The organism is Streptomyces sp. NPDC093510 (genome assembly GCF_040683555.1).
In the GTDB taxonomy this organism is placed as follows: domain Bacteria; phylum Actinomycetota; class Actinomycetes; order Streptomycetales; family Streptomycetaceae; genus Streptomyces.
Genome location: NZ_JBFBEE010000042.1, coordinates 1 through 57,671 on the forward strand (window position 1 = coordinate 1; position 57,671 = coordinate 57,671).

47 protein-coding genes and 1 pseudogene (1 of these 48 running past the window's edge) are annotated in these 57,671 nt (G+C 70.4%); 27 read left to right on the plus strand and 21 right to left on the minus strand.

Annotated elements, in window-relative coordinates:
- The 3 genes from treS to glgB form a co-directional block, all read left to right on the plus strand.
- A partial coding sequence (gene treS, locus AB0N81_RS39570) for a maltose alpha-D-glucosyltransferase (RefSeq protein WP_365367355.1) occupies positions 1-1,491 on the plus strand: 1,491 nt, incomplete at its 5' end.
- Positions 1,492-1,630: 139 nt separating this feature from the next.
- A complete protein-coding gene (locus tag AB0N81_RS39575; RefSeq protein ID WP_365367357.1) occupies positions 1,631-3,070 on the plus strand; it encodes a maltokinase in 1,440 nt (479 codons plus the stop codon).
- 26 nt (positions 3,071-3,096) lie between these two features.
- Positions 3,097-5,454 (plus strand): 1,4-alpha-glucan branching enzyme, encoded by a 2,358-nt coding sequence (glgB, locus tag AB0N81_RS39580; protein WP_365367359.1) that lies wholly within the window; start codon positions 3,097-3,099, stop codon positions 5,452-5,454.
- On the opposite strand, the gene AB0N81_RS39585 is transcribed toward glgB, so the two are convergent.
- The 5 genes from AB0N81_RS39585 to AB0N81_RS39605 form a co-directional block, all read right to left on the minus strand.
- Entirely contained in the window at positions 5,429-7,693 is a 2,265-nt protein-coding gene (locus AB0N81_RS39585; RefSeq protein ID WP_365367361.1) for a helicase, read from the minus strand. The two genes, glgB and AB0N81_RS39585, sit on opposite strands and share 26 nt — an antisense overlap.
- Before the next feature lie 150 nt (positions 7,694-7,843).
- The gene (locus AB0N81_RS39590) at positions 7,844-8,176 is read right to left on the minus strand and encodes a thioredoxin domain-containing protein (RefSeq protein ID WP_365367363.1); all 333 of its coding nucleotides are present in this window, start codon (positions 8,174-8,176) and stop codon (positions 7,844-7,846) included.
- Positions 8,177-8,202: 26 nt separating this feature from the next.
- Positions 8,203-8,595, minus strand: coding sequence for a MerR family transcriptional regulator (locus AB0N81_RS39595; protein ID WP_365367365.1), 393 nt, complete (start codon positions 8,593-8,595; stop codon positions 8,203-8,205).
- Positions 8,596-8,651: 56 nt separating this feature from the next.
- A complete protein-coding gene (locus tag AB0N81_RS39600) occupies positions 8,652-9,602 on the minus strand; it encodes an NAD(P)-binding domain-containing protein (protein WP_365367367.1) in 951 nt (316 codons plus the stop codon).
- A 98-nt stretch (positions 9,603-9,700) separates the two neighbouring features.
- Positions 9,701-10,294: a DsbA family protein gene (locus AB0N81_RS39605; RefSeq protein WP_365367369.1), complete on the minus strand. Its 594-nt coding sequence runs from the start codon at positions 10,292-10,294 to the stop codon at positions 9,701-9,703.
- 267 nt (positions 10,295-10,561) lie between these two features.
- On the opposite strand from AB0N81_RS39605, the pseudogene AB0N81_RS39610 reads away from it, so the two are divergent.
- A pseudogene (locus AB0N81_RS39610) lies at positions 10,562-11,422 on the plus strand (glycoside hydrolase family 16 protein); the annotation flags it as partial.
- Between the two features lie 21 nt (positions 11,423-11,443).
- Here the strand turns inward: AB0N81_RS39610 and AB0N81_RS39615 are convergent.
- Positions 11,444-12,358, minus strand: coding sequence for a MerR family transcriptional regulator (locus AB0N81_RS39615; RefSeq protein WP_365367442.1), 915 nt, complete (start codon positions 12,356-12,358; stop codon positions 11,444-11,446).
- Positions 12,359-12,567: 209 nt separating this feature from the next.
- On the opposite strand from AB0N81_RS39615, the gene AB0N81_RS39620 reads away from it, so the two are divergent.
- Genes AB0N81_RS39620 through AB0N81_RS39630 form a run of 3 tightly spaced genes read left to right on the plus strand, consistent with a single transcriptional unit; the run spans position 12,568 to position 14,834 of the window.
- A complete protein-coding gene (locus AB0N81_RS39620; RefSeq protein WP_365367371.1) occupies positions 12,568-13,383 on the plus strand; it encodes an alpha/beta hydrolase in 816 nt (271 codons plus the stop codon).
- A gap of 43 nt (positions 13,384-13,426) precedes the next feature.
- A complete protein-coding gene (locus tag AB0N81_RS39625) occupies positions 13,427-13,978 on the plus strand; it encodes a VOC family protein (RefSeq protein WP_365367444.1) in 552 nt (183 codons plus the stop codon).
- Positions 13,971-14,834 (plus strand): MerR family transcriptional regulator, encoded by an 864-nt coding sequence (locus tag AB0N81_RS39630; RefSeq protein ID WP_365367373.1) that lies wholly within the window; start codon positions 13,971-13,973, stop codon positions 14,832-14,834. Before AB0N81_RS39625 ends, AB0N81_RS39630 begins: the two co-directional genes overlap by 8 nt.
- A 19-nt stretch (positions 14,835-14,853) precedes the next feature.
- Here the strand turns inward: AB0N81_RS39630 and AB0N81_RS39635 are convergent, their stop codons facing one another.
- A complete protein-coding gene (locus AB0N81_RS39635; RefSeq protein WP_365367375.1) occupies positions 14,854-15,459 on the minus strand; it encodes a dihydrofolate reductase family protein in 606 nt (201 codons plus the stop codon).
- A gap of 883 nt (positions 15,460-16,342) precedes the next feature.
- Between AB0N81_RS39635 and AB0N81_RS39640 the strand changes: the two genes are divergently transcribed.
- Complete coding sequence (locus tag AB0N81_RS39640; protein WP_365367377.1) at positions 16,343-16,501, plus strand: hypothetical protein; 159 nt, start codon at positions 16,343-16,345, stop codon at positions 16,499-16,501.
- 81 nt (positions 16,502-16,582) lie between these two features.
- Here the strand turns inward: AB0N81_RS39640 and AB0N81_RS39645 are convergent, their stop codons facing one another.
- Complete coding sequence (locus AB0N81_RS39645; protein WP_365367379.1) at positions 16,583-18,322, minus strand: MFS transporter; 1,740 nt, start codon at positions 18,320-18,322, stop codon at positions 16,583-16,585.
- Positions 18,323-18,470: 148 nt separating this feature from the next.
- On the opposite strand from AB0N81_RS39645, the gene AB0N81_RS39650 reads away from it, so the two are divergent.
- Positions 18,471-19,064: a TetR/AcrR family transcriptional regulator gene (locus AB0N81_RS39650; protein ID WP_365367381.1), complete on the plus strand. Its 594-nt coding sequence runs from the start codon at positions 18,471-18,473 to the stop codon at positions 19,062-19,064.
- Positions 19,065-19,271: 207 nt separating this feature from the next.
- Here AB0N81_RS39650 and AB0N81_RS39655 read toward each other — a convergent pair whose 3' ends face one another.
- Positions 19,272-20,675, minus strand: coding sequence for a cation:dicarboxylase symporter family transporter (locus AB0N81_RS39655; protein ID WP_365367382.1), 1,404 nt, complete (start codon positions 20,673-20,675; stop codon positions 19,272-19,274).
- Positions 20,676-20,920: 245 nt separating this feature from the next.
- Between AB0N81_RS39655 and AB0N81_RS39660 the strand changes: the two genes are divergently transcribed.
- The 12 genes from AB0N81_RS39660 to AB0N81_RS39715 all read left to right on the plus strand — a co-directional run bounded on the left by AB0N81_RS39660 (position 20,921) and on the right by AB0N81_RS39715 (position 36,207).
- Positions 20,921-22,795 carry a sensor histidine kinase gene (locus AB0N81_RS39660; RefSeq protein WP_365367384.1) on the plus strand — a complete coding sequence of 625 codons (1,875 nt, stop codon included), beginning with the start codon at positions 20,921-20,923 and terminating at the stop codon, positions 22,793-22,795.
- On the plus strand, positions 22,792-23,475 hold the full coding sequence (locus AB0N81_RS39665; RefSeq protein ID WP_365367386.1) for a response regulator: 684 nt from the start codon (positions 22,792-22,794) through the stop codon (positions 23,473-23,475). The genes AB0N81_RS39660 and AB0N81_RS39665 overlap by 4 nt, the downstream gene beginning before the upstream one ends.
- Before the next feature lie 162 nt (positions 23,476-23,637).
- Positions 23,638-25,005, plus strand: a complete 1,368-nt coding sequence (locus AB0N81_RS39670) for an extracellular solute-binding protein (protein ID WP_365367388.1) — start codon at positions 23,638-23,640, stop codon at positions 25,003-25,005.
- Positions 25,006-25,420: 415 nt separating this feature from the next.
- On the plus strand, positions 25,421-26,266 hold the full coding sequence (locus AB0N81_RS39675; RefSeq protein WP_365367446.1) for a sugar ABC transporter permease: 846 nt from the start codon (positions 25,421-25,423) through the stop codon (positions 26,264-26,266).
- The gene (locus AB0N81_RS39680) at positions 26,267-27,121 is read left to right on the plus strand and encodes a carbohydrate ABC transporter permease (RefSeq protein WP_365367390.1); all 855 of its coding nucleotides are present in this window, start codon (positions 26,267-26,269) and stop codon (positions 27,119-27,121) included. It begins immediately after the preceding gene.
- Between the two features lie 164 nt (positions 27,122-27,285).
- The gene (locus tag AB0N81_RS39685) at positions 27,286-27,939 is read left to right on the plus strand and encodes a hypothetical protein (protein ID WP_365367392.1); all 654 of its coding nucleotides are present in this window, start codon (positions 27,286-27,288) and stop codon (positions 27,937-27,939) included.
- Positions 27,927-28,955, plus strand: a complete 1,029-nt coding sequence (locus tag AB0N81_RS39690) for a hypothetical protein (protein WP_365367394.1) — start codon at positions 27,927-27,929, stop codon at positions 28,953-28,955. The genes AB0N81_RS39685 and AB0N81_RS39690 overlap by 13 nt, the downstream gene beginning before the upstream one ends.
- A 32-nt stretch (positions 28,956-28,987) precedes the next feature.
- The gene (locus AB0N81_RS39695) at positions 28,988-29,632 is read left to right on the plus strand and encodes a hypothetical protein (protein ID WP_365367396.1); all 645 of its coding nucleotides are present in this window, start codon (positions 28,988-28,990) and stop codon (positions 29,630-29,632) included.
- Positions 29,633-29,705: 73 nt separating this feature from the next.
- Positions 29,706-30,371 carry a hypothetical protein gene (locus AB0N81_RS39700; RefSeq protein ID WP_365367398.1) on the plus strand — a complete coding sequence of 222 codons (666 nt, stop codon included), beginning with the start codon at positions 29,706-29,708 and terminating at the stop codon, positions 30,369-30,371.
- 115 nt (positions 30,372-30,486) lie between these two features.
- Entirely contained in the window at positions 30,487-35,004 is a 4,518-nt protein-coding gene (locus AB0N81_RS39705) for a DUF6531 domain-containing protein (protein WP_365367400.1), read from the plus strand.
- A 25-nt stretch (positions 35,005-35,029) separates the two neighbouring features.
- Complete coding sequence (locus tag AB0N81_RS39710; protein ID WP_365367402.1) at positions 35,030-35,377, plus strand: hypothetical protein; 348 nt, start codon at positions 35,030-35,032, stop codon at positions 35,375-35,377.
- A gap of 197 nt (positions 35,378-35,574) precedes the next feature.
- On the plus strand, positions 35,575-36,207 hold the full coding sequence (locus AB0N81_RS39715; RefSeq protein WP_365367448.1) for a helix-turn-helix transcriptional regulator: 633 nt from the start codon (positions 35,575-35,577) through the stop codon (positions 36,205-36,207).
- 136 nt (positions 36,208-36,343) lie between these two features.
- Here AB0N81_RS39715 and AB0N81_RS39720 read toward each other — a convergent pair whose 3' ends face one another.
- Positions 36,344-37,369 (minus strand): 6-phosphofructokinase, encoded by a 1,026-nt coding sequence (locus AB0N81_RS39720; protein WP_365367404.1) that lies wholly within the window; start codon positions 37,367-37,369, stop codon positions 36,344-36,346.
- 274 nt (positions 37,370-37,643) lie between these two features.
- Here AB0N81_RS39720 and pta point away from each other — a divergent pair, with 274 nt between their 5' ends.
- From pta to pyk, 3 genes are all read left to right on the plus strand, one after another.
- Positions 37,644-39,728: a phosphate acetyltransferase gene (gene pta / locus AB0N81_RS39725; RefSeq protein WP_365367406.1), complete on the plus strand. Its 2,085-nt coding sequence runs from the start codon at positions 37,644-37,646 to the stop codon at positions 39,726-39,728.
- A 25-nt stretch (positions 39,729-39,753) separates the two neighbouring features.
- Positions 39,754-41,043, plus strand: coding sequence for an acetate kinase (locus AB0N81_RS39730; protein WP_365367408.1), 1,290 nt, complete (start codon positions 39,754-39,756; stop codon positions 41,041-41,043).
- 73 nt (positions 41,044-41,116) lie between these two features.
- A complete protein-coding gene (pyk, locus tag AB0N81_RS39735; RefSeq protein ID WP_365367410.1) occupies positions 41,117-42,547 on the plus strand; it encodes a pyruvate kinase in 1,431 nt (476 codons plus the stop codon).
- A gap of 169 nt (positions 42,548-42,716) precedes the next feature.
- Here the strand turns inward: pyk and AB0N81_RS39740 are convergent, their stop codons facing one another.
- The 4 genes from AB0N81_RS39740 to AB0N81_RS39755 form a co-directional block, all read right to left on the minus strand.
- Positions 42,717-44,078: a hypothetical protein gene (locus AB0N81_RS39740; protein ID WP_365367412.1), complete on the minus strand. Its 1,362-nt coding sequence runs from the start codon at positions 44,076-44,078 to the stop codon at positions 42,717-42,719.
- Positions 44,068-44,610, minus strand: coding sequence for a DUF6114 domain-containing protein (locus tag AB0N81_RS39745; RefSeq protein ID WP_365367414.1), 543 nt, complete (start codon positions 44,608-44,610; stop codon positions 44,068-44,070). The genes AB0N81_RS39740 and AB0N81_RS39745 overlap by 11 nt, the downstream gene beginning before the upstream one ends.
- 158 nt (positions 44,611-44,768) lie before the next feature.
- Positions 44,769-45,401 (minus strand): DUF6230 family protein, encoded by a 633-nt coding sequence (locus AB0N81_RS39750; protein ID WP_365367416.1) that lies wholly within the window; start codon positions 45,399-45,401, stop codon positions 44,769-44,771.
- A gap of 668 nt (positions 45,402-46,069) precedes the next feature.
- Positions 46,070-47,059, minus strand: a complete 990-nt coding sequence (locus AB0N81_RS39755; protein ID WP_365367418.1) for a tetratricopeptide repeat protein — start codon at positions 47,057-47,059, stop codon at positions 46,070-46,072.
- Between the two features lie 314 nt (positions 47,060-47,373).
- On the opposite strand from AB0N81_RS39755, the gene AB0N81_RS39760 reads away from it, so the two are divergent.
- Positions 47,374-48,015 carry a TetR/AcrR family transcriptional regulator gene (locus tag AB0N81_RS39760; RefSeq protein ID WP_365367420.1) on the plus strand — a complete coding sequence of 214 codons (642 nt, stop codon included), beginning with the start codon at positions 47,374-47,376 and terminating at the stop codon, positions 48,013-48,015.
- Between the two features lie 75 nt (positions 48,016-48,090).
- On the opposite strand, the gene AB0N81_RS39765 is transcribed toward AB0N81_RS39760, so the two are convergent.
- Both AB0N81_RS39765 and AB0N81_RS39770 read right to left on the minus strand, forming a co-directional pair.
- Complete coding sequence (locus tag AB0N81_RS39765) at positions 48,091-49,098, minus strand: SDR family NAD(P)-dependent oxidoreductase (RefSeq protein ID WP_365367422.1); 1,008 nt, start codon at positions 49,096-49,098, stop codon at positions 48,091-48,093.
- Positions 49,095-50,240, minus strand: coding sequence for a UDP-N-acetylglucosamine--N-acetylmuramyl-(pentapeptide) pyrophosphoryl-undecaprenol N-acetylglucosamine transferase (locus AB0N81_RS39770; RefSeq protein ID WP_365367424.1), 1,146 nt, complete (start codon positions 50,238-50,240; stop codon positions 49,095-49,097). Before AB0N81_RS39770 ends, AB0N81_RS39765 begins: the two co-directional genes overlap by 4 nt.
- 64 nt (positions 50,241-50,304) lie before the next feature.
- On the opposite strand from AB0N81_RS39770, the gene AB0N81_RS39775 reads away from it, so the two are divergent.
- Together AB0N81_RS39775 and AB0N81_RS39780 are read left to right on the plus strand one after the other, a co-directional pair.
- Positions 50,305-51,048 carry a response regulator transcription factor gene (locus AB0N81_RS39775; protein ID WP_365367426.1) on the plus strand — a complete coding sequence of 248 codons (744 nt, stop codon included), beginning with the start codon at positions 50,305-50,307 and terminating at the stop codon, positions 51,046-51,048.
- Positions 51,045-52,445, plus strand: a complete 1,401-nt coding sequence (locus AB0N81_RS39780) for a HAMP domain-containing sensor histidine kinase (protein ID WP_365367428.1) — start codon at positions 51,045-51,047, stop codon at positions 52,443-52,445. The genes AB0N81_RS39775 and AB0N81_RS39780 overlap by 4 nt, the downstream gene beginning before the upstream one ends.
- Positions 52,446-52,457: 12 nt before the next feature.
- On the opposite strand, the gene AB0N81_RS39785 is transcribed toward AB0N81_RS39780, so the two are convergent.
- The 5 genes from AB0N81_RS39785 to AB0N81_RS39805 form a co-directional block, all read right to left on the minus strand.
- Complete coding sequence (locus AB0N81_RS39785) at positions 52,458-53,549, minus strand: alpha/beta hydrolase (RefSeq protein ID WP_365367430.1); 1,092 nt, start codon at positions 53,547-53,549, stop codon at positions 52,458-52,460.
- A gap of 513 nt (positions 53,550-54,062) precedes the next feature.
- The gene (locus AB0N81_RS39790) at positions 54,063-55,763 is read right to left on the minus strand and encodes a methylmalonyl-CoA mutase family protein (RefSeq protein WP_365367432.1); all 1,701 of its coding nucleotides are present in this window, start codon (positions 55,761-55,763) and stop codon (positions 54,063-54,065) included.
- A 74-nt stretch (positions 55,764-55,837) separates the two neighbouring features.
- On the minus strand, positions 55,838-56,170 hold the full coding sequence (locus AB0N81_RS39795; RefSeq protein ID WP_365367434.1) for a DUF3817 domain-containing protein: 333 nt from the start codon (positions 56,168-56,170) through the stop codon (positions 55,838-55,840).
- 89 nt (positions 56,171-56,259) lie between these two features.
- Positions 56,260-56,769, minus strand: coding sequence for a MarR family transcriptional regulator (locus AB0N81_RS39800; protein WP_362990340.1), 510 nt, complete (start codon positions 56,767-56,769; stop codon positions 56,260-56,262).
- 10 nt (positions 56,770-56,779) lie between these two features.
- Positions 56,780-57,671, minus strand: partial view of an MFS transporter gene (locus AB0N81_RS39805; protein ID WP_365367450.1) — the 3' portion only. Its footprint extends 353 nt past the window's final position; only the last 892 of its 1,245 coding nucleotides appear in the window; its start codon lies off the right edge, out of view; it ends in the stop codon at positions 56,780-56,782.

Genomic DNA, 57,671 nt, shown 5'->3' on the forward strand with positions numbered 1-57,671 from the left:
CGCGACGGCGGATACGACGTCTCCGACTACACCGCCGTCCTCCCCGAATTCGGCGACCTCGCCGACTTCGTCGAATTCGTCGACTCCGCACACCAGCGCGGCATGCGCGTCATCATCGACTTCGTCATGAACCACACCAGCGACCAGCACCCGTGGTTCCAGGCCTCCAGGAACGACCCCGAAGGCCCCTACGGCGACTACTACGTCTGGGCCGACGACGACAAGCAGTACCAGGACGCGCGCATCATCTTCGTCGACACCGAAGCCTCCAACTGGACCTTCGACCCCGTCCGCAAGCAGTACTACTGGCACCGCTTCTTCTCCCACCAGCCCGACCTCAACTACGAGAACCCCGCCGTCCAGGAGGAAATCGTCTCGGCGCTGCGGTTCTGGCTGGACCTCGGCATCGACGGCTTCCGCCTCGACGCCGTGCCCTACCTCTACGCGGAGGAGGGCACGAACTGCGAGAACCTCCCCCGCACCCACGAGCTGCTGAAACGGGTCCGTGCCGAGATCGACGCGCACTATCCGGACACGGTTCTCCTCGCGGAGGCCAACCAGTGGCCGGAGGACGTCGTCGACTATTTCGGCGACTTCCAGAACGGCGGCGACGAATGCCACATGGCGTTCCACTTCCCCGTCATGCCGCGCATCTTCATGGCCGTCCGGCGTGAATCGCGCTACCCCGTCTCGGAAATCCTCGCCAAGACACCGGCCATTCCCTCCGGCTGCCAGTGGGGCATCTTCCTGCGCAACCACGACGAGCTCACCCTGGAAATGGTCACCGACGAGGAACGCGACTACATGTACGCGGAGTACGCCAAGGACCCGCGCATGCGCGCCAACATCGGCATCCGCCGCCGCCTGGCCACCCTCCTGGACAACGACCGCAACCAGATCGAACTCTTCACCGCCCTGCTGCTCTCCCTGCCAGGATCGCCGATCCTGTACTACGGCGACGAGATCGGCATGGGCGACAACATCTGGCTCGGCGACCGCGACGCGGTCCGCACCCCCATGCAGTGGACCCCCGACCGCAACGCCGGCTTCTCCTCGTGCGACCCCGGACGCCTCTACCTCCCCACGATCATGGACCCCGTCTACGGCTACCAGGTCACCAACGTCGAGGCCTCCATGTCCTCCCCGTCCTCCCTGCTCCACTGGACGCGGCGCATGATCGAGATCCGCAAGCAGAACCCGGCGTTCGGACTCGGTTCGTACACGGAACTCCCCTCGACCAACCCGGCGGTCCTCGCCTTCCTGCGGGAAGCCCCCTCGACCGGCGACGAGGGCGACGACCTGGTGCTGTGCGTGCACAACTTCTCGCGCTTCGCGCAGCCCACCGAACTCGATCTGCAGGCCTTCAGCGGGCGCCATCCCGTGGAGCTGATCGGCGGGGTGCGCTTTCCGGCCATCGGTGAACTGCCGTACCTGCTGACACTGGCGGGACACGGGTTCTACTGGTTCCGGTTGCGCAAGGAACCGGCGTAGGCTCCGGCAGCGCGACGCCCTCGCGGGGCGGTTTCCGCCGCCCCGCCCTGGGCACTCCAACGCAACAACCCGGCACCCCTCCGCACCACCGGCACTCCCGCACCCTGCCTCGTCCGCGACGCGGAAAGGACGCGACGCCATGTCGGAAGCCGTCATCCGCCCCAGTGCGCACGCCACTGCCCTGCTCGCCTCGCTCGATCCGCTGCTGCGCGAGTGGCTGCCCCGGCAGCGGTGGTTCGCCGGGAAGGGGCGCCCGATCAGCGACCTGGAGGCGGTGTCGGCGACCGAACTCCTGCCGCACGGCTCGCCGTCGGGCCTGCTGCACCTCCTGCTGCGGGTCCGCCAGCCGCTCGTTCCCGCGCAGGGCTCGGCATTCGACGGTATCGCCGCCGAACGGCCCGCCGACTGCTACCAGTTGTTGCTCGGCGTGCGCCGCACGCTGCCACCGCACCTGGCCTCCGCCCTGATCGGCCACGCCACCGCGGGCCCACTCGCCGGGTCCACGGTGTACGACGCGCTGCACGACCGGCACCTCACCGGACTGCTCCTGGAGCGGCTGCGGATACCGGGGCGGCACGGCGTGCTCCGCTTCGAACGCGACATGCGTGCCGAGATACCCTCCGGACTCGCCCCGCGGCTGCTCACCACCGAGCAGTCCAACTCCTCGCTGGTGTACGGCGATACGTTCATCCTCAAGCTGTTCCGCCGCGTCGTGCCCGGCGTCAACCCCGACCTGGAACTCCCGCTGCACCTCGCCCGCCACGGCTGCGCCCGGGTGCCCGCGCCCGCCGCGTGGTTCCTCGCCGACCTGCCGGCCGGCGCGACGGCCACGGACGAGAGCTGCGGCCTCGGCGTGCTCCAGCCGTATCTGGCGGGGGCCGAGGACGGCTGGGAGCTCGCGCTGCGGATGCGCGACAAGGGCGAGTCCTTCACCGGTGAGGCGCGGGCGCTCGGCCGCGCCACGGCGGAGGTGCACACGGCGCTCGCGGCCGCGCTGCCCACCGTCACGCTGGGCCGGGCGCAGGTGGAGCTGGCCGCGGACGCCATGGCGGAGCGCCTCACCGCGGCGGCGCAGGCGGTCCCCGCCCTGCGGCCCTACGCCCCCGGGCTGCTCACCGCCTTCGAGGCGCTGGCCGACCTGGGCGGCGAGGGCCAGTCGTGGACGGCCCAGCGCGTCCACGGCGACCTGCACCTGGGGCAGTGCCTGCGCTCACCGGACGGCGAATGGTCGCTCATAGACTTCGAGGGCGAGCCCGCGCGGCCGCTCGCCGAGCGCCGGCTTCCGCAGCCGCCGGTCCGCGACGTGGCGGGCATGCTGCGCTCCTTCGACTACGCGGCCTCCCACGGCACCTGGGCCCCGGAGTGGGCCGACGAGTGCCGGGCCGCGTACTGCAGGGGGTACGCGGACGTCTCGGGCCGCGATCCGCGCATGGACCCCGTGCTGCTGCGTGCCCACGAGACCGACAAGGCGGTCTACGAAGTCCTCTACGAGGCCCGCCACCGCCCCGACTGGCTGCCGGTCCCCCTGGCCGCCGTCCGCCGTCTCGCCCAGGACGGTCCCGCCGACGACGCCCACTGACCATTCCTTCGGAGGAGGCCTCTCCCGTGACCCCGCGCCCCCGCAAACCGTCCGACGAGAAGCACGCGAAAAGCACCAGGAGCACCAGGAAGGCGGCGGCGAAAGCACCGGCGAAGGACTCCGTCACCGTGGCCGACGGCGCGTCCAAGGCCGTGACCGCGCCCGGGGCCGCGCCGCCGCCCGTCACCCACTCCCCCGTCTCCGCGAGCGACAGGGACCGTCTCCTGAACGGCACCCACCACGATCCGCACGGTGTCCTGGGCGCCCACCCCGTGCCCGGCGGCATCGCGTTCCGGGCGCTGCGGCCGTACGCCAAGGCGGTCGCCGTCGTCGCCGAGGACCTCCGCGCCGAGCTGCGCGACGACGGCGAAGGCTTCTTCTCCGCGGTCCTCCCGCTGCGGTCCGTGCCGGACGGCTACCGGCTCCACATCACGTACGAGGACGCGGAGTGGGAGATCCACGACGCGTACTCCTTCCTCCCCTCGGTCGGCGAGTTCGACCTGCATCTGATCGGCGAGGGGCGGCACGAGCGGCTGTGGGAGGCGCTCGGCGCCCGGCCGATGATCCACCAGGGGGCGACCGGCACCCGGTTCACGGTGTGGGCGCCCAACGCCCGGGGCGTGCGGGTCGTGGGGGGCTTCAACTTCTGGGACGGCACCGGGTTCCCGATGCGCTCGCTCGGCGGCACCGGCGTCTGGGAGCTGTTCGCGCCGTCCGTCGGCGAGGGCGAGCTGTACAAGTTCGAGATCACCCGGCCCGACGGTTCGACCACCCTGCGCGCCGACCCGCTCGCGCGCCGCACCGAGACCCCGCCCGCCAACTCCTCCGTCGTCCACGAGTCGCACCACGAGTGGCACGACCAGGAGTGGCTCGCGCGCCGGGCCGAGATACCCGCCCACGAGGCGCCCTTCTCAGTGTACGAGGTGCATCTCGCTTCCTGGCGCCCGGGGCTGACATACCGTCAACTCGCGGAGCAGCTACCCGCGTACGTCGGGGACCTGGGCTTCACGCACGTCGAGCTGATGCCCGTGGCCGAGCATCCCTTCGGCGGCTCCTGGGGCTATCAGGTGACCGGGTTCTACGCACCGACCGCCCGCCTCGGCACGCCCGACGACTTCAAGTTCCTCGTCGACGCGCTGCACAGGGCCGGGATCGGCGTCCTGATGGACTGGGTGCCCGCGCACTTCCCGCGGGACGACTGGGCGCTCGCCGAGTTCGACGGCCGGCCCCTGTACGAGCACGAGGACCCGGCCCGGTCCGCGCACCCCGACTGGGGAACCCTGGAGTTCGACTACGGCCGCAAGGAGGTACGCAACTTCCTCGTCGCCAACGCCAGTTACTGGTGCGAGGAGTTCCACATCGACGGGCTGCGCGTCGACGCGGTCGCGTCCATGCTCTACCTCGACTACTCCCGCGAGGACGGCGAGTGGACGCCGAACGCGCACGGCGGGCGCGAGAACCTCGACGCCGTCGCCTTCCTCCAGGAGATGAACGCCACCGTCTACCGCCGCTCCCCCGGCGTCGTCACCATCGCCGAGGAGTCCACGGCCTGGGACGGCGTGACCCGCGCGACGCACCACCAGGGTCCTGGCGGCTTCGGCGGCCTCGGCTTCGGCCTGAAGTGGAACATGGGCTGGATGCACGACTCCCTCGACTACGTCACCAAGGAGCCGGTGCACCGCAAGTACCACCACAACGAAATGACGTTCTCGATGGTGTACGCCTACAGCGAGAACTACGTCCTGCCCATCTCGCACGACGAGGTCGTCCACGGCAAGCGGTCGCTGGTGTCCAAGATGCCGGGCGACTGGTGGCAGCAGCGCGCGAACCTGCGCGCCTACCTGGGCTTCATGTGGGCCCACCCCGGCAAGCAACTCCTCTTCATGGGGCAGGAGTTCGCGCAGGGCGCCGAGTGGTCGGAGGGGCACGGCCCGGACTGGTGGCTGCTCGACCCGGCGTACGGCGCGGAGGCCGACCACCGGGGCGTGCGCGACCTCGTCCGCGAGCTGAACACCGTCTACCGCCGCGAAGGCGCCCTGTGGCAGCGCGACACCGACCCCGGCGGCTTCGCCTGGATCGACGGCGACGCCGCCGAGGACAACGTCTTCGCCTTCCTGCGCCACCCGGCCGAAGGCTCCGACGGGCCCCCGCTGCTCGCCGTCTCCCACTTCTCACCGGTCGTGCGGCACGCCTACCGCCTGGGCGTGCCGGACGAGTTCGCCGCCTGGCAGGAGGTCCTGAACACGGACGAGGCCCGCTACGGCGGCGGCGGCGTCACCAACCCCGACCCGCTCAAGACGGATCCGGTGCCGTCCCACGGCCGTCCGGCGTCCCTGCGCCTGACCCTGCCGCCCCTCGCTACGGTGTGGCTGCGGCCGGTGTGACCTGCTCGACCTCCTTGAGGGCCTGGGGCAGCTCCTCGGCGTACAGCAGGCCGAGGCGCTGTGTGGCCCGGGTCAGGGCCACGTAGAGGTCGCTCGTGCCGTACCGCGCGGGCTCGACGACCAGGACCGTGTCGAACTCCAGGCCCTTCGCCTGACGCGGGTCGATCAGGACGACCGGCCGCGTCAGGTCCGGGGCCTGCCCGGCCGTCACCCCGGGCAGCTGTGCGGCGAGCTCCGCGTGGAGCTCGCGGGGGGCGATCACCGCGAGGCGGCCCTCGTCCCTCGCCTCGGCGGCGACCGCGTCGGCCACGGCGGTGGCGAGGTCGTCGGTCCTGCGCGCCCAGGGACGCACACCCGTGGACCGCACCGAACTCGGCGGCCGGAAGTCCGGCTGTCCGACGCGCGGCACCTCGGCCGCCACCTCCATGATCTCCACGGGTGTGCGGTAGTTGACGCCGAGCCGCGTGTACTCCCAGCGGTCCTCGACGTACGGGGCGAGGATGCTCTCCCACGAGCCGCAGCCGCCCGCCTCGGCGGTCTGCGCCGGGTCGCCCACCAGCGTCATCGAGCGGGTCGGGCAGCGCCGCATGAGCAGCCGCCAGGCCATCGCGGAGAGCTCCTGCGCCTCGTCGACGATGATGTGCCCGAACGCCCAGGTGCGGTCGGCGGCCGCGCGCTCGGCGGCACTGCGGTGGTCGGCCTCCTCCTGGCGCTCGGCCATCCGCTCCGCGTCGATGATGTTGTGCGCGAGCAGGACCTCGGCGTCGTCCTCGTCCTTGTCCTCGAACTCGTACGTCCGGGAGGCGCGCGAGACGTCGAGCACGCCCTGCGCGTACGCGATCTGCTTGGCCCGCTCGGCCTCGGACGCCGCCCGTTCGGCGCTGTCGTCGTGCCCGAGCAGTTCGGCGGCCTCGTCGAGCAGCGGTACGTCGGCGGGCGTCCAGGCCGAGCCGTACGGACGGCGGATCGCCTTCGCGTCCTCCTCGGTGAGCCCTGTCGGCTCCTCCAGGTAGGCGGCGACGAAGCGCTGCGGGGTGAGCGTCGGCCACAGCTCCTCGATGGCGGCGTGCACCTCGGCGCTGGCCGCGATGCCCTTGCCGAGCTGGGCGATGTCGTCGGGGCCGAGGAAGTTCGGCCCGCCGTACGGGTCGTGGCCGATGCGCTCGGCGAGCTGCGCGGTCAGCGCGTCGATGATCCGGAACGCGAAGTGCGGGCGGCCGAGGTTGTGCGGCACGTCCGCGGCGCGGGCCGCCTCGCGCGCCTGGTCGGCGATCGTCCAGTCCAGGATCAGGTCGCCGTCGTCGTGCTCGATGACCATCGGCTCGCCCGGCTCGGGGGTGCGCTGCCGGTCGCGCACGGCCGCGGCGAGCACGTCCGCCATCTCCGCGCGGCCCTTCACCTCGGCCGCCTCGGGGCTGTCCGTGCCGGTCGCCGTCACGCCGGGGAACAGCTCGCCGACCGTCGAGAGCAGCACGCCGGTCTCGCCGAGCGCGGGCAGCACCTCGCCGATGTAGCCGAGGAACGCCGGGTTCGGGCCGACGATCAGGACCGCGCGCTTGGCGAGCAGCTCGCGGTGGGCGTAGAGCAGGAACGCGGCACGGTGCAGCGCCACGACCGTCTTGCCGGTCCCCGGGCCGCCCTCGACGACGAGGACGCCGCGGTGCGGGGCGCGGATGATGCGGTCCTGTTCGGCCTGGATGGTCTGCACGATGTCGTGCATACGGCCGGTGCGCGCCGAGTCGAGCGCGGCGAGGAGCACCTCGTCGGCGTCGGCGCCCTCGTGGCCGGTGCGGGTCGGGTCGCTCAGGTCGAGGATCTCGTCGTGCAGGCCGGTGACCTCACGGCCCTCGGTGGTGATGTGCCGGCGTCTGCGCAGGCCCATCGGCGTATGGCCCGTCGCGAGGTAGAAGGGGCGCGCGACATCGGCGCGCCAGTCGATCACGAGCGGAGTGCGTTCGACGTCGGACGCACGGATTCCGATACGTCCGATGTGATGATCGCGGCCGTCGCGGAATTCGAGCCGTCCAAAGCACAGCCCGTTCTCTCCCGCGTCGAAGGCGGCGAGCAGCCCGGACCGCTCCGCCACCAGCACATCGCGCTCCAAGCGCGCCTGGAGACCGTTGCCCACCTGCGACAACGACGCCTGCACGGCGGTTTCGGCCTCCTCGCGCAGCGCGTCCAGACGCGCGTACAGCCCGGAGACGAATTGCTGCTCTTCCCGCAATTCCTCGGTTGACAATTCAGCCCCTCGCCAGTTACAGTACTCGTATAAAGCTTCTCGTGAAGCCGTCATGCGCAAATGGCAGGAGCTTCGCGAAAGAATCCAATATACGCAGAGAAATACCCCGGACGTCAATTCGTCCGGGGTATTTCTCTTGAGGGCCGCTTCTCAGAGCACGTCGGCCAGCTCGGCGAGGAGCTTCCGCTTGGCCCGCGCGCCCACCAGCTGGAGCACGGGCTCACCGCCCCTGAACACGATCATGGTCGGCGCCGAGAGCACCTTGTACGCGATGGCGGTCTCCGGGCTCCGGTCCACGTCCAGCTGAAGGATCTTGATCCGGTCCGCCTCCTCCCGCGCGATCTCGCTCAGCACCGGCGCCAGCTGCCGGCACGGACCGCACCAGTCCGCCGTGAACTCCACGAGCACCGGACGGTCCGCCTCGCGCAGCACCTCCCCCTCGAAATCCGCGTCCGTCACCTCGGCCACGCCTGCTGCCTTCACTGCGCCACACTCCTCATCCCGTCAGTTCATCCCGTCAGTTCGCACCGCGGCTCGGGGCCGCCCGGAAGTGCCGCCTCGGCGCGCGTGAGCTGCGCGCCGACCTGGTCGCGCACTGCCGTCAACTCGCCGATCAGCGCGTCGAGTTCGGTGAGCTTGCGGCGGTACACGGCGAGCGACGCGGGGCAGGAGTCGCCCTCCGGGTGCCCGGAGCGCAGACACTCCACGAAGGGTCTGGTCTCCTCCAGATCGAACCCGAAGTCCTGGAGGGTCCTGATCTGCTCCAGGAGCCGCACGTCGTCCTCGTCGTACGTGCGGTAACCGTTGCCGGTGCGCCGCGCGGGGAGCAGCCCGCGCGACTCGTAGTAGCGCAGCGTCCGCGTGGTCGTCCCCGCGCGTGCCGCGAGCTCGCCGATTCGCATGACCCGACGGTAATCCTTGACGTGGGCGTCAAGGCCAGCCCTGCTGGCACACCGGGTCAGACGGGGTTGCGGATGCCTTCGACGGTCGAGCTCCACGTGTCGGCGCCGTGCCCCAGGTCGATCGCCCTGCGGGCCGCCGTGAGCACGCCGCGCAGGGCGGAGGTGTCCAGGCCGCGGTGCTCGGCGGCCCGCACGATGTGCTCGATGCCCTCCGCCTCCATGGCGAGGTTGTCCATCTCCCCGGGGTACCGGCTCTCGTCCACATCCGCCGCCGTGCCGTCGACCACGCTCGCCAGCAGGTCCACGTTGGCCTTCAGATAGGGAACGAGGTCGGCCGCCCGCACGCCTTCCTTGCCGGCGAGTGCCATGCCGTGCACCAGGCCGTGCATCGCCGTCCAGAAGAAGTCGAGGATGGAGAGGTCGTACACGGCGGCGAGCCCGTGGTCCTCGCCGACGTAGGCGGACCGCCCGCCGAGCGCCTCGAGCGTCGTCCCGTACTTCTCGTACGCGGACCGCGTGCCGCTGTAGAAGATCAGCGCGTCCGGTGTGCCGATCACCGGCACCGGGACCATGACCGCGCCGTCCAGGTAGTCGACGCCGGTCCTCTCGGCCCAGGCTGCGGCCGCGCGGGCGCGCTCCGGGGTGTCCGAGGTGAGGTTCACGAGGAGGCGGCCGGGCAGGTCGCCGGCCGCCCGGTCCAGGACGGCCTGCGCGGCGTCGTAGTCGACGACGCAGACGACGACCACGTCGGAGGCGCGGACCGCCTCCGCGGGGGTGGCGGCCCGGACCGCTCCCCGGGCGACGAGGCCGTCACCCTTGCCGTCGGAACGGTTCCAGATGGTGGTGCGGTGCCCGGCGTCCAGGAAGGCACCGGCGAGGGCCTGCCCCATGGAACCGAGACCGAGGACGGTGACAGAGGGAAGGGGGCGATTCGTAGCGGGGCGGTTCGTGTCAGGGAGGTTCGTGTCAGGGAAGTTCGTAACGGGGTGGTTCGTCATGACCACCATCGTTGGCGGAGCTCCAACGGCCCACAAGTACCGACTAATTAGTCAGCTACGCACCGAAAGGTAAGCGTGGCCTCGACGTTCAGCCCCACCACTCCGACTCAGCCGAAGTCCGGTTCTCCGTAAGCCCGTTTGAACTCGTGGAAGCTCTCCACGCCGGCCATCAGCACCACCCCGTCCCACAGCCGTCCGGCCGCCTCGCCCCTCGGGGCCGGGGACACGACGGGCCCGAAGAGGGCGCCCACGCCCTCGACCGAGAGCACCGGCGTGCCGACGTCGTCGCCCACGAGGGCGAGGCCCGCGTCGTGCGAGGCCCGTACCGCGGCGTCGTACTCCGTGGTCATCGCCACGGACGCGAGGTCCGTGGGAAGGCCCGCGTCGGCGAGGGCGGCCGCCGTGCCGCCCCAGTCCTGCTGCCCGTGGATGCGCTCCCCGAGCGCGTCGAAGTACCGCCCGAGCGCCTCGTTCCCGTACTGGTCGCGGACCGCCGCGCAGATGCGTCCCGGCGCCTTCATGTACTCCCCGTACAGCCCCTCCGGGTCCTCCGGATCGACGGCCAGGCCCTCGTTGAGGACGGCCAGGCTCATCACCCGCCAGCGGACTTCGACGTCCCGCACTCTCTCCACCTCGCGCAGCCAGCGCGAGGTGATCCAGGTGTACGGACACACGGGGTCGAACCAGAAGTCGACGCTCACGCGACAACCCTAACCGCCCTGGCCACCCCAACTGCTGCAAGTTCAACAGCTGTAAGTCTTCGGGAAGTTGACGCACCAGAGCCATTGACGCGCGGCGCGACCACAACTACAAAACCAGCAGCACGCTTCTGAGAGCGCTCTCACCACCCCCCACGGAGGTGCCCGATGAGTACGGTCCACACGGTTCGCGCAGTACGCACGCCTCGTTCGACACGCAGGTCCGCCCTCCTGGCCGGGCTCGCCGCCGTGGGCCTGCTCGGGACGCTGATGGCGCCCGGCACGGCCCGCGGCGACGTGCCGCCGCCCGCCCCCGGCTGGTCGCTGAAGTGGAGCGACGACTTCAACGGCCCCGCGGGGAGCGCGCCCTCCTCGAAGAAGTGGCAGGTCGACCTCGGCCACAACTACCCGGGCGGGCCGGGGAATTGGGGCACGGGCGAGATCCAGGAGTACACGAACTCACGGGACAACCTGAGCGTCGACGGAGCGGGCAATCTGCGGATCACGCCGCGCAAGGACGCGTCGGGCAAGTGGACGTCCGCCCGGATCGAGACTCGGCGCAGCGACTTCAAGGCCCCGGCCGGCGGCACGCTGGCCATCGAGGGGCGCATCCGGATGCCGGACGTGACGGGCGACGCGGCGCTCGGTTACTGGCCGGCGTTCTGGGCGCTCGGCTCGCCCTACCGCGGCAACTACCAGAACTGGCCCTCCATAGGCGAGTTCGACGTCATGGAGAACGTGAACGGCATCAACTCCGTCTGGGGCGTGCTGCACTGCGGCGTGAACCCGGGCGGCGACTGCAACGAGACCCAGGGCCTCGGCGCGAGCCGCCCGTGCCCCGGCGCCGCCTGCCAGGCGGCCTTCCACACGTACCGCTTCGAGTGGGACCGCTCGGTGACACCCAATCAGCTGCGCTGGTACGTCGACGGGGAGCGGTTCCACACCCTGAGCCAGGACCGCTTCTCGGCGCGGACGTGGACCGACATGACGTCCCACCAGGGCTACTTCATCCTGTTGAACGTCGCGATGGGCGGCGGGTTCCCGGACGGGGTGGCGGGCCGTGCGACGCCGACGGCGGCTACGCGGCCCGGCCACGCGATGGCCGTCGACTACGTCTCGGTGTGGACGCGCCCGTAGGCGGGCCCGCCGGGTTCAGGCCAGTGGGGCGAGTGCCGCCCGGAGCCAGTTGTCCGCGGCTCCGGGCGTCGGCTCCGGCGGGCCCGACGGCGGGCTGACGACCTCGGCGGTGAGCTGCCAGTAGAGGTCGATGCGGGGTTCGGCGGCGAGCATCCGGTGCAGCCCCCGGCGGAAGTCCGCGGTGTCGCGCCGGTTGAGCGATGCGGCGTGCGCGGCGACGAAGCTGTCGAGTGCCTCGCCGTGGTGCGGGGCCCGTCCCGCCCGCAGCTCCGCCGAGGCCAGTTCGTACGCCTCGGGGAGGGCTTCGTAGAGCACGGCGGGCCGGTAGCCCTTGCCGGGGAGGTGCACCTCGGGCCGGCCGTAGTCCGTGCCGGCACGGGGGCCAAAGACGAAGCAGGGGGTGGTGACGAAGTCCTGGAGCCGGGCGAAGGCGAGGACCTGTTCCGGAGTGGGGTCGGCGGGCGGTGTCGGCACCGCCTGGTCGATGACGGCGTTCGTCACGCGGGCCGGGAGCCGCGCGGGCAGCCAGTACCGCCAGAACCGGGCGAGCGCGTCCGTGCCGGGCGGCGTCGAGAGGGCCCCGATCAGCCGCAGCCGCTCGGCGCGTTCGTGTGCGGTGCAGTCCGCGAGGAGCCGCAGGGCTGCCTCCCGCCAGCGCAGGGCGGTGAGTTGCGAGCCGACCTCCGCCAGCCGCCCCTCGACGACGTCCACCAGCTCGTCCTCCTCGTCGAGGACCCGTCGCACGTCGGGGACGGGCAGGTCGAGGGCGCGGAGGGAACGGATGAGGCGGAGCCGGTCGAGGGCATCGGGTCCGTAGCGCCGGTGCCCGCCACCGCTGCGGGTGGCTTCGGGCAGCAGTCCGCGGTCGGAGTAGAAGCGGACCGTCTTGACGGACACGCCCGCCTGCTCGGCGAGCTGCCCGATGCTCAGCGCCCCTTGGGGATCGGGGGTGCTGGGGGTGCTGGGGGTGCTGGGGATGGCGGGGGTGGTGGGCGACGGGCCGTGAGGCGCGGGGCGGCCGGGCGCCGGACCATCGGGTGACACGACTTGAACCTCCCTCAGGGGGAGTTCCTACCGTACCGGCGAGCGCGGGCGGCCGATCGGCCGGCCGTGCGGACCGCGGCGTACGAGGAGGAATCATGACGGCGTTCGTGCTGGTGTCGGGCGGGTACACGGGCGGATGGCTGTGGCGGGACGTGGCCGCGGGGCTGCGCGCGGCCGGGGCCGAGGTGCACGCGGCGACGCTCACCGGGCTCGGCGACCGCCGTCATCTGGCGGGTCCCGGCATCGACCTCGACACCCACATCGAGGACGTGACACAGCTGATCGACCACGTCGACGCGCCCGAGGTCGTGCTCGTCGGCTACTGCTACGGCATCTATCCCTCCGCGGGCGCCGCCGACCGGCGCCCGGACCGGGTCTCCCGGCTCGTGTACCTGGACTCGCCGATGCCCCAGGACGGCTACTCCATGATCGACCAGGTGCGTGAGCAGATGCCCGACGGGCCGGCCCGCGACCGCACGCTGAGCCAGCAGGAGCAGGCGGAGGACGGCTGGCGCATTCCGGCGCCGGCCCTTGAGGAGTGGCGGGCCCACGGGAACCTCGCGGGTGTCGGTGACGACGCCCTCGACCGGCTCGCGCGCCTCGCCTCGCCCGCGCCCGCGGGCCCGTACGCGCAGCGGCTCCGGATCTCGGAGGCGGTCGCCGCCCTGCCGACGACAGGCGTCTTCTGCACCACGGGCGGGGCGATGGACATCGCCTCGCTCGAAGCCCTGGTCGCTTCCGGCCTGCCGCTCGTCCAGCATCTGGCCGATCCGCGCGCCACCTTCTTCGACATGGCCACGGGCCACTGGCCGATGCTCTCCACCCCTGACGAACTGACCGACGTACTGCTGCGGGCCGCGGCCGGGGAGGGGCACCGTCTGGCCCGGCTTGACCCTCACGTTGCGGCTTGACCCTCACGTTGCGTGAGGGTCGAAGGTGGGGCGCATGAGCGAGATGAGTGACGACAAGCGCGACCACTACGACGCGTTCGAGATGAGTCCCGTGCCCACCCCCGGCCCGGACGCGGTCCCGCCTGAGCCGTTCCGCGGCATCTACGGCATGCCCGCGTTCGTGACGATCCCCAGCGCCGACATGGCGGAGTCGGTGGACTTCTGGACCCGTGGGCTCGGGTTCTTCGAGCTGTTCGCCATCCCCGGCACGCTGGTGCATCTGCGCCGGTGGGCGTTCCAGGACGTACTCCTCGTCGCGGCGGAGAGCGTCCCGGCGCGGCCCCCGGCGATGAGCTTCAGCTTCGCGGGCGTGCTCGGCCAGGTCGAGTCCCTCGCCGAGGCCTGCCGCGCGCTGCGCCCCGGCGCGGTCGACGGTCCGCGGGACACGCCCTGGAACACCCGCGACGTCGAGGTGATCACCCCCGAGAACGCACGGATCGTCTTCACCGCGGCGAAGCCGTTCGATCCGGCCGGTCAGGAGGCACGGAACCTTGAAGCCATGGGGATCACTCCGCCGGGAGGCGTCGGCCACGGCGACAATGGGGACCATGCCTGACGCCACCGATATCGACGCCGACGCCGATACCGACACCGATACCGACACCGACACCGACACCGACGTCGGCGCGGGCGGCCTGACCGTCGGGCAGGTCTCGGCGCGGGTGGGCGTGACGGTCCGCGCGCTGCACCACTGGGACGAGATCGGTCTGGCGCGGCCGTCGCTGCGCACGACGGGCGGATACCGGCTCTACACCGCCGCCGATCTGGAACGTCTGCACCGCATCGTCGTCTACCGGGAGGTCGGTCTCGGCCTCGACAAGATCCGTGCCGTTCTGGACGACTCGGCCGCGGACGTGGCCGGTGCGCTGCGCGCGCAGCGCACCCAGGTCGCCGAGCGGATCAGCCGTCTCCAGCAGCTGAACACCGGTCTGGACCGGATGATCGACGCCCACGAGCGCGGCCTGCTGCTGACCGTCGAGCAGCAGTCCGCGATCTTCGGCCCGCGGTGGAACCCTGAGTGGCCCTCCGAAGCCCGTCAGCGCTACGGGGACACGACGCAGTGGCGGCAGTACGCCGAGCGTTCGGCCTCCCGCACCCCCGAGGAGTGGCAGGAGGTCGCCGACACCGTCGCCGGCTTCGACCGCGCGCTCGCGGACGCGATGGACGTCGGCGTCACCCCCGGCAGCCCGGAGGCGAACCGACTCGTCGAACGGCATCGCGAGGTCTTCGCCTCGTACTTCCCCCTCACCAGGCAGATGCAGGTCTGTCTTGGCCGTATGTACGAGGCCGATCCGGCGTTCGCCGCCCACTACGACGGCATCCGCCCCGGCCTCTCCACGTGGCTGCGTCGGATCATCGACGCCTGCGCCCGCGCCCACGGGGTCGACCCCGACACCGCGACCTGGCAGTAGCCACCGCCGCCTGACGGCCCTAGACGGCGTCCCCGGCGGGCTTGTCGTAGGTGAGGAAGATCGTGCCGCTGTCGAGGAGGACGGCGTCGGTCCGCTCGTACATCACCGGGTCGAAGGCGGCCTTCTGCCCGAACAGGGGCGTGCCCGAACCCATCGTCAGCGGGCCGAGCTTGACGACGAGCCGGTCGATCTCGCCGCGCAGCGCCCCCGCGAGTTCGCCGCCGCCGCACAGGTAGATGTCCTTGCCCTCCTCCCGCTTCAGCTCCCGCACCTTCTCGACAGGATCGGTGGCGACCAGTTCGACGCCGGGGTCGGGGCTTTCGGTGAGGGTGCGGCTGAAGACGAGGTGCCGCAGGTGCGGGAAGCAGTTGGGCAGTCCGGCGTCGACGCCGTTCATGTACGTCTTGCGGCCCTCCAGGATCGTGTCGAAGTGGGTCCCCTCGGCGGTGATGCCGAGGGCTTCCCTGGCCGGGGCCGGCAGGGTCTCCGGGTACGTCTGGGCCAGGTGCTGCACGTAGTCCTGGGCGACCGGCCAGAACCCGTCCGGGCCCGTGGGGTCGGAGCCGTCGGGGCCCGCGATGAACCCGTCGAGGCTGACGGCGATGAAGTACACGAGCTTTCGCATGCGGGCTCCTTGATGGTCCGTTGCACTCCGACTGAAGTGGTCAGACCGTAGTACTTCACCTGGAGTGGTATCAACGGTTTCCCAAAAGTCGCCGACGCGACCCCGTACGCGTTCCTCGGCGTGACCCTGTCCGCGTGGCTTGGCGTGACTGCCCACGTGGCTTGGCGCGGCCCTGTCCGCGTTCCTCGGCGCGACCCCGTCCGCGTGGCTTGGCGCGACCCCGTCCGCGTTCCTCCGCGCGACCCTGCCCGCGCCCCTCCGCGCGACCTCGTCCGCGTTCCTCGGCGCACCCCCGTCCGCGCGGCTTGGCGCGACCCCGTCCGCGCCCCTCGGCGCGACGCTGTCGGCGTGGCTTGGCGTGACTGTCCACGTGGCTTGGCGCGACCCTGCCCGCGCCCCTCGGCGCGACCCCGTCCGTGTTCCTCGGCGCGACCCCGTCCGTGTTCCTCGGCGCGACCCCGTCCGCGTGGCTAGACCTGGCCCTGTCCGCGTTCCTCGGCGCGCCCCCGTCCGCGTTCCTCGGCGCGCCCCTGTCGCGTGGCTTGGCGTGACCCTGTCCGCGTTCCTCGGTGCGACCCCGTCCGCGTTCCTCCGCGCGACCCTGCCCGCACCCCTCGGCGCGCCCCCGTCCGCGCCCCTCCGCGCGACCCCGCCCGCGCCCCTCCGCGCGACCCCGCCCGCGCCCCTCGGCGCGACCCCGTCCGCCGCGCGGCTTGGCGCGACCCCGTCCGAAAGTCCTCGGCGCGCTCCCGTCCGCCGCGGCGTGCTGCCGTGCCTCGAACGGGCGACGCCGCTGCGGCAGATGGCCCCGGATCGGCCTGCCGTGCACCGGCCCGGTGAGACCTTGCCCTCCGGACCAATTCCCGACTCGGAGGCACCCCTCATGCGTATGCGCACGATCCTGGCCGCGGCCGCCCTGGCCGTGATCACCGTCATCAGCGGCGCGGGCGCTGCCACAAGCGCCCCGCGGCCGGTGCCCCACGACTCCCCCGGGTCCCCCGGGTCCCTCGGATCCCCCGGGTTCCTCAGCGGCAACGTCTGAGGCGTCCCGCAGACAGCAAACCGGGCCGCCCGGAAAGGGCGGCCCGGCGTGCGGGGGTGGCCGACGGCCAGAGGGGTGGGGTCAGCGCTGCGACTGCCGCTCGCGCGACGACTTCGCGGCGTCGGCGGCCGACGCCGACTCGTCGCCGGAAGCGGGCTCGGCACCGGGCACCGACTCCGCACCGGTCGCAGGCTCGCCGCGCCCCTTGCGCGGCAGCAGCGCCGCCACAAGTACCGTCCCCGCGCCCAGGATCACCGCGCCGACCAGGCTCGTGTGGGCCACCGCGTCCGAGAACGCGGAGCCGACCGCGTCGGCCATCTTGCCCGCGCCCTGCGCGAGCTGGTCGGCCTGGCCCTTCAGCTGGGCCGCCTGCTGCTGGGAAGCGGCGTGGGCCGCCTTCTCGCCGGCCGCGCGGGCCTGGTCGCCGATGCCCTGGGCGACCGCGTAGCCCGCACCGACCGAGTCCTGGGCCGTCTCCAGCGTGCCGTCGGGCAGCTTGGTGCCGGAGGCCGCCGCCGCGTCCGCCAGCTTCGAGGAGTACGAACTGGCGAGCACCGAGCCGAGGATGGCGATGCCGAGCGAGCCGCCGAGTTCGAGTGACGTGTCGTTGACGGCACCGCCGACGCCCAGTTCGGACTCGGGGAACGCGCCCATGATGGCGTCCGTGCAGGGCGAGAGCGCGAGGCCGATGGCCAGGCCCAGGATGATCAGCGGCGCGACGAAGTCCCCGTACGAGGAGGACGCGTCCACCCGCGTCAGGAGCGCGAGCGCCACCGTGCCCGCGACCATGCCCGCCGACACGGTGATCTTCATGCCGATGCGCGGGGTCAGATAGCCCGTCAGCGCCGAGCCGACGAAGACCGCACCGGCCAGCGGCAGCATGCGCACGCCCGTCTCCAGCGGGTTGTAGCCGAGGACGAACTGGAGGTGCTGCGTGAGGTAGTAGAACGCGCCGAAGACCGCGAGGAAGAAGAGCGCCACCGCGAGGTTCGAGCCCGCGAAGCGGCGGTCGAGGAAGCGGCGGACGTTCAGGATCGGGTGCGGGTGGCGGAGCTCCCAGGCCACGAAGGCCAGCAGGCCGACGCCCGCGACGACCGCCGCCGAGATCGCCTTGGCGTCCCAGCCGAAGTGCGGACCCTGGATGATCATGTAGACCAGCGCACCGGTCCAGACGACGGAGAGCAGCCCGCCGACGTAGTCGATGCGGTTGGAGTGTCCGGCCTTGGACGGCGGGATGAGCACGAAGGCGCCGACGATCGCGAGGGCGGCCACCGGCACGTTGATCAGGAAGGTCGACGCCCAGCCGTGGTCCTCCAGGAGCGCGCCCGCGACGAGCGGCCCGGCCGCGATCGCGAGGCCCGCCGTGGCGGTCCACAGGACGATCGCCTTGGCGCGCTCCGCGCGCGGGAACGTCGCGGCGAGCAGCGACAGCGTGGCCGGCATGATCATCGCCGCGCCGAAGCCCATCACCGCGCGGGCCGCGATGACCCCGCCCGAGCTGTCGACCAGGGAGCCCGCGACCGATCCGGCGCCGAAGACGACGAGGCCGAGGACGAGCGCGCCGCGCCGGCTGTACTTGTCGCCTATCGCGCCGAGGAGCAGCATCAGCGCGGCGTACGGGACGGTGTAGCCGTCGATGACCCACTGCAGGTCGGAGCTGGAGAGCCCGAGGTCCTTGGTCATGTCGGGGGCGGCGACGGTCAGTGCCGTGTTCGCCATCACGATGATCAGCAGGCTCAGGCAGAGCACGAGCAGCGCCCACCAGCGGCGTGCGTACGGCTGCTTCATCTCCTCGACCGGTTGCTTCATGAGCAGAGCCACCGAAGTCTCACCCTTCCTTGGTCCACATACGTCCGTGCTCGTCGTGCTTGTCCGGTGACCTTGCACAGCACTGTGCAATTACACACTGGTGTGCAACTTACTCCACTGCACACTCGTGTGCAAAACGGGCGCGTGCACAATGGAGCCCATGAGCCGAGCCGACGCCAACCGCCGCCGCATCCTGGAGGTGGCCCTCGCCGAGCTGCTGCGCGATCCGGACGCCTCCATGGACCAGATCGCGCGCACCGCGGGCGTCGTGCGCAGGACCGTGTACGGCCACTTCCCCAGCCGGGAGGCGCTGATCGGCGCGCTGATCGACGGCGCGGTCGAGGCGGTCGCCGCGGCCCACGCCTCCGGGCGCGCGCGGTCGGACGACCCCGCCGAGTCGCTCGCCCACTCGATGGTGGCCGTCTGGGAGATCGCCGACGGCTACCGCCTGCTCGTCGCCCTCGCCCAGCGCAGCGTCGCGATGGAGGGCATCAGACAACGCCTCGCCCCGGTCCGCGAGGAGTGCGTGAACGTCCTCCGACTCGGCCTCGACCAGGGCGCGTTCACCTCACCCCTGCCGCCCGCCGCCCTCGCGTACGTCCACGAACAGCAGCTCTTCGGCCTGATGGAGGCCGTCAACGACGGCCTGCTCGACCCGAAGGACGCGGGCCGGGCCGCCGCGTCGACGGCTCTGATGTCGGCGGGCGTTCCGGTGGCGCGGGTGCGGGAGATCATCGCGGGCCTCACCCCCTGACGCACACGCCCCCTGACACACCCGCCCCCTGACACACCCACCGGGCGACAGCGCGCACGCGCACGCGCCGCCCCCGTACAGACGAAGGCGCCGCCCGAACAGCAAGAAGGCGCCGCCCACGGCGTACGAGGAGGAAGCTCCCGTACGTCGCGGGCGGCGCCCGGCGGCCCCGTCCCGGCGGCCCTCCACACGGCGCGCGGCCGGTGACTACACCTTCACCGGCTGCTTGCCGTCGTCGCGCGGCTCCGGCACGGCGTCCGCGTCGCGGACGTCCTCCACGGCGGAGGGCCCGTGGCCGTCGTCCACCAACGTACGCTCGTCGAAGGGGAGTTGTCCGGCGAGTACGGCCGTGACCCGCTCCTTGTCCACTTCCTTGGTCCAGGTGCCGATCAGCAGCGTGGCGACCGCGTTGCCCGCGAAGTTGGTGAGGGCGCGCGCCTCGCTCATGAAGCGGTCGACGCCGATGATCAGGCCGACGCCGTCGACAAGGGCGGGCTTGTGCGACTGGAGGCCGCTCGCGAGGACCGCGATGCCCGAACCGGAGACGCCCGCCGCGCCCTTGGACGCGATCATCATGAAGAGCAGCAGCGAGATCTGCTCGCCGATGCCGAGCGGCTGGTCCATGGCGTCGGCGATGAAGAGGGAGGCCATGGTCAGGTAGATCATGGTGCCGTCGAGGTTGAAGGAGTAGCCGGTCGGGACCGTGATGCCGACGACCGGGCGGCTGACCCCCAGGTGCTCCATCTTCGCGATGAGCCGCGGCAGCGCGGACTCGGAGGACGAGGTCGAGAGGATGAGCAGGAACTCACGGCCCAGGTACTTCAGCAGCTTGAAGAGGTTGACGCCGGTCACGAGCCGCATCAGCGTGCCGAGCACGATCACGATGAACAGCGCGCAGGTGACGTAGAACCCGATCATGATCGTGGCGAGTGCCTTGAGCGCGTCGACGCCGGTCTCGCCGATGACGGCCGCCATCGCGCCGAACGCGCCGATCGGCGCGGCCCACATGATCATGCCGAGCACCCGGAAGACCAGCCGCTGGATGTGCTCGATGCCGCGAAGCACCGGCTCGCCGGAGCGGCCCATGGCCTGGAGGGCGAAGCCCACGAGCAGCGCGACGAGCAGCGTCTGCAGCACCTCGCCCTGGGTGAAGGCGGAGACCAGCGTCTTCGGGATGATGCCGAGTGCGAAGTCGACGAGCCCCTTGTCGGCCTCGTCGGCCGCGTCGTGGCCCGCGCCCTTCTCGGACTCGGTGATGTCCATGCCCGAGCCCGGGTGCAGGATGTTGCCGACGACGAGGCCGATGGCGAGCGCGACGACGGACATCGCCATGAAGTAGGCGAGCGCGAGGCCGCCCACCTTGCCGACCTTGGCGGCCTTGCGCACCGAACCGACGCCGAGGACGATCGTGCAGAAGATGATCGGCGAGATCATCATCTTGATCAGGTTCACGAAGCCGGTGCCGACCGGCTTCAGTTCCTTGGCGAAGTCGGGCCAGATGAAGCCGACGGCGATACCGAGCAGCACGGCACCGATGACGGCGATGTACAGGTAGTGCGTGCGGTCCCGCTTGGCTGCGGGCTGCGCTTGTGGGTCGGCCGTGCTGGTCACGGGGCCCTCCTTGAACGACGACGTCGGCGTTGCGGTGCCTGCGGTGCGTGCGGCTCACGTCCCGAGTGATCGGCTCCGAGTGATCGGCTCCGAGTGATCGGCTCCCTGATCGGATCGGCTCCCGTCCCGGGCTGTCCGCGATCCGCGATCCCGGTGACTATCTCCCGGGCTGTGAGGGCGGTCACCCTTGCGTTCATTTAGTTCGCGCTTATACGACCACTTGTACGAAGAGGCAGACTGGCAGCATGTTCCGCACCCGCCCCACCCGCCCGCGCCGGCTCCCGCGCAGCCTGGCGGGCCAGCTCTTCGCGATGCAGATCGTGCTGGTCACCGTGGTGGTCGCCGGGTGCGCGCTCTTCACGTACTTCAGCGACAAGCACCAGGCCGAGGAGGGCGCGCGCCGCCAGGCGACCGCGGCGGCGCGCGCGGTCGCGGACTCCCCCTCGGTGCGGGAGGCCATCGGCGGCCGCGACCCGTCGAAGGATCTCCAGCCGTACGCGGCACGGGTGCAGCGGGACACGGGCGTCGACTTCGTCACGATCATGGACCCGCGCGGCATCCGCTGGACGCACCCCGACGAGCGCCGCATCGGCGAACGCTTCCTCGGCCACCGGGCCGACGCCCTGCGCGGCCGGACGTTCGCGGAGACGTACACGGGCACGCTGGGCCCTTCGGTACGGGTGGTCACGCCGATCTGGGAGGGTGCCGAGGGCGGGGAGGGCCGCATCGTCGGCCTGGTCAGCGCCGGCATCACCATCGAGGAGATCACCGAGAAGGCCCGCGGCCAGCTCCTCGCGCTGCTCGGGGTGGCGGCGGCGGCCCTCGTGCTCGGCGGCATCGGCACGTACGTCATCAACGCCCGTCTGCGCCGCAGCACGCACGGCATGAACGCGGCCGAGCTGAGCCGTATGCACGACTATCACGAGGCGGCGCTGCACGCGGTGCGCGAGGGACTGCTGATGCTGGACGGGCAGCGGCGGATCGCACTCATCAACGACGGCGGCCGCGAGCTGCTCGGCGTGGCGGACGGCCGCGTGGTCGGCCGCAACGTCGCCGAGCTCGGGCTCCCCGCCCCGCTGACGGGAGCGCTGCTCGCGACCGAGCCCCGCGTCGACGAACTGCACCTGACCGCCGACCGCGTGGTGGTCGTCAACACCTCCCCCGTGACGGGTGGCGAGCGGCGCGGCACAGTGGTCACCTTGCGCGACCACACCGAACTCCAGGCGCTGACGGGTGAGCTGGACTCCGAGCGCGGCTTCACTCAGGCCCTGCGCTCACAGGCCCATGAGGCCGCGAACCGGCTCCACACGGTGGTGTCCCTCATCGAGCTCGGCCGCGCGGACGAAGCGGTCGACTTCGCCACGGCCGAGCTGGAGCTGGCCCAGGCGCTGACCGACCAGGTGGTGGCCGCCGTCAGCGAGCCCGTCCTCGCGGCCCTGCTGCTCGGCAAGGCGGCGCAGGCCAACGAGCACGGCGTGGAGCTCGTCGTCTCGGACGACAGCAGCATCGACGACGGCATGCTCCCTGAGACGCTGACGGCCCGCGACCTGGTGACGGTCCTCGGCAACCTCATCGACAACGCGGTCGACGCGGCGCAGGGCTCGCCGGCGGCGCGCGTCACGGTGACGGCCCGCGCGGACGCGGCGGGCCTCCTCCTGCGCGTCTCGGACACGGGCCCCGGCGTCGGCCCCGCACAACGCGACGCGGTCTTCGAACGGGGCTGGTCGACGAAGTCGGCCACGGGGAGGGGCCTCGGCCTGGCCCTGGTCCACCAGACGGTGACGAGAAACGGCGGCACGCTGACGGTACGGGAGTCCCCGGAGGGGGGCGCGGAGTTCGAGGTGACCCTGACGACGGGAGTGACGAGAGTGGGGAGCATCTCCGCCGCTTCTGCTGGTCCTGCTGGTCCTGCTGGCCCTGCTGGTCCTGCTGGTCCTGCTGGGGACAATAGGGCCGCCCCCGCTGCGGACGGTGGGGCCGCTCCTGCTGTGGGCGAACGTTCCGCAGGGCGGAACGGGTGGGCACAGCCCCCGGTGCCGGGCGCGCATGACGGGGGCGCCGACGAGGACGCGGTGGGCCCGACCCCGGGTGACAGAAGCGACAAGGGGGGCGCCCAGTGATCCGCGTACTCGTCGTCGAAGACGACCCCGTCGCCGCCGACGCCCACGTCCTCTACGTCAACCGCGTCCCCGGTTTCGAGGCCATCGGGCGGCCCGCCCACTCCGCCGCCGAGGCCCGCCGCACGCTCGACCGCACCCAGGTCGACCTGATCCTCCTGGACCTGCACCTCCCCGACGGCCACGGCCTCCAGCTGGCCCGCTCCCTGCGCGCCGCCGGACACCCCACGGACGTCATCGCGGTGACGTCGGCGCGGGACCTGGCGGTCGTCCGCGAGGGCGTCTCCCTCGGCGTCGTCCAGTACGTCCTGAAGCCCTTCACCTTCGCCACCCTCCGCGACCGCCTCACCCGGTACGCGGAGTTCCGCACCGCCGCGGCGGAGGGCGAGGCCACCGGCCAGGACGAGGTGGACCGCGCGCTCGCCACCCTGCGCGCGCCGGGCCCGGCCGCCCTCCCCAAGGGGCTCAGCGGCCCCACCCTGGAACGCGTCACCCGCACCCTGCGGGACGCCCCCGACGGCCTGACCGCCACCGCGGCCGCCCAGTCTGCGGGCCTGTCCCGCATCACCGCGCGCCGCTATCTGGAGCACCTGGTCGACACGGCACGCGCCGCCCGCAGCCCCCAGTACGGCCACGTCGGACGCCCGGAGCTGGTCTACCGGTGGCTCACCGCGGCCGAGTGACGGACCACTCGGGACACGTCGGCACCGTACGTCCTATAACAACGTTGTCACGTTGATGACGAGCGTCAACGCCCATCCGTGGCACGGGCATTGACCTTGCTCCGAGCACGCCCTTACGTTCACCGGGCAGCCCCGCGTTGCACCCCTGCGCTGTAGGAGGTCGTGCCCGTGCGTCCCACCACCACCCCGCTGCTCCTCACCGCCACCGCCCTGCTGGCCGCCGGCACCCTCACCGCGTGCGGCGGCGGCTCGGGCGACGATCCCGACACCGTGAGGATCTCCTTCAAACAGTCCACGGACAACAAGATCCGGGTCATGGACACCTATCTCGAAGGCGTCAAGAAGCAGTTCGAGAAGGCGAACCCCGGCAAGAAGGTGAAGCTGGTGCCGATCAAGGCACCGGACTCCGAGTACTACACCAAGCTCCAGCAGATGATGCGCTCCCCGAAGACCGCACCCGACCTGGTCTACGAGGACACGTTCCTCATCAACTCGGACATCACCAGCGGCTATCTGAAACCGCTCGACACCTACCTGGACAAATGGAAGGACTGGGACCAGTTCATCGGCACGGCCAAGACGGCGGCGAAGGCGGCCGACGGCAAGACGTACGGCGTGCCGGATGGGACGGACACCCGCGGCCTCTGGTACAGCAAGGAGATCTTCGAGAAGGCCGGCCTGCCCGCGAACTGGCAGCCGAAGACCTGGGACGACGTCCTCGACGCGGCCCGCACCGTCAAGAAGAAGGCCCCCGGGGTCATCCCCCTCAACGTCTACACGGGCAAGCCCGCCGGTGAGGCGTCCTCCATGCAGGGCTTCCAGATGCTCGCGTACGGCACGGGCAAGGACCCCCTCTACGACCCGAAGTCGAAGAAGTGGGTCACGGGCAGCAAGGGCTTCAAGGACTCCCTGCGGTTCGTGGAGACCGTCTACAAGGAGAAGCTCGGACCCGACGTCTCGGACGCGCTCGACCCCAACTTCCCCACCCGCGTACGCGGTGAGCTGCTGCCCGAGGGAAAGCTGGCGATCGCCCTCGACGGCTCGTGGCTGCCGCAGGACTGGGGGAAGGGCGCGGGGCACGAGTGGCCCGAGTGGTCGAAGAAGCTGGGCCTCGCGGCCATGCCGACGCAGCACGGCCAGGCGCCCGGCAAGGTCAGCATGTCCGGCGGCTGGACCTGGTCGATCCCGGCCAAGGCGAGCAACCCCGACCTGGCCTTCAAGTTCATCGAGACGATGCAGACGAAGACCAACGCCAAGAAGTGGTACATCGCCAACTCCGGCATCGCGGTCCGTGAGGACGTCGCCGCCGACCCCTCGTACGTGAAGGCACAGCCCGGCATCAAGTTCTTCACCGACCTGGTCGCCACGACGCACTACCGGCCCGCGTACCCCGCGTACCCGAAGGTCTCCACGGCGATCCAGGAGGCGATGGAGTCGGTGACGACGGGCGACGCGTCGGTGGAGGAGGCGGCGAGCGGCTACGACGAGGAGGTCGACTCGGCGACGGACGGGGAGGTCATCGGCAAGTAGGGCGAGGGGTACGCCCGTACGTCGGCGCCGGTTGCCGATTGCCGGTCACCGATTGCCGGTCACCGGTTGCCGCTTGTCGGTCGCCGGTCGCCGGTTGCCGGTCACCGGTTGCCGATTGCCGGTCGCCGGTCACCGATTGCCGGTCGCCGGTTGCCGCTTGTCGATCGCAGCTACCGGGGCTACCGGGGCTACCGGGGCTACCGGGGCTACCGGGGCTACCGGGGTTACCGGAGTGTGCGTCTGCGCCAGGACCGCCGCTACCAGAGAGTGAGTGCCGTACGTGACCACCGCATCCCCCGCCCCCGCGGGCCCCGCGGGCCCCGGCGGCGTCGCCAAGACGGCGCCGGGTCCGGACGCCCCGCCGCCGCACGCCCGCCGCACAGGCGCCCGCGCCCGCGCCCGCGCCCGCAGAGGCCTGCTCAGGGCCCTGCCCGTCTCCCCCGCCGTCATCCTCCTCGCGCTCTTCCTCGCCGGCCCGATCGGCTACTGCGCGTACATCGCCTTCACCGACCTCCAGCTCACCGGCCAGGCCGAGTCGAGCTTCGTGGGGTTCGACAACTTCCGCGAGGCGTTCGGCGACGAGCGGTTCCTCAACGCGGTCTGGCTCACCCTCGTCTTCACGGTCCTCTCCTCGATCATCGGCCAGAACACCCTGGGCCTGGCCCTCGCCACCCTCATGCAGCGCGCGTCCAAGCCGGTCCGCACGCTCACCGGCGCGATCGTCGTCACGGCGTGGGTCCTGCCGGAGGTCGTCGCCGGGTTCCTCCTCTACGCCTTCTTCCGCCGCGAGGGCACCCTGAACGCCGTCCTCGACTTCCTCCATCTCCCGTCCCAGAACTGGCTGTTCACCCTGCCGATCCTGGCGGTGTCGTTCGCCAACGTATGGCGGGGCACGGCGTTCTCGATGCTCGTCTACTCCGCCGCCCTCAACGAGATCCCCAAGGAGATCACCGAGGCGGCGGAGGTCGACGGCGCGAGCGGATGGCGCCGCATGTGGCACATCACGCTGCCGATGATCCGCCGCTCCATCGGCACGAACCTCATGCTCAACACCCTCCAGACGCTCTCCGTCTTCGGCCTGATCTGGGTGATGACGCGCGGCGGCCCCGGAAACGACAGCCAGACCCTGCCGCTCTTCATGTACGAGCAGGCCTTCCAGAAGAGCATGATCGGCTACGGCACGGCGGTGGCCCTGCTCCTCCTCCTGGTCGGCTCGCTCTTCTCCGTCGTCTATATGCGCCTGCTGCGTACGGAGGTCTGAGTGCCCGTCAAAAGCCTTTCCAAGGGACCTGGTTCACGCCGCACGAAGCACCGCCTCGCCGCCGACGCGGGCCTCCTGTTCGTGGCCGCGGCGTTCGTCCTCCCCCTCGCCTGGGTGGTCCTCTCCTCCTTCGACCCGAAGGCGGACCTCAGGGTGCGTCTCCCCGACAGCCTCACCCTGGACAACTACGACCAGGTCCTCACCCCCGAGATCACCTTCACCCCACTCCTCAACAGCCTGCTGCTCTGCGGCGGCGGCACCCTGCTCACGGTCGTCTGCGCGGCTCTGGCGGCGTATCCGCTCTCCCGCTACAAGTCCCGCCTCAACCGGCCCTTCATGCTGACGATCCTCTTCGCGACGAGCCTGCCGATCACAGCGATCATGGTCCCGGTGTACGCGCTGTTCGTGCAGGTCGACCTGATCGACACGATGCAGGGCACGATCTTCTTCTTCGCCGCGTCCCAACTGCCCTTCGCCATCTGGCTGATGAAGAACTTCATGGACGGCGTCCCGAAGGAACTGGAGGAGGCGGCGTGGACGGACGGCGCATCGTCCTTCCAGTCCCTGCTCCGGATCGTCCTCCCCCTGATGGGCCCCGGCGTGGCCGTGGTGACCGTCTTCTCCTTCGTCATGATGTGGGGCAACTTCTTCGTCCCCTTCATGCTCCTGCTCACCCCGGAACAGCTGCCGGCGTCGGTCAGCATCAACGACTTCTTCGGCAACAAGGGGACGGTGGTCTACGGCCAGCTGGCCGCGTTCTCGATCCTCTACTCGACGCCGGTGATCCTGTTGTACGTCCTGGTCTCGCGGAAGCTGGGGGGCGGGTTCGCGCTGGGCGGGGCGGTGAAGGGCTGAGCGCTGCCACTTCCGGGCCGGGCGAACACAGAACTGTGACGTGAATTCGGACCGATACGTCCCGCCCGCCCCATTCATGCCCACACATCTCCCTGGTATTCGGCCCCGGCACCGCACTAGCGTGCTGAACCCGCGCCATGCCCCCCACCAGCCAGGAGCCGACAGTGACCCGCCCCCTCCGCCTCGCGACGGCCGCGCTCACCGCGTCCGCAGCCCTGCTCTTGACGGCCTGCGGCAGCGACGACAAGTCCTCCGGGAACGACGACAAGATCGCGGGAGCGGAGCAGGGAGACGCAAAGAAGTCGCCCCCGCCGAGCGAGCCCGCGAAGACAGTGGCGGACCGCCCGAAGATCGAGCTGCCGTCGGACCTGACGTACAAGTTCGAGTGGTCCAAGACGGGCGACGAGGACAAGGACGCGGTCCTGGCCGACAGGGAGCAGGCGATCAAGTCCATCGACATGGCCATCGCCGAGCACGATCCCGCGCACAAGGCCATGCGCTTCTACTACGAAGGCGACGCCGCGGCCAACGCGCAGAAGTACATCCAGGCCTACGTGAAGGCGGACGCGCGCACCACCGGCGCCTACCGCTACTACGCACCGACCGTCACCGCGGACGGCGGCACGGCGGCCCTCACCTACTGCGAGGACCAGAGCAAGGTCTACGACAAGTACCTGAAGAAGAACAAGGTCGACAAGGGACCCGCCACGAAGAACAGCTACGTGCTGTACGCGGCGAAGCTGACCCGGAACGACGGGGGCGTCTGGGTCACGACGGAACTGAACGCGACTCGGGGGAGCGACAAATGCCAGCCATGAGGAAGAGGTCACTCGCGCTGATGGCGGGAGCGGCCATGACCGGAGTGGCACTGTCCACCACACCGGCCATGGCCGAGAAGGGGATCGGCGGGGGAACCGAGGCACCGCCGGTCGTATCGGGCGACCAGCAGGACGGCTCGCTGACGGCCACCGCCGGCGGCATCAGCTACGACGACTCCAAGAACGGCTCCGGACCCAGGTCCGGAACGATCGCACCGACGGGCGACTACAGCCCGCCGCCCTGCTGGTACGGGCCGGCCTACACCCCCGCGCAGTTCAAGAAGGAGCGCGAGGCCGTCTGGGCGGTGGACTCCACGGGCGCCTCCTGGGACCTCGAGCAGCGCAAGCGGTACGTCGAGGGCGAGCCGTACAAGAACTTCAACCTCGACAAGGCCGGCAAGGGCTACTGGTGGACGGGGTTCCCCAACGAGACCTACCCGCCCGGCTGGGACAAGTGCGACAAGCAGACCTTCTGGGTCGACGAGAACGAGCCGCCCCCCGCCGGTATCCCCACCATCGACGCGGAGATCCTGGCGAAGCTGGCGTACGCCAGGATCCGGGTACCCGGCACCAAGGTGTCCCTGGCCCCCGAGGGCGAGACGAAGGTGAACCTGCCCACCTGGGCGTGGCTGGACGGCGCCGAGTTCAAACCGGTGTCGGTGACGGCGAGAGTCGAGGTCCTCGGCATCGAGGCGACGACGACCGCCGAACCGATCTCCCTCAAGATCGACCCGGGCACGGCAGACGCCGAGACGTACCCCGCATCCGGTGTCTGCGAACTCGCGGGCGACAAGATCGGCACGCCGTACGCGAAGGGCAAGTCCAAGGAGACCCCACCCTGCGGCGTGAAGTACCTGCGCTCCTCGGGCGACGGCTCGTATCCCCTGAAGGCCACGGTCACCTGGAAGATCCGCTGGACAGGGACGGGCGTGGACGGCGAACAGACGCTGCCTGACGGCGAGTTCGGCGCGGAGCAGGACGTGGTCGTCCAGGAGATCCAGTCCATCAACCGCTGACACGCACGCATCCCCCACCAGGAGCCACCCCCGTGAACCGCCGCCTCAGCCGCGCCGCAGCCGCGCTCACGGTGTCCGCAGCCCTGCTGATGACGTCGTGCGGCAACGACGGCAACACCCCGAAGTACACGGCCAAGCCGAACTCACCGACCTCACCAAGCGCGCCGGGCAAGTCCGCGAGGACGGCGTCGGACCGTCCACGGCTCGAGCTGCCGTCGGACCTGACGTACGAGTTCGAGTGGTCCAGGACGGGCGACAAGGCCAAGGACGCGGTCCTGGCCGACACCGAGCAGTACCTGAAGGCCACCGACATGGCCATCGCCGAGCAGGACCCGCTGCACAGGGCGTACCGCTTCTACTCCGAGGGCGACGCGGCAGCCGGAAGTCAGAAGTTCGTACAGGAGTACGTCGACTACAAGGACCGGATCACGGGCAGCAAGCGCTATTTCAGGGCTCGGGTCGACGTCACGGGCGGCAGGCGGGCCAGCCTCATGTACTGCGAGGACCAGCGCAAGGCACACAACAAGAGCCTTGAGACGGGAAAGACCGCGAAGGCGGCTCCCCCGTCCCAAGACGACTTCGTGCTGTACAGCAGCCGTCTGCACCTGAACCAGCAGGGCGTGTGGGTCACCGCAAAGACCACGGCCGACCGCGGGAACACCGCATGCCGGCCATGAGGCCGGGATCGGCGCGGAGCAGGGGCCGCCGCGCCGGAGACCGCTGGACGAAGATCGGCGAGGTGAACGAGAAGTGCCCCCCGACCGGGCAGTAGCCCCGCACGCGCCATGGGGCGTCCCGGAACACCTGTTTGCCCGCTCGGTGTTCGGCCCGCTCGGCGGCATCGTGGAGATCGGCGCGGTCGCCGCTACCGGAACGTGGTCGCTGACGGACACGTCCGTAGGCGTACTCGCGGCGACGCACCGGGACGACGTGGCCCGCCTCCTCGAACTGATACGGGAGATCGGCGACTTCGGCGCACCAGCCATGGAGATCTTCGACGACCTCGGCCACCTGCGCGAGCACCCGGTGCACGTGTCCTCCCTCCTGCTCTGGTCCTCCGGATACGAGGACGTATCGCCCGAGCTCGAAGAACCCGCCGCGGTACGGAGGATGAGCCGCACGGGCGCGGACCTGCAACTCGCACAATTCCTCCAAGCACTCACCGAGGCGGTGATCGCGCGTGGACCGGACGCCTCGCGCGGGGCGGAGCTGATCGCCGAGGCGGTGCGGATCGCGGTGGGGCTGCTCGCCGGAGCACTCGACGACGATCCGGTCACCGCACCGAAGACCGCGTTCAGACTGTGGCGCGTCGCCTTCCTCAACGATCTCCTCCTCCCGGGCTCCCCGGCACACCCCGATGCCCGACGGCGCTTCAGGGAATACGGTCACGCGCTGGAAACGCTCCTCGCCCCATAGCTCCACCTTCACGCACACGGGCTCATTCGATAGCTTCGCTTGTGCGTGTGGATACAGGCGGTGCGGGTGAGGCGGAGGAAGTCAAATGGGGGGTCATAGGCCGACGGACTGGCATGTGCTGGACCTGGACAAGGATCCGACGCCAGGTGATCCGCACCGGGTGCGGTCGCTGGCGAAGAACCTGCACGACTTCGCCGACGACGTCAGCAAGGTGCTTCGCGACATCAAGGGGATGGCGGGGGAGGACGCGATCCTTCAGTGGGCGGGCAAGACGGCGGACGCGTTCACGGAGAAGTTCGAGGACGCCCCGGACAAGCTGAAGAAGCTCAAGAAGTCCTACGAGATGGCGGGCGACGCGCTGTCCGCGTACTGGCCCGAACTGGAACGCGCCCAGACCCTCGCCGACAAGGCCCTGGTCAAGGGCCGCGAGGCACAGGCGGATCTGTCCTCCGCCAAGTCCCGTCTCTCCTCGGCCGACTCCTGGGTGGAGAGGGCGGGCAAGGAGGCCGACAAGTACAAGGACGACAAGGGCTCCGGCGGTTCCAAGAGCAAGGACGTCCCCAAGCCGGACGAGGACAAGGTGCGGGCCGCCACCCGCAACGCCCACTCGGCCGAGAAGGCGCAGAAGTCCGCGCAGGGCGATGTCGATGCCGCCAAGAGCGCCCTGGACGCGGCGAAGAAGATGGCCGAGGACGCCCGCAAGATGCGGGAGGAGGCCGCCGGCACCGCGAAGCGGAAGATCGACGAGGCCTCCGACGCGGGCATCCAGAACCGCAAGTGGTGGGAGGAGATCGGTGACTGGGTCACCGACAACTGGGACGCCATCGTCGCCGTCTGCAAGGTCGTCGTCGCCGTCGTGGGTGTGATCGCGATCATCATCGGCGGTCCCATCCTCGCCGCGATCGTCATCGTCGCCGGAGCCATCGTCCTCGCCGACACCCTCAACAAATACGCGAAGGGCCAGGCGGGCCTGATGGATGTGGCCTTCGCGGCACTGGACTGCGTACCGGGCATGAAGGGACTCACCACCGCCGCGAAACTCGGAAAGGGCCTGAAGGGCCTCAAGGGCGGGCTCAAGGGCTTCAAGTCGGCCCGCACCGCCCTGAAGGACGGCGCGAAAGGCGCGTACAACCGGGTCAAGAGCGTCGTGCGGTCCAAGGGCAGCGATCCGGTGGACATGGCCACCGGTCAAATGTTTCTCATCCAAACCGACATCGAACTACCGGGTTCCCTGCCTCTGAGCTTCACTCGTCGCGTTGCCTCCGGCTACCGATGCGGCGGATGGTTCGGCCCCACTTGGTCCTCCACGATCGACCAACGACTGGAGATCGACGACCAAGGCATCGTCTTGGTCACCGAGGACGGCATGCTCCTCGCCTACCCGCACCCTCAGACACCGGACAACCCAGTCATGTCCGATTCAGGCCCCCGGTGGCCACTGATCCGGCTGGCCGACGGCGGCTACCAGGTCACCGACCCGGCCTCCGGTCTCCGGCGCGTATTTTCTCCACCTGACGGTGAAGTCGCCCTCCTGTCACGGATAGCCGACCGCAACGACAGCACCATCGACTTTGAGTACGACTCTCAGGGCGCCCCAATATCCATTCGCCATTCCGGCGGATATGTTCTGAAGTTCGCCGTTGACCAGGACCGCGTTACGGGCCTTCACCTCGGCGGAGGCGACGCCGACGTCATCATCAAGACCTACGGGTACACCGACGGCATCCTGACTTCTGTCACCAATGCCGGCGGGCACTCTCTGTCATTTTCCTGCGACGATCGCATGCGGATCACCTCATGGATCGACAGCAATGACCGGAAATACACTTACAACTACGACGATCAGGACCGTTGCGTCTCCGAAGGCGGTGAAGCAGGCCACCTCGCCATCACTCTCGATTACGACGGCACAGACCCGGACTGGCCCGGCTCAAGCATCGTCACGCTGACGACCGCCGAAGGCGCCGTATCTCGTTTCGTGGTCAACGACTCCTGCCAGGTCATAGCTGAGATCGACCCGCTCGGCGGCACTGTTAGGACCGTGTATGACGAGCATCATCAGATTCTGTCGCTGACGGACGAAGTCGACTGCACCACACGGTTCACGAACAACGAACTGGGTCAGCCCGTCAGAATTACATCGGCCGACGGCTCAGTGTTCCAATATGAGTACGACGCAATGGGGAATCCAACGGCAGGCCTGCTCCCCGACGGCTCACGATGGACTCGCGCATACGACGAGCGGGGCAACTGCACTGCCGTCACGGACACATCCGGGGCCACGTACCTCTACACATACGATGCATCAGGCCATCTCGATTCCATCACGGATCCTCTGGGACGGACGACGGCGGTGGAATGTGACTCCGTCGGCCTCCCCTATCGCTCAACGAACCCACTCGGAGGCGTACAGCTCTGGGAACGCGATGCGGCGGGAAACCTGGTCAGTCACACTGATCCGCTGGGGCACTCGACGCTGTGCACGTGGACACCTGAAGGACTACTCGCCAGCCGCACCGCCCCGGACGGTGCAACGGAAACATGGGAGTACGACGGAGAAGGAAACTGCGTCAGGCACGTCGACCCGGCCGGCGCCACGACTGTCTTCGAGTACGGCCACTTCGACCTGCTGACATCCCGCCTCAACCCCGACGGTGGTCGATACTCCTTCGAGCACGACCCCTCCTTGAGGCTCACCCGGATCAGTAACCCGCAGGGGCTCGAGTGGTGTTACACATACGACCGAGCCGGACGTTTGATCCGGGAATCCGACTTCGACGACCGCACTCTCACCTATACGCACGACCCAGCCGGCCGAGTGACCTCGCGTACCGATTCACTCGGGCACACCATTCGCTACACGTACGACGCACTGGGGCGGATCTCATGGAAGGATGCCAACGGCCGGGTCACTGAGTTCACTTACGACGAAAGCGGTGAACTCGCACGCGTCATCGGAAGCGAATCCGAGATCACGTTCCGGCGTGACCGCGCGGGACGCGTCATCGAGGAAAGAGTTGACGGCCGTTCCCTCAACAACGAATACAACGCCCTGGGACAGCGCATACGTCGAACCACACCATCAGGGGCCGTCACCACCCAGGCGTACGACGCCGCGGGCAACCAAATCGAGTTGACTACGTCCGGCCATGCCATCCGGTTCGACCGCGACAAGGCAGGCCAAGAAATCTGCCGCCATATCGACGGCTACGCGCAGTTGGCGAACCGGTTCGATGAGGTGGGCCGTCTCACTTCACAGCATCTGGCGACACCCGACCGGCCAAGTGAAGCGCTCCATACGTACACGTATCGGCCCGGTGGTGATCTGGTCCGGCTCCACGACCGATCTCATGGCACACGCTCCTTCGAGTTGGATGCGATGGGCCGCGTCAGAACCGTGTGCGCACGGAATTGGACGGAGTACTACGACTATGATCCGGCGGGCAACCAGACGGCTGCCGACTGGACGGGCGCCCATCCGGACCTTTCGGCAGCGGGAAGCCGGGAGTACACGGGTACACGCATCACGCGAGCAGGGAAGACGCGTTACGAATATGACGCCTTGGGCCGTGTGCTGCTGCGACAAGTCACTCGCCTGTCCCGCAAACCTGACACATGGCGGTACGAATGGGATGCCGAGGATCGTCTGATCGGCACAGTGACACCCGACGGCGCCTGCTGGCGATACCGCTACGATCCCCTGGGGCGCCGCACCGCCAAGCAGCGGTTGGCCACAGACGGCGTCACCGTCCTGGAGGAGACCACATTCGTCTGGGACGGTTCCTTTCTCTGCGAGCAGACCACTCGTCACCACCAACGCCCACAGTTGGTGAGCCTGACATGGAACCACGACGGCCTCCACCCCGTAGCCCAGACTGAACGCATCACCGCAGTCGGTACACCACAGCAGGAAATAGATTCTCGTTTTTTCGCGATCGTCACGAATGTGGCCGGAATGCCGAATGAACTGCTGGCCGAAGATGGCTGCGTCGCCTGGCAGGCTCGGTTCACACTCTGGGGCAAGCTGGCCTGGGGAGTCGGTTCCACGGCCTTTATTCCGCTACGATTTCCCGGCCAGTACGACGACCTCGAAACAGGATTCCACTACAACTACTTCCGGCACTATGACCCTGCTACGGCCCGCTATATATCTCCGGACCCGTTGGGCATCTCGCCGGCCCCGAACCCGGTCACCTACGTGACGAACCCACATCGGTGGACCGACCCCCTCGGCCTTTCCCCCTACGCCGCTGTCGACACGAACCCGATGATCGATGCCCTCAATGGGTCCAGGACCGCAGACGTGGATGCCGCTCTGGCCGGACGTTCACCAGTACTGTCACCGCAGGCTCATCGCGAGCTGATCGAAGGGGGCCACGACCCACAGGCCATCAGCAAGTGGCTATCGGATCGTGGAGGCCGCATGGGGCCAGAATCCACACCGGAGGGCGTAGCGGACATCCAGGGCAGACTGAAGGCAATGTGGAAGGGGAAATCGTTCAACCCCATGATCAAGGACGATGACGCTTCCGTCCTGCATTCAGCAGCGCAGGAAGGCCTCCCGCTCATCACGAACGACAAGAAGTTCTATCAGAATGCGGAAAGACTCGGATACACGACTGAACGGTACTGAGTCAGCACACCAAAGGAATACCATCATGCGCGATATCAACGGCACCCCCGACGTGGACCTTGAAGAGATCATGGAGATGTGCGCGGCGGCCACACCCGGCCCCTGGTACGTCAGGAATCTGGACGACGATCACGCGATGAACCTCGTTGCGGTCAGCACGGTGGAGGACACCGGGGGCGGAGAACGATGGCCCGCCTTCGACGAGGGCGAGATGATCGCTGCGACGCTCGTGCAGAGCCCCCGGTATGTTGACTGCGCGGACAGCCGGTGGGACGAGAATGCGGCGTTCATCGCCATGGCCCGAGAAGCGGTCCCCCGACTTGTGGAAGAGGTCAAGCACCTCCGCAAACTGCTGTCCGACGCCCAGAAATGAACCGTACGGGCCCCACCCCGAAGCCCGTACCTTCCCACCAATCCGCAACCTCGTAGAAACACACCGTAGTCACCACCCCCACAGGGGCCTACCGTGTGCCCGTGCAACCGAGCCAAGCCGGACAGTCGCCGCCGCCGCACCAGCCCACGCCCCCGTTCAACTTTCCCGCCGCCCGGCGCCTGCGGGAGGCGCTGGGGATGGCGCACGGGCACGTCGCCTATGGGCTGCGGGCCAGTTACGGACTCACGTACATCACCGCCGACACCATCGCCTCCTGGGAGCGCGGGCTCTCCTCGCCCACGGCCGCCGAGCTCACCGCGCTCGCCGCGACCCTGTGGTGCTCGCCCGGGGAGCTCATGGGGGCCGCGCGGACCCTGCGCGAGCACCGGGTCGCCCGCGGGCTCGCACCGGAGGACGTCGCCCGGCAGGCCGGCGTGGAGATCCAGGCGTATCTGCGCATGGAGGAGACCGACACCTGGCGCGGGAACGAACGGCAGTCCGAGGCCCTCGCCCGGACCCTTCAGCTCTCCGTGCCCGACTTCGTCACCGTCACGGGGCGAGCGGAGCCCCTCGCCGAGTTGCTGCGCAGCGCCGTCACCACCCGGTGGCAGGGGTATGTGCGGCCCGTCAGCAAGCTGCTGCCCCTGGAGAAGCGGCACGTCGAGGACGTGCTGCGGCAGATGCACGAGGACTATCAGTCGCGGATGGCGCGGACGCTGAGCTGGGGCGGCGGCGCCGGTTCGGACGCGTCCGGGGAAGCCGGGCGGGACTTCCTGGAGCGGGTCCTGGAGCACTTCTGGGCGCTGGCCCGCGGCAGCGGCCGGACCTGAACCTGACCATCACCAGGAGCCCGGCCCCAGGCAGCGGCCGGACCTGAGCATCACCAGGAGCCCGCTCCGCGGCAGCGGCCGGACCTCACCCGCCCGGCACGCCACCGCCGTCGGCCAGGCCACCGCCGATGAACCGCTAGAAGACCGACTCCGCCTCGTCCATCCGGTCCTTCGGGACCGTCTTCAGCTCCGTGACCGCCTCCGCGAGCGGCACCATCGTGATGTCCGTGCCGCGCAGCGCGGTCATCTTGCCGTACTCGCCGCGGTGCACCGCCTCCACCGCGTGCCACCCGAAGCGGGTCGCGAGGACGCGGTCGTACGCCGTGGGGGTGCCGCCGCGCTGGACGTGGCCGAGGATGACCGGCTTGGCCTCCTTGCCGAGGCGGGCCTCCAGCTCGTACGCGAGCGCCGTGCCGATGCCCTGGAAGCGCTCGTGACCGAACTGGTCGATCGCGCCCTTGCCGTAGTTCATCGTGCCGTCCAGCGGGTGCGCGCCCTCCGCGACGCAGATCACCGCGAACTTCTTGCCGCGCGCGAACCGCTCCTCGACGAGGGCGACCAGGTCGGCGGGGTCGAAGGGGCGCTCGGGCAGGCAGATGCCGTGCGCGCCGCCGGCCATGCCGGACTCCAGGGCGATCCAGCCCGCGTGGCGGCCCATGACCTCCACCACCATCACGCGCTGGTGGGACTCCGCGGTCGTCTTCAGGCGGTCCATCGCCTCCGTGGCGACGCCGACGGCCGTGTCGAAGCCGAAGGTGCGGTCCGTGGAGGAGATGTCGTTGTCGATGGTCTTCGGGACGCCGACGACCGGCACGCCCGCGTCGGCCAGCATGCCCGCCGCCGTGAGCGTGCCCTCGCCGCCGATCGGGATGAGCGCGTCGAAGCCGCTCTTCTCGATCAGCACCTTGGCGTCGTCACAAGCGGCGCGGAAGCGGTCGCGCTCCAGCCGGGACGAGCCGAGGATGGTGCCGCCACGGGCCAGGATGCCGCTGACGGCGTTCAGGTCGAGGGGGCGGTAGCGCCCGTCGAGCAGGCCCGCGTAGCCGTCCTCGAAGCCGATGACCTCGTCGCCGTAGTGCGTCACGGCGCGGTGCACGACCGACCGGATCACTGCGTTGAGGCCGGGGCAGTCGCCGCCCGCGGTGAGAATTCCGATACGCATCGCGCTGTGTCTCCTGCTCGCTATTGGTACTTGTGAGCCGGTCCGATTGTTCCACGGCCGGGAGGGGGTCGCCGCTCACACCTGTCCGACGGATGCCTGTCCGATCCGCGGGCAGGGGCACTGGTGACCCGTCGCGCCGGGTCTTTCGTCCGGGGGCGACCTAGCCAGCCGCAGAGGTATTGTCAAGAGGGCACAGCCGCGATATCAGGTAATTTGTCCAGCTCGGCCGGGTACCCGACAGACCCGGCAGGCAGGGAAGAAGGGGAGAGCACGCGTGACGCGCAGCGTGTACGTGACCGGGATCGACCGGGGCGACGGTCGCCAGGTCGTCGAACTGGGAGTCATGGAGCTCCTCACCCGCCAGGTCGACCGGGTGGGCGTCTTCCGTCCGCTCGTGCATGACGGCCCGGACCGCCTCTTCGACCTGCTGCGGGCCCGCTACCGCCTCTCGCAGGACGCCGCCACCGTCTACGGCATGGACTACTACGAGGCGTCCGCGCTCCAGGCCGAGCAGGGCACCGACGAACTGGTCTCGCAGCTCGTCGACCGGTTCCACCGGGTCGCGAGGGACTATGAGGTCGTCCTCGTGCTCGGCACCGATTTCGCCGACACCCAGCTGCCCGACGAGCTCGCGCTGAACGCACGGCTCGCCAACGAGTTCGGCGCCTCCGTGCTCCCCGTGGTCGGCGGCAAGAACCAGACCGCCGAGTCGGTGCGCGCCGAGACGCGCAACGCCTACCGCGCGTACGACTCGCTCGGCTGCGACGTCCTCGCCATGATCACCAACCGGGTGGCCCCCGCCGACCGCGACGAGATCCACGCCCCCCTGAAGGCCCGCCTCCCCGTGCCCTGCTACGTCCTGCCGGACGAGGCCGCGCTCTCCGCGCCGACGGTCGCGCAGATCACCCACGCGCTCGGCGGCCGCGTGCTGCTCGGCGACGACTCGGGGCTCGCGCGCGACGCCCTGGACTTCGTCTTCGGCGGCGCCATGCTGCCGAACTTCCTGAACGCCCTGACACCGGGCTGCCTCGTGGTCACCCCCGGCGACCGCGCCGACCTCGTGGTGGGCTCACTCGCCGCGCACAGCGCCGGTACGCCGCCCATCGCGGGCGTCCTTCTGACCCTGAACGAGCAGCCGGGGCAGGAGATCCTCACCCTCGCCGACCGCCTCGCGCCCGGCACCCCGGTGGTCGCGGTCTCCGGCGGCTCCTTCCCCACGGCGGCCGAGCTGTTCGCGCTGGAGGGGAAGCTGAACGCGGCGACACCCCGCAAGGCGGAGACCGCACTCGGCCTCTTCGAGCGGTACGTCGACACCGCGGCCCTCCTCGAGCGCGTCTCCGCGCCCTCCAGCGACCGCCTCACGCCGATGATGTTCGAGCACAAGCTCCTGGAGCGGGCCCGCGCCGACCGGCGTCGCGTCGTGCTGCCCGAGGGCACCGAGGAGCGGGTGCTGCGCGCCGCCGACGTGCTCCTGCGCCGCGGCGTCTGCGACCTGACGCTGCTCGGCCCGGTCGAGCAGATCCGCAAGAAGGCCGCCGACCTCGGCGTGGACCTCGCCGACTCCGAGCTCATCGACCCGCACACCTCCGAGCTGCGGGACCGCTTCGCCGCCAAGTACGCCGAGCTGCGCGCCCACAAGGGCGTCACCGTGGAGCTCGCGTACGACGTGGTGGCCGATGTGAACTACTTCGGCACGCTGATGGTCCAGGAGGGCCTCGCCGACGGCATGGTGTCGGGCTCGGTGCACTCCACGGCGGCGACCATCCGCCCGGCCTTCGAGATCATCAAGACCAAGCCGGACGCTTCGATCGTCTCCTCCGTCTTCTTCATGTGTCTCGCCGACAAGGTGCTCGTGTACGGCGACTGCGCGGTCAACCCGGACCCGAACGCCCCGCAGCTCGCGGACATCGCCGTGCAGTCGGCGACCACCGCCGGGCAGTTCGGGGTCGAGCCGCGGATCGCGATGCTCTCGTACTCGACGGGCACGTCCGGCACGGGCGCGGACGTCGACAAGGTGCGCGAGGCGACCGAGCTGGTGCGCGAGCAGCGCTCCGACCTGAAGATCGAGGGGCCGATCCAGTACGACGCCGCCGTGGAGCCGTCGGTCGCGGCCACCAAGCTGCCCGACTCGGACGTCGCGGGCCAGGCCAGCGTGCTGATCTTCCCCGACCTGAACACCGGCAACAACACGTACAAGGCCGTGCAGCGCTCGGCCGGCGCGATCGCCGTCGGCCCGGTCCTCCAGGGCCTGCGCAAGCCGGTCAACGACCTGTCCCGGGGCGCGCTCGTCCAGGACATCGTCAACACCGTCGCCATCACGGCGATCCAGTCCCAGGCCCAGACGCCGGGCACCAGCTGACCCCCACAAGAAAGTGCTGCATTCCGTGACCGCCACTCGCGTACTCGTCCTCAACTCCGGCTCCTCGTCGGTGAAGTACCAGCTGCTCGACATGCGCGACAGCTCACGCCTCGCCGTCGGCCTGGTCGAGCGGATCGGCGAGGAGACCTCCCGGCTCAAGCACACCCCGCTGACCGGCGGCGGCGCCGAGTCCCGTGAGCGCGAGGAGCCGATCGCCGACCACGAGGCGGCGCTGAAGGCCGTCGCCGGGGAACTGGCCGCCGACGGGCTCGGCCTCGACTCCCCCGAGCTGGCCGCGATCGGCCACCGGGTGGTGCACGGCGGCCTGAGATTCACCGAGCCGACGGTGATCACCGATGAGGTGCTGACGGAGATCCAGCGGCTCGTGCCGGTGGCCCCGCTGCACAATCCGGCGAACATCACCGGCATCCGCACCGCCCAGGCCCTGCGCCCCGACCTGCCCCAGGTCGCCGTCTTCGACACCGCGTTCCACACGACGATGCCGGAGTCCGCGGCGCGCTACGCGATCGACGTGCGGACCGCCGACGAGCACCGCGTGCGGCGCTACGGCTTCCACGGCACGTCCCACGCGTACGTCTCGCGCCGGACCGCGCAACTGCTCGGCAAGGCGCCCGAGGACGTGAACGTCATCGTGCTGCACCTGGGCAACGGCGCGTCGGCGAGCGCGGTGCGCGGCGGACAGTGCGTGGACACCTCGATGGGGCTGACGCCACTGGAGGGGCTCGTGATGGGTACCCGCTCGGGTGACATGGACCCCGCGGTCATTTTCCATCTGGCCCGGGTGGGCGGAATGTCGATCGACGAGATCGACGTGCTGCTCAACAAGAAAAGCGGTCTGATCGGGCTCTGCGGTGACAATGACATGCGGGAGATCCGCCGTCGTGTGGACGAGGGTGACGAAGAGGCGGCACTCGCCTTCGACATCTACGTACACCGTCTGAAGAAGTACATCGGCGCCTATTACGCGGTTCTCGGGCGGGTCGACGCCGTCGCGTTCACGGCGGGGGTCGGCGAGAACGCCGCTCCGGTGCGGGAGGCAGCGGTGGCGGGCCTCGAAGAGCTGGGGCTCGCGGTCGACGGCGCGCTGAATTCCGTACGTTCCGACGAAGCGCGGCTGATTTCGCCGGAGTACGCGCGCGTCGCCGTCGCCGTGGTGCCGACGGACGAAGAATTGGAGATCGCCACCCAGACGTACGCATTGGTCGATGAACGCGTCGATGAACGCGTCGGTGAACACGTCGGTGAACGTGCCGATGAACGTGCCGGTGAACGCATCGACTACCGCAACGCCTGAGCGGACATCCGCCCATTTGTAGATTCCACCAGACGGAATATTCCGTAGCGAAACAAACCGATAGGATCGCCCCATGCGCCGTTCCAAAATCGTCTGCACGCTGGGCCCCGCCGTCGACTCCGAAGAGCAGCTTGTCTCGCTGATCGAGGCCGGCATGAACGTGGCCCGATTCAACTTCAGCCACGGCACGCACGCCGAGCACCAGGGGCGGTACGACCGCGTCCGTGCCGCCGCCGCGAAGACCGGCCGCGCCATCGGTGTCCTCGCCGACCTCCAGGGCCCGAAGATCCGCCTGGAGACCTTCGCCGAGGGCCCCGTCGAGCTGGTGCGCGGTGACGAGTTCACCATCACCACCGAGGACGTCCCGGGCGACAAGTCGATCTGCGGCACGACCTACAAGGGTCTGCCCGGCGACGTCTCCAAGGGCGACCAGATCCTCATCAACGACGGCAACGTCGAGCTGCGCGTCGTCGAGGTGGACGGCCCGCGCGTGAAGACGATCGTCGTCGAGGGCGGTGTCATCTCCGACCACAAGGGCATCAACTTGCCCGGCGCGGCCGTGAACGTGCCCGCGCTGTCCGAGAAGGACATCGACGACCTCCGCTTCGCCCTGAAGATGGGCTGCGACATGGTCGCCCTGTCCTTCGTGCGCGACGCCAACGACGTCAAGGACGTCCACAAGGTGATGGACGAGGAGGGCCGCCGGGTCCCCGTCATCGCCAAGGTGGAGAAGCCGCAGGCGGTCGCCAACATGGAGGGCGTCGTCGCGGCGTTCGACGCCGTGATGGTGGCCCGTGGCGACCTGGCCGTCGAGTATCCGCTCGAGAAGGTCCCGATGGTGCAGAAGCGCCTCGTGGAGATGTGCCGCCGCAACGCCAAGCCGGTGATCGTCGCGACCCAGATGATGGAGTCGATGATCACCAACTCGCGTCCCACGCGCGCCGAGGCGTCCGACGTCGCCAACGCCATCCTGGACGGTGCCGACGCGGTCATGCTGTCGGCCGAGTCGAGCGTCGGCGCGTACCCGATCGAGACCGTCAAGACGATGTCGAAGATCGTCACCGCGGCCGAGGAGGAGCTGCTCTCCAAGGGGCTGCAGCCGCTCGTGCCGGGCAAGAAGCCGCGCACGCAGGGTGGTTCGGTGGCCCGTGCCGCCGCCGAGATCGCCGACTTCCTGGGCGGCAAGGCCCTGGTCGCCTTCACCCAGTCCGGCGACACGGCCCGCCGCCTCTCCCGCTACCGCGCGGCCCAGCCGATCCTGGCCTTCACCACGGACGAGGCGACCCGCAACCAGCTCACGCTGAGCTGGGGCGTGGACACCTACGTCGTGCCGCACGTCGACAACACCGACGCGATGGTCGAGCTCGTCGACGCCGAGCTGATCAAGCTGAACCGCTTCAACGACGGCGACACGGTCGTCATCACCGCCGGTTCGCCCCCCGGCGTCCCCGGCACCACCAACATGGTCCGGGTGCACCACCTGGGCGGCGGCGAGCGCGACTGACGTCGGTCCGTCGGTCCGCACGCACGGATACGGCGAGGGCGCCCCCTGGTTGAGGGGGCGCCCTCGCCGTATGTCCGGCCACCCGTCGGCCGTCAGGCGTCAGACGTCAGGCGTCAGGCGTCAGGCGTCAGGCGTCAGGCGTCAGGCGTCAGGCGTCAGGCGTCAGGCGTCAGCGGGTGATCGTCTGCTCCAGGCCCGGCACCTTCAGGGTTCCGCCGAACTGGGCCGCCTGGAGGACCTTCACCTTGGTGAAGTACGCGATGGGGACGTTCAGCGGCGGCGGGTGCTCGGGGTCGAAGACGATCGGGATCAGCCCGAACAGGTTGCCCTGCAGCCGCTCCGTGTACATGATCGTCTGCCCGTCGCGGATCGTGGACGTGGAGCCCTCGTCCGCCCTGATGTGGTACTTCGAGCCGTCGGGGCCCGGGGCGATCTGGTGCAGGTCGCCGATGTCCGTGCCGTTGTCGACGGTGAACTTCAGGGCCTGCTTCTTCTTGCCGCCGGCCGTCGTCAGGTTCACGACGCCCTTGTAGTCGAGGCCCTTGAGGAGCAGGGAACTGGCCTCCAGCTCCCACGGGTCGTCCGGGATCGGCACGGGCGTCTGCTCGGCGTCGCCGTCGACCTTCTTCTCGACCACGCACGGGAACGGCTTCTTGCCGTTCGCGTCCGGCGCCATCGGGTCCGTGGCCTCGGCTCCCTCGGCGTCGTCGGCCTTGTCCTCGGGGTCGCCGGCCTCGTCCTCGGCCTGGTCGACCGTGTCCTCGGCGTCCTCGGCGTCCTCTGCGTCCTCGACAGGCTCGGTGACCTTGTCCGTCGTGTCCTTGACGGTGTCCTTCGCCGTGTCCTTCGCCCTGTCCTCGGGGGACTTGGTCTCGTCCGAGGCGGAGGGGGTCGGCGTCGGGCTCGGGGACTCCTTGTCGTCGGGCGTGAAGACGTCCTTGAGCGCGTCGCCCACACCCAGCGGGTCCCAGGGGTTCTTGGTCTCGGAGGGCGCGGGGTCCGGCTCGGGCTTCTCGTCCGTGTCCTTGTCGCCCGTACCGGCCTTGTCCGAACCGGCCTCGTCCGAGCCCGCCTTGTCACCGGAGCCGGCCCCGGACCCGGCCTCGGACCCGGCTTCCGTCCCGGAGGCGGGGGGCGTCGGCCCGGTGGAGTCCTTGCCCGTCTCCCCCTTGCCCGTCTTCCCCTGGCCCGCCTCGTCCTGCTCGGCCTTCTTCTTGGCGTCCTCGGCGTCCTTCGCGTCCTTCGCGTCCTTCGCTTCCTTCTCGACATCCTTGGACGCGTCGTCCGGCGCCGTGACACACGGGCCGTCCTGGAAGGGGTTCTTGGGGATGCCCGGCTTCGCCTGCGCGAGCGTCGGGGTCAGGCCCATCCCCATGAGCACCGCACTCGGCATGGCCGCGAGGGCTATCGCCTTGCCCGCGGGCATCTGCAGACGGGTGAGCAGCGGCTTCCTGGGGGCCGCGTGACGCGGCCCGGATCTCGCACGGGACTCCCCCGCGGAGTCCTCGTGGTGCACCTCGTCAGCCTGCACGGTGCCTCCCGTTCGTCCCGTCCACCGGGCTCGTTCCTGACAGATCGTCGGTAGCGCTCGCACCGTCCACACCGCCCGCGACCGCGGGCTGGGGCTCCTTCTCCGTGCGCCCCTTCGCGCCCTTCGCGGGTACGCTCCCGGGCTCGCCCCAGGCGATACCGAGGGCGCCGCCGATCAGCGCGAGCAGGAAGCCGATGAGGAAGCCGCCGATGTTGGAGACGACCAGGGAGACCAGGGCGAGCAGGATCGCCGCGACGCCCGCGAAGACCCGGGTGTGCACCTGGAACCACATGGTCAGACCGAGCACCATCAGGAGTACGCCGATGATCAGCGAACCCGCTCCCGCCGTCGTGGCCAGGGCGAGCGTCAGGTTGCCGAGCTTGATGTTGCCGTAGGGCAGGTAGGCGATCGGCACGCCGCCAAGGATGGTGAGGAGGCCTGCCCAGAACGGGCGGGAGCCCCGCCAGGCCCGGAACTTCCTGCGGTAGACCGTGAGGAAGTGTTCGTTCGGCCCCGGTGACTTGGCGCTCATGGGAAAACAGCTCCTTGGAACCGGCGGTACGTGAATTCGGTGAAGCTCTGTGGTGGCGGGCGGGAGAGTGGATCTCCGCGCCCGCCGGGCCAGTCGCTGTCCCGTGCCCGCCCTGACGGGCCGGCGGGTCAAGGACTCAGCGAGTGCTCAAGCGGGTGCTAGAAGCACTCCTTCTTGCCCTTGTGCAGCTTCATGTTGAGGCCGCTGAGCTTGAAGGTGCCCGCGCTGGTCGCCCAGGCCGTCTGCTCGATGTCCTTGAGGATGGCGCGGTCGGCTTCCTGGGCGAAACCGTTCGGGTTCGCCTGCTCCTTGCCGCCCTTCATGCCGGGGCCCTTGGTGGAGGACCCGGCCGCGACACCGATGTTGATGTTCCTGAACTCGGCGTCGGCATCGAGCTGCGCCACGTCGATGTACAGGTTCTTGGCCTCGACGGGCGTCTTGCCGCCGCCCGCGTTCAGCTGGAGCGTGACATCGCCGAGCACCGGGATGTGCGTCACGACGGACTGGCACATGTTGGTGATCTTGGCCTTCTTGAACGCCGAGACCGACACGGGGTGGGCGGCCTTCTTGCCCTCCATGTCGACGCCGACGTCAACACCGCCGTACTGGACCATTCCACGGCCGTCGAGCTTGTCGGCCGAGACCTTGAACGACTGGCCGGACACGCTGAACGATGCCGCGAGCGCGCCCTGCGAGAGGGCGACACCTATCGCGGCGGTAGCCGCGACGCTCGGCACCATGACTACGGCGAACCGCTTCCATCTGGTTCCGCCACGAGCCACAGATTCCATGACTTTCCTCCTTCTCGGACGTACATCTCCGGCCCTGACTGCTCCCTTTCGGGCGGCTCAGCCGGGCAGGGATGGGAGAAGTGCTACGTCCTCGGGAAGGAGAGCGCCCGCATCGGAGGCGCGCAACCGCACCACGTTCACCGGCGATCACCCCCGAGCGACAACCACTGGTCGCGCCTGACGCATCACGCACAACCTCACGGACAGGCCCTGCCGGGAACGGCAGAGACCCCCCTGTCCAGACCGGCGACGGCGTCACCGGCCTGCTCGGTGGGGACCCGAAAGGCCCGCTCCCGACTGGCTTTCGGGCTGCGGGTCGACGGACCGAGCGTGGCCGATCGTGGTGCATTCTCGGCCCCCGCACAAGGGGGTTCGTTACTCGCTAGTAACGGCCGGATAACCGAAGCGCGACCGCCCGGTATCGGTCGGCCACAGACGGTGCCTCAGAGCGGCGGTGCAGAACGGTGCATCATCGGGCGTATCCACTCAGAGGGAAGCCGATGTCTTACTCCAAGTAACAGTGGCCGCGTTTACCAAGTTTTGGTAAAGCGCGGCCACTGTGGTGCCTCGGGAACAGACTTTTCACTCCGACATCACAACGCCCCGCGTTTAGGGGCAGGTCGGCCGGAGGGGCCGGTACGGGAACCGGCCGGGGTGGGGCGGACGGGTCAGAAGAGCACCCGGGCGAGCGCCGTGCGCGCCGATGTCACCCGCGGGTCCTCGCCGCCGACGACCTCGAAGAGTTCGAGGAGCCGCACCCGCGCGGCGTCCCGGTCGTCGCCCGCCGTGCGGCGCACCGTGTCGATGAGCCGCCCGAAGGCGTCCTCGACATGGCCGCCCACCAGATCCAGGTCGGCCGCGGCGATCTGGGCCTGCACATCCGCCGGCCTGTCGGCGGCGTCCTTGCGGACCGCCTGCGGGTCGAGACCCTGGACGCGCTGGAGCAACTCGGCCTGCGCGAGCCCGAGCTTGGCCTCCGTGTTGGCCGGATCGTCGCTGAGCACGTTCCTGTACGCCTGTACGGCACCGCTCAAGTCGCCCGCGTCCAGCGCCTGTACGGCCGCTTCGAGCAGGGCGTCGTAAGGACCGGCCGGCACCTCGGCGGGCGCGGGGGCCTGCTGGCCCTGGGCATCGGCGTCGGCGTCGACCACGAGGCCGGTCAGACCGAAGCGCTCCTCGCCGACCTGGATGAGCTGGTCCAGGGTCTGGCGGATCTGTGCCTCGGGGGCGGCGCCCTGGAAGAGGGGCAGGGCCTGTCCGGCCACCACCGCGAAGACAGCCGGGATCCCCTGGACCCCGAACTGCTGCATCAGCATCTGGTTCGCGTCGACATCGATCTTGGCAAGGAGGAAACGGCCGTTGTACTCCTGCGCGAGCCGCTCCAGAAGGGGGCTCAGCTGCTTGCACGGCTCGCACCACTCGGCCCAGAAGTCGATGACGACAGGGACCTCGGTGGAGCGCTGCAGGACCTCGCTCTCGAAGCCCGCCTCGTCGACATCGATGACGAGGGAGGCCGGGGAGATCGCGGCGCCCGCCGCGCCCCCGCCCTGCCGCGCCGCGTCGGCGCGCGCCTGCTCCGCCTTCGCCTTGGCCTCCTGGGCCGCCTTCACCGCGGCGAGGTCGACGACTCCGCTCATGGACATGTTCCGTGGCTGCATGAGTACATCCTCCCCCAACCCGTGCGGGAACCGCGCCCGTCCATGACCTCCCGCCGGATTGCGGGGTCAGGGGCGCCGCGGTTCGAGGCCCTGTGGAGACCGGCGGACCGGTCGTCGGGCCCAGGGTCCCCACCCCGGGCCGGTGGTCGTGCTGCGTGGTTGTCGCTCGTGGCGTTCGCTCACGGCTTTCGCTCGCGGCTTTCGCTACGGGTCGTAGCGTAACTGTCCCCTCCCGGGGCTGGGGAGGCCCCTTCCGGTGATCTCCCTCACTCGGCACCCCGAACGGCGACGTACTGACCGGTATGGTCGCCGCCATGCAGAGCCGTACGACGTCCTCCACCCCTGCCGCCCGCACCGGCGGCCGCCCCCGCAGCGCGACCGCCGACGCCGCGATCCTGGAGGCGACCCGGCAGGGCCTCGTCGAGCTGGGCTGGTCCAGGCTGACGCTCGGCGCCGTCGCCACGCGCGCGGGCGTCGCCAAGACGACCCTGTACCGGCGCTGGGCGGGCAAGAGCGAGCTGGTCGTCGACGCGGTGGCGGAACTCTTCGATGAACTGGAACTCCCCGACCGGGGCAGCCTGGCCGCCGACATCGAGGGCGTCGTCCTTCAGTTCGCGGTCCTGCTCGGGCGCCCCGAGACGAAGACGGCGCTGATGGCGGTGGTGGCGGAGTCGACGACGGACGAGCCGCTGCGTGACCGCATCCGCGCCTCCATCGTCGACCGCCAGAAACGCCTGGTCCTCGCGGGGCGGGAACGGGCGCAGGCGCGCGGCGAGCTCCCCGCCGAACCCGACGCGCTCTCCGCGTCCCACACCGCCGACCTCATCTTCGACGTCATCGCCGGCGCGGTGGTCCACCGCGCCCTGGTCAGCGCGGAACCGGTGGACGAGGAGTGGGCCCAGCGGTTCACCCGCCTGCTCCTGGGGGGCCTGGCGGCGGCCGCGACACAGCCCTGAGCGGGTGACGCAGGCACGGTCCGGTCAGGGGCGCGGGGAACTGCCGACCAGCCCCCACCGGCCCGCGGCCAAAAGTCAGACCTGATACCGCTCAGGAGCGAACAGGCGCAGGTTCTCGGCGACCCACGCCGAGGTCAGCTTCAGCCCTTCCTCAAGAGAGACGGCCGGGGCCCACCCGGCCCACTCCCGCGCCCGGGAGTTGTCCGAGAGAAGCCGCTCGACCTCGCTCCCGGAGGGGCGGAGCCGCGCGGGGTCGACGACCACGGACGCCTCCCGCCCGGACGCCGCGATCAGCGCCCCGGCGAGGTCGCCGATGGAGATCTCCTGCCCCACACCGAGGTTGACCGCGTGGCCGAGCGCCCGGTCGGCGACCGCCACCGCCATGAACCCACGCGCCGTGTCCGTCACGTACGTGAAGTCCCGCGTGGGCGTCAGCGACCCCAGCTTGATCTCCCGGGCGCCCGCGTGCAGTTGGGCGAGGACCGTGGGGATGACAGCGCGGGCCGACTGCCGCGGGCCGTACGTGTTGAAGGGCCGCACCACCGTCACCGGCAGCTCGAAGGCGTGCCAGTGCGAGAGCGCCATCATGTCGGCGCCGATCTTCGACGCGGAGTACGGCGACTGCGGCTGCAGCGGGTGCGTCTCGGCGATCGGCGCCGTCAGCGCGGTCCCGTACACCTCGCTCGTGGAGGTGTGGACGAGGCGCCGCACGGAGTGCCGCCTGCACGCCTCCGCGACGTTCTCCGTGCCGACCACGTTCGTCTGGACGTACGCGCCCGGGGAGTCGTACGAGTACGGGATGCCGATCAGCGCGGCGAGGTGGAAGACCGTGTCGCACCCGGCGACCGCGTCCATCACGCGCCCCGCGTCCCGCACGTCCCCGGCGAGCATCTCGACCCGCGGGTCGCCGAGGAGATGGGCGAGGTGGCCCTTCTCCGCGTACGGCTTGTAGTGCACGAACGCGCGGACCTTCGCGCCCGCTTCGAGGAGCAGGTCGACGAGCGTCGAGCCGATGAAGCCCTCGGCGCCGGTGACGAGGACGGTGCGGTCCTGCCAGGAGAAGGGGGTGGAAGTCGTGTTCACGCGTACTCCAGATCGGATGAGGTGTGGGCGAGGTGCAGGACCCGCTCGGCGAGCAGGTCGGCGGCGCGGGCGTGCGGGCCCGGGTCCGCGGCGCCGGTCATCGCGGCGAGCCGCACCGGGTCGGCGAGCAGCGGGCCGATGAGCCGCACGAGGCGGTCCGCGGTGGTCTCCGCGTCGGGCAGGAGAAGGCCCGCGCCCGCGTCGGACAGGACCCGGGCGTTGTGGGTCTGGTGGTCGCCGGGCGCGTGCGGGTAGGGCACGAGGACGGCGGGGACGCCGGTGGCGGCCAGTTCGGCGACGGTCGCCGAGCCCGCGCGGCAGACGACGAGGTCGGCGGCGGCGTAGGAGAGGTCCATGCGGTCGAGGTAGGGGACGGCGCGGGCGACGGCGTCACCGCCTCCGGCGGCGAGCCTGGCCCGCGTCTCCTCCAGGGCCGCGGGGCCGGTCTTGATGAGGAGATGGACGTCCCCGCGGTCCCGCCAGCGCGCCGCGAGACCGACGGCCGCCTCCGTGAGGCGGGCCGCGCCGAGGCTGCCGCCGTTGAAGAGGACGAGGCGGGCTCCGGCCGGGACCCCGAGCACGCGCCGGGCCTCGTCCCGCAGCGCCGCCCGGTCGAGCGCGGCGAGCGGCGCCGCGATCGGCATCCCGGTGGTGTGCGCCCGCTCGCCGCCCGGCAGGTGCGCGCGGCTGCGGTCGAAGGCGACCGCGATGTTCGGGGTGAGCCGGGCAGCGAACCGGTTGGCGCGGCCCGGCACGGCGTTGGACTCGTGGATGAGGCTCGGCAGCCCCGCCATGCGGGCGCCGACGATGACGGGCGCGCTGGGATAGCCGCCCATGCCGACGGCGACCTGCGCACCTTGTCCGCGCAGGATGCTCCGGCACTGGGCGCCCGACTTCATCAGCGCGGCGGGCAGCAGATAGCGGCGGGCGCCGAGCGACGGGTCGAAGGGGATCATGTCGACGGTGTGGAGGCGGTACCCGGCGTCCGGTATCAGCCGGGTCTCCAGGCCCCGCTCGGTGCCGACGAAGGAGATCACCGCGTCCGGCACGGCCCGGCGCAGCGCGTCGGCGAGGGCGAGGCCGGGATAGATGTGCCCGCCGGTGCCGCCCGCGCCGATCACGACGGAGAGAGAGGTTCGCATGGCTGTGGAGCTTCACGCGAGGGTCTAAGAGGGTTTTAAGAGCCGCGTTTGGCACCTTTGGTTCATGAGCTTCACGAGCGTGACCAGCAAGGGCGGCCCGCCGGGCGCGGGCGGGACGGTGCCGCACCGGATTCTCGTCGTCGACGACGACCCCGAGGTCCGTGCCGCCGTCGAGGACGCCCTGACGGTCGAGGGCCACCACGTGCGGGGTGCGGCGGACGGCCACCGGGCGCTCACGGCGGTGGCGCGCTGGCAGCCGGACCTAGTGGTCCTCGACGTGCTGATGCCGGTCATGGACGGCCTGGCGGTCTGCCGTCAGCTGCGCGCCGCGGGCGACCGCACCCCGGTCCTCGTCCTGACCGCCCTGGACTCGGTGAGCGAGCGCGTGGACGGCCTGGACGCGGGCGCCGACGACTACCTGGTCAAGCCGTTCGCCCTCGACGAGCTGGTGGCCCGGGTGCGGGCGCTGTTGCGGCGCGCGACGCCGGAGCGGGCCGCGGACGACGGCGACGACCTCTCGTACGGCGATCTCGTCCTGGACCCCACGACCCGTACCGGCCGCCGCGGCGGGCGCCGGGTCGAGTTCAGCCGCACGGAGGCCGTCCTGCTCGAACTGCTCCTGCGCAACGCGGGCCAGGTCCTGCCGCGCGACCTGATCCAGCAGGCGGTGTGGGGCCGCGACTTCGGCCCCGACTCCAACTCCCTCGCCGTGTACGTGGGTTACCTGCGCCGGAAACTGGAGTCGGGCGGCGAGCCCCGCCTGGTGCACACCGTGCACGGCGTCGGCTACCGGCTGGGCTCCCCGTGAGCGCGCGGCGCAGGCTCGGCGCGCGGTGGCGGCGCCGCAGGCCGCTGCGGACCCGTCTCGCGGTGATGGCCGCGGCCGCCGTGGCGCTGGTGGCGGTCGGGGTGTGCGCCGCCGCGTTCTTCGTGATCCGCTACAAGCTGTACCAGCAGCTCGACCAGAACCTCGCCCAGTCGGCGACGCTCACCATCCAGCAGCACCGCGACGAGAGTCCCGGCGTCATGACGGGCGAGTGCCGGTTCCTGGGCGCGCCGGCCTGCTCGCAGATCGTCCCCAGCGATCCGGCGGACGACCCTGCGAAGCCGTATCTGCTGCCCGTGACCGGGCCGACCCGCGCGGTCGCCGCCGGCCGGCAGGCCCCGTACTACTCGAACTTCACGCTCCCCGGCGGCAAACCGGGCCGCATGTACACCACGACGTCCGGCAGGGACGGCGAGGCCGTGCAGGTCGCCCTCCGCGCGGACATCGCCGAGCGCGGCGTGCGCCAGGCCGCGTCCCTGCTGGCCGCCGTCGGCGGCGCCGGTGTGCTGCTCTCCGCGGTCGGCGGCTACTGGGTCTCGCGCACCGGCCTGGCGCCGATCACCCGCCTCACGGCCACCGCCGAGCGCATCGCGGCCACGCGTGACGCCCGCCACCGCATCGAACTGCCGCCGGGGCCACCCGGCCGCGAAGGCCGTGAGGACGAAGTGACCCGCCTGGCCACCTCGTTCAACACGATGCTCGCCGAACTTGAGGAGTCCGTCGCGGCCCGCCGCCGACTGGTCGCCGACGCCTCCCACGAACTGCGCACCCCGCTGACCGCGCTGCGCACGAACGCCGAACTCCTCGCCAGGGCAGACCGGTTGACGGACGCCCAGCGCGAGCGGGCGTCGGGCGCCATCGGCCGCCAGCTGCGCGAGGTGACCGGACTCGTCAACGACCTGATCGAGCTGGCCAGGGACGCGGAGCCGCAGCCGCTGCTCGAAGAGGTGCGGCTCGCCCCGCTGGCGGCCCACACGGTGGACGCGACCCGCGGCCACTGGCCCGCGATCCCCTTCACGCTCCAGGTGGCGCCGGAGGCGGCGGAGCTCAGCGTGCCCGGCGTACCGGCGCGGCTGTCCCGGCTGCTCACCAACCTCGTCGACAACGCGGCCAAGTTCAGCCCGCCCGGCGCGCCGGTCGAGGTCGCGCTGAGCGCCACGGAACTGACCGTGCGCGACCACGGTCCCGGCATCGCGGAGGAGGACCTGCCGTACGTCTTCGACCGCTTCTACCGGGCGGAGAAGGCCCGCGCGCTGCCCGGCTCGGGCCTGGGCCTCGCGATGGCCCGCCAGATCGCGCACGCGCACGGGGCGGAACTCTCGGCGGAACGGGCGCCGGGCGGGGGCGCGCTGTTCCGCCTCACCCTGCCCGCGTCCTGAGGGCCCGCCCGGTTACTTCTTGTTCCAGGCGCAGCTGCCCAGCGTGGCCTTGTCCTTGGCGACGAGCCGGTCGGCCTCGCGGGCGTCGAGGACGCGGGTGTGGTCGCCCTTGCAGACCACGGTGCGGTCCCCGTGCCCGGCCAGGTCGACCAGGATCTGGTCCCAGTGCCGGTACTGCACGTCGTGCCCGGAGTCCGCGTACGAGCGCACCTTCGCCTTGTCCGGCAGCGCCTCCTGCCACGCCTTCAGGGTCGCGGGCGGCACGGTGGTGTCCTTCTTGCCGCCGTAGAGGTAGACGGGGGCGTCGAGCTTCGACAGGTCCGGGCCGGGACGCCCGCAGTACAGCTTCTGCTCGTGCACCTGGGGCGCCGGGTCGGCCTGCTGGCCGCGCTGGTTGTAGGTGCGCGCGCCTTCCTCGTACGCCGTGTCGGCGAAGCCCGGGATCGACTTCACGGGGCTGTCGTCGGGGAAGGCCCACCACTTGCGCGGGTCCTTGATCTGGTCCTTCACGGCGGCGGCGAGCGCGTCGTCGGAGAGGCCGCAGTAGGCGGGCTTCGTGCCGTAGGGCGGCAGGGCGGCGGCCAGGTGCAGCTGCGAGATCCGCTCGGGGGCGCGGGCGGCGAGCTCGGCGGCGTAGGGGCCGCCGCCGGATATCGCGACGACCGACACGTCGTCCACGCCGAGCCGGTCCAGGACCTCCAGGGCGTCCTTCGCGAAGTCGGCCTTGCCCAGCTTCTCGTCGAACGCGGTGTCGCCGAAGCCGTTGCGCTCCACGGAGATGAGGCGCAGGCCCAGGTCCTCGCGGGTCGTGCGGAAGAAGTCCGTCATGTGCGAGGCGCGGGCGCTGGTGCCGGTGCCGCCGATGAAGAGGACGGGCTTGCCGTCCTTCTCCCCGGTGTCGGAGTAGTGGGCGGTCCGTCCGTCGGAGAGCTTCGCCGCGCGCACCTCGGGGCCGAGGGAGTCGAAGTCGTCCTGGACCTTGGGCTCGGGCGGCGGGCTCGCACTCACCTCGCCGGAACCGCCGATGAGCAGCGCGCCGAGGACGGTGGCGGTGGCGGCTCCGATGGCGATGGCGGCGGTGCGGGCGTGGCCGGTCGAGGTCACGGGGTCTCCTGGGGCGGGGGGTGGTTGACCGGGCTGGCGCCTGCCCTGGCCCCTGGGCCTTAAACCTATTAACTCGCGCCGCCCGCCGCGGCGGGGGCGGTTTGCCTGGTTCGCCCCCACCTGCGGGTGGGTGGTGGCTGGTCGCGCAGTTCCCCGCGCCCCTGAAAACCCCCGGGCCGGGCGGCTTCGTACCCGCCTGCGGGCGGCGGGGGCTTTCGCGCAGTTCCCCGCGCCCCTGAAAACCCCCGGGCCGGGCGGCTTCGTACCTGCCTGCGGGCGGTGGGGGCTTTCGCGCAGTTCCCCGCGCCCCTGAGAACCCCCGGGTGGCGGGGGCTTTCGCGCAGTTCCCCGCGCCCCTGGCAACCCCCGGGTGCTGGCGGCTGGGCGCGTAGTTCCTCGCGGCCCTGGACAACGGGGCCGGGAGGTTCCTCTTCAGGTGCCGGGGGGGGCGGGGTTTTTAGGGGCGCGGGGAACTGCGCGAGCAACCCCCACCACCCGCAGGGGACACCGCCCTCAGAACCCCGGCGGCTCCACGTAGACCCCCCACTCCTCCCGGAGGACCCCGCAGATCTCCCCGAGCGTCGCCTCCGCCCGTGCCGCCTCCAGCATGGGGGCGATCATGTTGGACCCGTCCCGCGCCGCCGCGAGCATCGCGTCGAGAGAGGCGCGGACCCGCGCGTCGTCCCGTCGCCCCTTGCGCCCCGCGAGGTCACGGACCTGCTCCCGTTCCACCTCGTGGCTGACCCGCAGGATCTCCAGGTCACCGGTGACCGAACCGTGGTGGCAGTTGACGCCGACGACCCGCTTGTCGCCCTTCTCCAGGGACCGCTGGTACTGGAAGGCGGACTCGGCGATCTCGCCGGTGAACCAGCCGTCCTCGATGCCCCGCAGGATGCCCGAGGTGATCGGGCCGATGGAGTGCTGCCCGTCCGGCTGAGCGCGCCGCCCCCGCTCCTTGATCTGCTCGAAGATCTTCTCCGCCTCGGCCTCGATGCGGTCGGTGAGCTGCTCGATGTACCAGGAGCCGCCCAGCGGGTCGGCGACGTTCGCGACGCCCGTCTCCTCCATCAGCACCTGCTGCGTACGGAGCGCGATCTCCGCGGCCTGCTCGCTCGGCAGGGCGAGGGTCTCGTCCAGGGCGTTGGTGTGCAGGGAGTTCGTGCCGCCGAGCACCGCGGCGAGGGCCTCCACCGCCGTGCGTACGACGTTGTTGTACGGCTGCTGGGCCGTCAGCGAGACACCCGCCGTCTGCGTGTGGAAGCGCAGCCACTGCGCCTTGTCCGTCTTCGCTCCGTACTCGTCCCGAAGCCACCGCGCCCAGATGCGGCGCGCGGCGCGGAACTTGGCGATCTCCTCGAAGAAGTCGACGTGCGCGTCGAAGAAGAAGGAGAGGCCGGGCGCGAAGACGTCCACGTCGAGCCCGCGCGAGAGGCCCAGTTCCACGTACCCGAAGCCGTCCGCGAGGGTGTACGCGAGCTCCTGCGCGGCCGTCGCCCCGGCCTCGCGGATGTGGTACCCGGAGACGGAGAGCGGCTTGTACGCGGGGATGTCGCGCGCGCAGTGCTCCATCAGGTCGCCGATGAGGCGCAAGTGCGGCTCGGGCTGGAAGAGCCACTCCTTCTGCGCGATGTACTCCTTGAAGATGTCGGTCTGGAGCGTGCCGTTGAGGACGGCCGGGTCGACGCCCTGGCGCTCGGCCGCGACGAGGTACATGCAGAAGACCGGCACGGCGGGCCCGCTGATCGTCATGGACGTCGTGACGTCGCCGAGCGGGATGCCCTTGAAGAGGACCTCCATGTCGGCGGCGGAGTCGATGGCGACGCCGCAGTGCCCGACCTCGCCGAGCGAGCGGGGATCGTCGGAGTCGCGGCCCATGAGGGTCGGCATGTCGAAGGCGACGGAGAGGCCGCCGCCTCCGTTGGCCAGGATCATCTTGTAGCGCTCGTTCGTCTGCTCGGCGTTGCCGAAGCCGGCGAACTGGCGGATGGTCCAGGTGCGGCCGCGGTACCCGGTGGCGTAGAGCCCGCGGGTGAAGGGGTACTCCCCCGGCCAGCCGATCCGCTCGAATCCGTCGTACGTGTCCCCGGGCCGGGGGCCGTAGACGGGGTCGACCGGGTCCCCGGAGAGCGTGGTGAAGTCCGCGTCGCGCTTGCGGGCCTTGTCGTAACGGGCCTGCCAGCGTCGGCGGCCTTCCTCGATCGCGTCAGCGTCCATACCATCGAATTTACTAGGACGTCCTAGTAAAAGTCGATGGGCAACCGCCACGGACCTGTCCGTGGCGGTGGGGGTTACGCCTTCGCGGTGACCGGGGAGCCGTCGGTGATCAGCGGCTCGACGTCGCGGGCGACCTTGCGCTCGACGAAGAACGCGGCCGTCGGGATCGTGCCCGAGACCAGCACCCACAGCAGCTTGCCGAACGGCCACTTCGCCTTGGAGCCCAGGTCGAAGGCGAAGATCAGGTAGATGATGTAGAGGACTCCGTGGACCTGGGAGACCACCAGGGTCAGCCCCTCGCCCTTCTCGAAGCCGTACTTGGCCACCATGCAGGCGCACAGGATGAGGAGCATGACGGCGGTGACGTAAGCCATCACCCGGTAGCGGGTCAGCACGCTGCGTTTCATGGCTACGAGCGTAACGGCCCTTTTCACGCGATCTTCGCCGCCCCCGCCCGGACCGGAACGACCCGATCCCACTTCTCGCCGAGCGGGTCCTACTGCTCCTCGAAATCCCGCGCGGCCACCCGCAGTGGCCGCAGCATCGCGAAGATCTCCCCGCACTCCTCCGCGTCGTACACCCCGAGCCCGAAGTCCATCGCCATCAGCTCCCGCGTGGCGGCCTCGACGACCTCGCGGCCCTTCTCCGTGATGGAGGCGAGCGTGCCCCGGCCGTCGTTGGGATTCGGGCGCTTGTCGACCAGGCCGGACTTCACCAGGCGGTCCACGGTGTTCGTGACCGAGGTCGGATGCACCATGAGCCGCTCGCCGATCTTCGACATCGGGAGCTCGCCGGCCTGCGAGAAGGTGAGGAGGACCAGCGCCTCGTAGCGCGCGAAGGTCAGTCCGTACGGCTTGACGACCGCGTCGACCTCGGCGAGCAGGATCTGGTGTGCGCGCATGATCGAGGTGATCGCGCCCATGGCCGGGACCGATCCCCAGCGCTGCTTCCAGAGCTCGTCGGCACGGGCGATGGGATCGAAGGGGAGGCTGAGCGGCTTCGGCACGGCATCGACCTTACCCGCCGGTCACATGCTGGTCAGCCCCGTCTCGCAATTCGGTCGAACGCACCTCCACCACCAGAAGCAGACAGCAGACCGTGCCGAGGACGCCCGCACCCGTGACGACCGTGCTCACCGCGAAGAACTCGGCGGCCAGTCCCGCGAGCGCCATGCCGACGCCCTGGAGCGTCATGAGGCCCGCCGTGTGCACGGTCATCGCGCGGCCCCGCAGGCCGTCGGGCACGGCGTCGACGAACCAGCGGTCCAGGCCCAGCGTGTACGCCGATCCCGCGCCGGCGAGCGCGAGAGCGGCGAGCGCCGGGAGGAGGCCGGGCGTGAGCGCGTACACGGTGAGCGGCAGCAGCGTGAGCGAGGCGAGCGGCAGCACGATGCGGGCGCGCGAGGACGCGGAGAGCGCCGACCCTGCGTACAGCTCGCCCGCGATGGTGCCCACCGGCAGGGCGCACATGAGGAGCCCCACACCCGCGACGCCGACGCCGATCTCGTCCGCGTAGGGCGCGGCGAGCGCCTCCGGGACGACCATGAACATGGGCGGCATCCAGAAGAGCAGCAGGAGGGCCCGCACGCGGCGGTCGGCGAGCACGGCGCGTGCGCCGCCCAGCGAGTAGCGCACGAGCGCGCCGCCGTCGGCGTTCCCGCGCGCGGGCCGGCGCTTCGTCCCGCACCTCAGCAGCAGTGCGGACGCCGCGAACGTGCAGACGGTGATCATGAGCGCGCCGCGCGGTGTGACGACGGTGAGGAGTACGCCGCCGAGCCCGAAGCCGACCAGCACGGAGCTCTGCGAGACGATCCGCAGCAGGGAACGGCCGAGGACGAACAGGTCGCCGTCACCGAGGATGTCGGTGAGGGTCGCCATGCGCGTGCCGTTGAAGACGGGCGCGACGAGG

What these genes read in the sequence shown, in the direction of transcription:
- AB0N81_RS39575 (WP_365367357.1), top strand. Translation starts at nt 1,631, where the DNA reads ATGTCGGAAGCCGTCATCCGCCCCAGTGCGCACGCCACTGCCCTGCTC.
- AB0N81_RS39595 (WP_365367365.1), bottom strand. Translation starts at nt 8,595, where the DNA reads ATGCGAATCGGCGAGCTCGCGGCACGCGCGGGGACGACCACGCGGACG.
- AB0N81_RS39600 (WP_365367367.1), bottom strand. Translation starts at nt 9,602, where the DNA reads ATGGTGGTCATGACGAACCACCCCGTTACGAACTTCCCTGACACGAAC.
- AB0N81_RS39620 (WP_365367371.1), top strand. Translation starts at nt 12,568, where the DNA reads ATGACGGCGTTCGTGCTGGTGTCGGGCGGGTACACGGGCGGATGGCTG.
- AB0N81_RS39625 (WP_365367444.1), top strand. Translation starts at nt 13,427, where the DNA reads ATGAGTGACGACAAGCGCGACCACTACGACGCGTTCGAGATGAGTCCC.
- AB0N81_RS39630 (WP_365367373.1), top strand. Translation starts at nt 13,971, where the DNA reads ATGCCTGACGCCACCGATATCGACGCCGACGCCGATACCGACACCGAT.
- AB0N81_RS39635 (WP_365367375.1), bottom strand. Translation starts at nt 15,459, where the DNA reads ATGCGAAAGCTCGTGTACTTCATCGCCGTCAGCCTCGACGGGTTCATC.
- AB0N81_RS39640 (WP_365367377.1), top strand. Translation starts at nt 16,343, where the DNA reads ATGCGTATGCGCACGATCCTGGCCGCGGCCGCCCTGGCCGTGATCACC.
- AB0N81_RS39650 (WP_365367381.1), top strand. Translation starts at nt 18,471, where the DNA reads ATGAGCCGAGCCGACGCCAACCGCCGCCGCATCCTGGAGGTGGCCCTC.
- AB0N81_RS39660 (WP_365367384.1), top strand. Translation starts at nt 20,921, where the DNA reads ATGTTCCGCACCCGCCCCACCCGCCCGCGCCGGCTCCCGCGCAGCCTG.
- AB0N81_RS39690 (WP_365367394.1), top strand. Translation starts at nt 27,927, where the DNA reads ATGCCAGCCATGAGGAAGAGGTCACTCGCGCTGATGGCGGGAGCGGCC.
- AB0N81_RS39710 (WP_365367402.1), top strand. Translation starts at nt 35,030, where the DNA reads ATGCGCGATATCAACGGCACCCCCGACGTGGACCTTGAAGAGATCATG.
- AB0N81_RS39715 (WP_365367448.1), top strand. Translation starts at nt 35,575, where the DNA reads ATGGCGCACGGGCACGTCGCCTATGGGCTGCGGGCCAGTTACGGACTC.
- AB0N81_RS39720 (WP_365367404.1), bottom strand. Translation starts at nt 37,369, where the DNA reads ATGCGTATCGGAATTCTCACCGCGGGCGGCGACTGCCCCGGCCTCAAC.
- pyk (WP_365367410.1), top strand. Translation starts at nt 41,117, where the DNA reads ATGCGCCGTTCCAAAATCGTCTGCACGCTGGGCCCCGCCGTCGACTCC.
- AB0N81_RS39745 (WP_365367414.1), bottom strand. Translation starts at nt 44,610, where the DNA reads ATGAGCGCCAAGTCACCGGGGCCGAACGAACACTTCCTCACGGTCTAC.
- AB0N81_RS39750 (WP_365367416.1), bottom strand. Translation starts at nt 45,401, where the DNA reads ATGGAATCTGTGGCTCGTGGCGGAACCAGATGGAAGCGGTTCGCCGTA.
- AB0N81_RS39755 (WP_365367418.1), bottom strand. Translation starts at nt 47,059, where the DNA reads ATGCAGCCACGGAACATGTCCATGAGCGGAGTCGTCGACCTCGCCGCG.
- AB0N81_RS39760 (WP_365367420.1), top strand. Translation starts at nt 47,374, where the DNA reads ATGCAGAGCCGTACGACGTCCTCCACCCCTGCCGCCCGCACCGGCGGC.
- AB0N81_RS39770 (WP_365367424.1), bottom strand. Translation starts at nt 50,240, where the DNA reads ATGCGAACCTCTCTCTCCGTCGTGATCGGCGCGGGCGGCACCGGCGGG.
- AB0N81_RS39775 (WP_365367426.1), top strand. Translation starts at nt 50,305, where the DNA reads ATGAGCTTCACGAGCGTGACCAGCAAGGGCGGCCCGCCGGGCGCGGGC.
- AB0N81_RS39790 (WP_365367432.1), bottom strand. Translation starts at nt 55,763, where the DNA reads ATGGACGCTGACGCGATCGAGGAAGGCCGCCGACGCTGGCAGGCCCGT.
- AB0N81_RS39795 (WP_365367434.1), bottom strand. Translation starts at nt 56,170, where the DNA reads ATGAAACGCAGCGTGCTGACCCGCTACCGGGTGATGGCTTACGTCACC.